The organism is Tenacibaculum haliotis (genome assembly GCF_025215075.1).
Lineage (GTDB): Bacteria > Bacteroidota > Bacteroidia > Flavobacteriales > Flavobacteriaceae > Polaribacter > Polaribacter haliotis_B.
Genome location: NZ_JAOBTH010000017.1, coordinates 5,001 through 60,778, shown reverse-complemented (window position 1 = coordinate 60,778; position 55,778 = coordinate 5,001). Strand labels below are relative to the sequence as shown.

Sequence of the window (55,778 nt, the reverse complement as noted above, 5' to 3'; positions counted from 1 at the left end):
AGCTAGTAACAAAGTCAGAGTTGCCTAAAATAGCAGTTAAAAAACGGTTTGTTTTACCCAATTTTTATATAACATAAGACTTTATCAAAAAAAGTACAGCAAACAAAAAGCGATTAAGAGAAATGTAACATTTCTTAATCGCTTTTAAAGTTAAATTTCAAAAAGAGTTGCTTTTTCAGTGCCCTCCTGTGAGGCTCGGTTTTTTTTAAGTGAAAGAATATTAATTCTTTTTATAAATTTTACTTTTTTTACCGTCTTTATCAATAAAATAGAAACCTTCTGGTAGGCTTTTAATAATATCAGCTTCTTGTGTTTTGCTATTGATAGCAGTTTCATTAATTTTATTTCCGTTTACATCATGGATAGTCAACTGGGTAGGGGTTTTAAATGATGAGGAGTTAACGCTTGCGTAAGCTTGATTGTTACCTTCGTTAGATTCAGATGTGTTTCCATGGTAGTCAGCTATAGCATGTAAATAATTAAAGCTTGAAAGGTTATATCCTAAGTAGTTGTCCCATATATACACTTCTGAACACATTTCTTTAGTTTGGTTTGGAGCTATACTTAACGAAGAGCTAGGATAAGGAAGGTTAACTACAATACTTGAACTATTCAAGCTTGAGCTGTTTGTTAAAATTAAAGCCGTATTGTTAATTGTGCCAGTTACAGCTCCTGTATTTTTAATATTAACACAGAATTTATGGTTTTGGTTAGTTCTGAGAGTTAATACTCCTGATGTACTTGTATAAGTTCCACCGGCATTGATAGATATTCCAGTAACAATAAAATCAGGGTCACCAACAGGGCATCCATTGTTAGAAGAAGGACCTGCTTGGTTAGGACAGTTGTCTTGCCAGTTTTGTACCCCATCACCATCAGAATCTCTATTATCTTGTGAGTCGCATGCATCACCAATACCGTCATTATCGATATCGTTTTGATTTGCATTTGAAGTGTTAGGGCAATTGTCTTCAGTGTCATTTATCCCATCTCCATCAGTGTCAGTATTACAAGTAATATTTATTATATCACTAACATTACTCTCATTGATGAATTCATCAGCATCTTGATCAGAACTATCCTCAGCCTGTACTATTTTTCCATAAAAATTTTGACCATCTACATCTTGAAAATAGTAAACCTCATTTATTTCTAATTTAGAAACTAAATATATATTCAGTTTATGATGTTTTGAACCTAAGTCATTACAAAAGGATTCCGTTGCAACAGAAATAGAGTTTCCTAAATCTTTAACTCTGTGATATTTGTATGATTGTCCAAAACAGAATAAAGGAATAGTTAAAAAAAGGAATAAGGTAATTTTTTTCATAGTATTCGTGTTTTAAGTTTAATACTATAAAAATCAAGTTTTTTCTTTGGTTATGAGTTAACTACAGATTACTAAAAAGTAAATAAACTATAAAACAAAAAAAACCGAGCATATAGCTCGATTTTTAATTATTGAAAAATAATAATTTATTACTTTTCTAAACTGTAGTTAGTCCAAGCGAATTTTGTAAAATCAGCACCTCTACCAGCCTTAACAGTTAAAGCATCACCATCAGCAGTAATAGCTTCAGCATCTTCTACAACAGTTCCTGTAATAGTTCCACCTTCTTTATTATCACCTACTGTTCCCATTTTGTAAGAATCTGTGATTGTTAAAGTTCCATTACCTTTGTCATCTTTAGTATCAATTAAGTTACCAAAAGAAGCATTTCCATAAGCAGCGAATAATGCGTTTTCAATAGTCGCGTTAGTTCCTCTTCTTATTTCAGCACCAGATTTAAGAGGTGTAATTTCTGATAAGTTTAATACTGTTACATTTTTAATTGTTGGAGATGAAACAGGAGTTGCTGTCGGGTTAGATCCATTACTGTCTCCTTCAATACCTCTTGGGTCTTCAGTAGCATCATTAAAACCATTTTCTCTAACACCAAACATGTTATCCATAGTTCCTGTATATCCTCCTGTAAAGTCAAACATATCATCTTTAATGTTAACACACATAACATTAGTAACATTTACAGTACCTCCAAAAAATTCGATACCATCATCTGCACCATTAGAAATAAATAAGTTATTAATTGTCGTTCCAGAACCTACAGAGTATAAAGAAATTCCGTTAAATTCTTGATCACCATTAATTTTTGCACCAGTATATTCAGTTCTAACATATGTTAATGTTCCTGAGTTATCGTTATCAGCAGTACCACCATATTTTAAACCAGCTACTTCAGTTTCAGCTTCGGCACCTTTATTTGTTCTTGCTTTACCAGCGATTACTATACCACCCCAATCTCCAGCTCTAGCATTAGAAGCATTAGATGTAAATATAACTGGATTTGCAGAAGTTCCGTTAGCGTTTAATTTAGCACCTCTTTCAACAGCTAAAAAAACATCAGTACCACCTGCTTTACATTTAATAACTGTTCCTGCTTCTATCGTTAATGTGTAGCCTTCTTTTACTTTTAAAGAGCTAGATAATAAATATTCTATTCCAGAATTTAAAGTTATATCAGCATTTATATTACCTTTTAAATCTTTAGGGTCAAAATCATTTTGTCCGTTGATTTCTAAATCAAATCCTGTATCTGGTTTGTCTATAGGATCATTTTCTGAACATCCAACCATTAAAGATGCAGAAATAGCTAAAAGTGATAATAATTTAATTGTTTTCATTTTTGTTTTTTGTTTTTTTGTTATGTTAAATTGTGTTGCAAATATTGGTTTGTTTATTAAATACAGTTTTATCTTAAATTTAATAAAATGTTAATAAAATTATAGTTTATAAGTAAAACCTAACGATAAGTTTACACCATTTTTAAAGGATCTAGTCACAAAGTCAAAAGGTCTACTTACTGTTTTAGAGTTGTCATTAGGGTCTTTGGTAATTAACGTATTACCAATGTCTCTATAACGTTCTATACTTGGGTTTAATAAGTTTTTAGCGCTAAGCTTAACTCCAATTTTCTTAGAAAAATCATGCTTTAAAACAAGGTCTAACCTAGGAAGTGCTTTTTCAATTATGGCATCTAAAAGATTTGATCCTACAGAGTATACTTTTTCATTTTGATAATTAAAGACTAATGAAGCTACAGTTTGTTTGTTATCTTTTTTAAAATGATAAGATAAATCTGTATTTAATATAAATGGTGCTGCTCCTTCTAATTTTTCTTCTTCTTTTGTTGGTCTAAAGTTTGAAGTTGACGTTAGATTCTGATTTGTATACATATAACTAGCATTAAACCCTAATTTAATTACTTTAGTAAAATCGTCTTCATCATTAGCTAAATTGAATAAGTTTTTCTTAAACTCAACTTCTAGACCTAACACATCAGCATCACCTGTATTTTGATATGTGAAATTATTATCAGAAGCTGCGTTTTGTTCAACTCTACTGATTGCATTTTTAATTCGTTTTCCAAAAATTGTAGCAGAAATTAATTCTTCTCTAGATGGGTAAAGTTCCCATTTTAAATCAATATTAATATTTTCAGAAGGTTTTAAATCAGGATTACCTATTTCAAGGTAATCAGCTCCTTCATATGGAAAAGGTGCTATTTCTTTAAACTGAGGAAAGGTGTATGTTTGACTTCCTGCAAGACGAATAATGTTATTGTCAGTAAAATTATATTTCAAATTTAAAGTAGGTAATAAGTAATTTTCTTTTTTTGAAATAAAGTTATTTTCAACATCTTTATCTTGAGGTGTTTTCCATCTAACATCCATTTGTATTCTTTCAAATCTAGCTCCCATATTAACAAATAACTTATCCGTAATTTGATAATCTAAAGAAGCATATCCTGCATGGGTTGTTTTATCTCCTTTGTAAAACATAGGCAATAAGGCATCTGAACCAAAACCAAAGTGTGTTTTTAGTCTGAAAATTCCATTATCTAGTCCTTGTTGATTTAATACTCCACTAAGATTATTTATATCTGCTATATTATTTTGATTATTAATGTCATAATCAAAATAATATTGATTCATTAATCTATCTGTATTCCTGAAGAAGTATCCTAAGTTTAATTTAATTTTATTATCTTCTTTTCCTCCAAAATATTTAGCTATATCTAATTTAGCAGTTATATCATTTTCTTTTAAGTTATGATAATATCTACTATTATTTCTTGGTGTTCCAGAAGCAAAGTAATAAACGTTTTCGTTTTCGTTACGTCTTAAAAGATTCTTTTTTCTATTAGGTTCATCATTATTAATTGTATTAAAAGAAAAACCAGAATTAACATCAATACTTTCACTTAATTTATGGCTACTTAATAATTGATTAATAAATAAAGTGTTTTGATTTTGTGTTTGAAGAATTAAGCGAGCAATTTCACCTTCATCAGCGACATCAGGTTTTGTTCCACTATAATCTTGAATATTTTGAGAGTTAGAATGGATAAAAACGCTGTTATAAGTTACTTTATGATTTGAGTTTATTCTATAAGTAAAATTACCCATAGCTAATTTTGATGTTTCATATCTATACTCTTTAGCAGATGTATAACTACTTCCTTTAGAACCATCATTTCTTTGATAGTTAATAGAAATTCCATCTCTAGTTAAGTAGTTGTTGTTAAAAGATCCAACTAAGAACATTGATAAAGAAGACTCATCGTTTATATTAAACCTTCTTCCTCCTGAAACAGATAAATTAGTATTGGCTGCAGCACGGTCATTTTTAGGAGAGAAATTATCAGTAAAAGGTATTGTATTTAGGTTTGTTACACCATGTTTGGTGCTCTTTGCGTAACCGATCGAATTAGCTCCATCAATTTTTTTAAACTTTCCACCTGTAGTTTGACTGTTAATACCACTAGAAAACCCAATAGTTATAACATTCTTACCAGTATGTTCTTTTGTTGAAATATCAACATTTGCACCAGCCAAATCACTAGTTAAGTTGGCTGAGAAAGTTTTACTTACTCCTACATTTTGTATTATGCCTGTAGGAAATAACTCAAGAGAAATATTCTTATAACTTGGGTTATTAGAGGGTAATGGCAATCCATTTAAAGTGGTACTATTATATCTATCACCTAAACCCCTAACAAAAATTTTATTAGAACCTTGTTGCTTTGAAATACCAGCAACTTTCGTTGCCGCTACAGCAGCATCACTAACTCCTTTAGTCGATAACTCTTCAGCACCAATACTTTCTTTTATTACTGTAGCTTTTTTTTGGTCTAATAATAAAGCACTCGCTTTATTTTTACTTGTACTGGCTTTAATTTCAATTTCATCTAAAGCAACACCTTCGTTGGCGCCTAATTCTTGGTTAAGGGTTAATGTTTCATTTGTTTTAACAATAATTTGTTTTTCTACGGTTTGATATCCAACAAAACTAAATACAATTATTTGGCTCCCTGTTGGAACATTAAGCGTATACTTACCATCAAAATCGGTAGTTGCACCAATTGAGGTTCCTTTTATAAAGACATTTGCAAATGGTAATGCTTCATTATTCATCTCTTTATCTGTAAGTGTACCAACTACAGTTCCTTTGTCTTGAGAATAAACAAAGCTGCAAAGGCTTAAAAGAGTAATCACTATTATTTTTTTCATTATAACTAACTTGAGTTCTTAAATACACTGCAAATCTGGCGTTATATTGTAAAGCTAATGTTACGGGTAAATTATGCTTGTTTTATTAGAATGTTTTTTAAATGTTAATGAAAGCTTGTTTTGTTATGAGAATATTAACTGTAGATTACGAAAAAACCGTGCAGATTATATAATCTACACGGTTTCAGTATGCTGTATGTATTAGTTTGCTATTTAAATATTTTAAAGCCTAAGGTGTAAGTTCTTGGGTTTGCGGGGCCATAAATAAAGTTACTATCACGTTCTTTGCCGATGTCAAATGAGTTTTGATATTCATCAAAAACGTTTTTAATACCTACAAAAAATTCGATATTACTATCTAGCTTTTGTAATTCAAAATTATAACTTGTTTTAATCCCTACATTAAAAAAATTAGGAGATTTAAAATATTCATCTTCAATTAAGCTGTTAGTTGACGCTAAGTGCAGCACATCCATGGTGCCAGTATACACTAAATTTAAGGCTGTTTTAATTTTTTGATTTGGTGTATATGTTGCTGTTGCATATCCGTAAGTAGTTGGAGTGCGTAAAAATTCTTTCTTCGGATTTAAAGCATCAGAATTATTAATGGCAGTATTATATTTACTTGATTGATACGTAAAACCAGCGTCAAACTGAAAAATTCCGTCGTAATTTAATCTTATTTCTAATGCAATTCCTTTTACAATAGCGCCATCACCATTTCTTTTTTCAAAAACTTCACCAAATTCATCTTCCCCTATAGCTTCTAAAAAGAAAGCATCATTTAAGTTGGTATAAAAACTTTCAACTGTAAAGCCGTATATATAATGTTCTGTTGGTTGATCGTAATTAAAAGAAACGGTATAACTATTAGAGCGTTCCCTTTTTAAATCATCAGCAAGTTGTACTCTCGATATTCCGCCACCAGCAAAAGCAATATGTAAATCGGTATCAAAAGCTTGTGGCGCTCTAAAACCGGTTCCCCAGGTTGCTCTTACTTGTGCTTTTTCAAAAGGTTTAAAAAGTAAAGAAACTCGTGGACTCGTCACATTATTGGTTATTAATTTTTTGGTTCCGTCTCTTTTTAAAGCATTTAATTTATGATGATCATAACGAACACCAGCAAGTAAATTCCACTTTTCGTTTATTTCCCAATCACTCTGAAAAAAGAATCCGTAGTTTTTAGTAACCTGATCCACAACATATTTATAAGCATCAATTTCGTCATACACATCATCTTGTACAAACTCCCCACCAATAGTTAATACATTATTTCCTTGTAAAAAATCTTCTAGTTTATGATTAAACTGAATTCCACCTTGAAACGTAGTGGTTTCTGAATTTCCATAAGGCGGATTTGCCAAGTGAGCTGTGTCTTCGGGAGTACCTATTTCTGGGCGAATACCTGTGTAATGATCTCTGGCGGTGTATTGAGAAGCAAAATAGGTAATTAATGAGCTTTTATCTTCATTAAAATTAATTTGATAATCAATATTACCAACATACACATCGTGTGTTCTTTCTTCGGATTGTAACGCAAAATTCGGCGCGTTTTTAATCATTTCGCCACCATAACGGTATTCATTCATTTTACTGAAGTTAATTTCTAACTTCTGATTTTCTGTCGGTAAAAAAAATAAATTAGTACCAAATGAGTTGTTTTTTAATTGTGGTAATTCAGAGAAGTTATCGCCATTGTGATCGTAAATTTCTCGAGCTCTATTGTTTATAAAAAAAGAAATTCCAGCATTTTTAGCATCATTAACAACCGTTGCATTACCAGCAATGATATGATCTGAAGCCCCTTTTAAATTTTGATAGGTATATTGAATACTATAATCGTCTTTTTTAGGAACATTGGTAATCACATTAACGGTTCCTCCAATAGCGCTCGATCCGTATAATGCAGATCCGCCACCGCGAACTACTTCAATGCGATCTATCATATTGGTAGGTATTTGCTCTAAACCATATAAACCGGTTAGCGGGCTAAAAATTGGTCGCCCATTTATTAATATTTGAGAATAACCACCTGCCAACCCGTTCATACGTAATTGCGTGTAATTACAAGTTTGGCAATCCGTTTCTACACGTAAACCAGTCTGAAATTTTAAACCTTCCGATAAATTACATGCTTGCACATTTGCTAAAGTTTCACTGTTAATTACATTTACAATTACAGGGTTTTTAGTACTTCTTCTGTCTGTTCTTGTTCCTGTTACAGTAACCTGATCTAAAATTTCGGTAGTTTCAGTTAAAATAAAATCAACTTTTTTTTCTTCGGATGATTTTAAGCGGATGTTTTTTCTTTCTGATAAAAATCCAATAGAAGAAGCAATTAAAACAAATTTACTTTTTGATGTTTCTATCGTGTAATTTCCATTCTCATCTGTAGTTGTTCCGATGTTTGTTCCTTTTATAAGAATGTTTACAAAAGGAACTGTTTCTCCTTTTGTATTGGTTGTTTTTCCTGTAATTACTTGTGCTTTTACGATGGTAGTTGTAAATAGAATAATTAAAAAAACAGCATTTTTCATGGGTACTTTATTTATTATTTTTTCACAAAGGTAAAATAATTTTTAGATAAGACTAAAAATTATTTTATATAAATGAAAATTTATATATTTGTAAAGTCAAAAAAATACAATGTTTAGCCAATCAGAAGAAAATTATATTAAAACCATTTATCACCTAGCGGCAATATCTGATAAAGGAATCAGTACAAATGCTATTGCTAAGCGATTAAAAACAAAAGCTTCTTCGGTAACAGATATGATTAAAAAGCTATCTGATAAAGAAGTGGTTGTTTATAAAAAGTATCAAGGTGTTACGTTAACCGAACTCGGAAAAAAAACTGCGGCTAGCATTATTCGTAAACATCGATTGTGGGAAGTTTTTTTGGTAGAAAAGCTTAATTTTTCTTGGGATGAAGTGCATGAAGTAGCAGAGCAATTAGAGCATATAAAATCGCCAAAATTAATAGACGAGTTAGATGCCTTTTTAGGACATCCTAAAAGAGATCCACACGGAGATCCAATTCCTGATAAGGAAGGAAATTTACCGCAAATAAAAAAAAGCTTGTTAGCTACACTGCAAAAAAATGAAAAAGGTGTTTGTGTAGGTGTAAACGATACTTCTTCTGAGTTTTTACGTTTTTTAGACAAGCAAGAAATCGGATTAGGACTCAATATACAAGTGTTAGATAAAGAACCTTTTGATGATTCTTTTTTAGTAAAAATTAACGAGAAAGAAATGACGATTTCAAACAAAGTAGCAAACAATATTTATATACAAAAAAATTAAGATGAAAAGAATAGCATTATTATTTGTAATCTTATTAGCAGTAAGTTGTGGTAAAAAAGCAAAAAACGAAAATGATAAATTAAAAGTAGTTACAACGACTACGATGATTACCGATTTAGTAAAGAATATTGGAGGCGATAAACTAGAGGTTAAAGGTTTAATGGGTGCAGGAGTAGATCCGCATTTGTATAAAGCTAGCGAGGGTGATGTTTCAAAATTATTTAATGCTGATGTTGTTATTTACAACGGATTACATTTAGAAGGAAAGTTAGAAGAGGTTTTTGAGAAAATGCAACATCAAAATAAAAAAACGATTGTTGTTTCTGATGTAATTAATAAAAAAAACTTGATAAATTCAGCGTTGTTCGCTTCAAATTATGATCCTCATATTTGGTTTGATCTTAATAATTGGAGTAAGATAACATCGTATGTAGCAGAAAAATTAGCAGAAATAGATGCTAAAAATGCTGCCTTTTATAAGCAAAACGCTAAAGAATATTTAGAGAAAATAAAAGATTTAAATAAAGAGATTGAAAGCAAAATAAACGAATTGCCAATAGAGAAAAGAGTATTGGTAACTGCACACGATGCTTTTAATTATTTCGGAAAACAGCATCAATTTAATGTTGTAGGCTTACAAGGATTATCAACTGCAACAGAAGCTGGTGTTCAGGATGTTCAGAAGTTAGCAAAGTTTATTATAGAAAATAATGTGAAAGCAATTTTTGTAGAAAGTTCTGTGCCAAAACGAACTATTGAAGCTTTACAGGCAGCAGTAAAATCTAAAGATCAAGAGGTTGTAATTGGCGGAACGTTATATTCTGATGCATTAGGAAGTGCAGGAACAGAAGAAGCAGCTTATATAGGAATGTATAAAGCAAATGTGAATACGATTGTTAACGCATTAAAATAATATGGAAACAAAATACGCAGTAACAGTTGATGATTTAACAGTTGCTTATAACTATAAACCGGTACTTTGGGATATTGATTTGGCTATTCCAGAAGGAGTTTTAATGGCAATTGTAGGGCCAAACGGCGCTGGGAAATCTACGTTGATAAAATCTATTTTAGGAATTATAAATCCGATTGCAGGAAGTGTTTCTATTTATGGAAAACCTTATGATAAACAACGAAAATTAGTTGCGTATGTTCCGCAGAAAGGAAGTGTAGATTGGGATTTTCCTACCACAGCTTTAGATGTGGTTATGATGGGAACTTATGGAAGTTTAGGTTGGATAAAACGTCCAGGGAAATCACAAAAAAAAACAGCATTAGAAGCGCTTGAAAAAGTAGGGATGCTAGCTTTTAAAAGCCGACAAATTTCCCAGCTTTCAGGTGGGCAACAACAACGTGTTTTTTTGGCGAGAGCATTGGCACAAGATGCAGCTATCTATTTTATGGATGAACCTTTTCAGGGGGTAGATGCAACTACAGAAATTACTATTATCAATATTTTAAAAGAATTGCGAAAAGCAGGAAAAACAGTGGTTGTAGTACATCACGATTTGCAAACGGTTCCTGAATATTTCGATTGGGTAACTTTTTTAAATGTAAAGAAGATTGCAACAGGTCCTGTAAAAGAAATTTTTAACGATGATAACCTAACGAAAACTTACGGAATTAATTATAAAGTAAGTGTGCAGCAGTAAGTTTTTTTAGCTTTTAGTGAGTAGTGGTTAGAAAAGAAAAAAATCAATAAAAATGGGAAAAATAAAATTCAAGTTTGAAGATTTGAAAGTGTATCAAAAAGCACTTGAATTTGTCGATTTTTCTTATGAAACATCAAATAATTTTCCAGATACAGAACGTTTTGGATTAAAACCTCAATTTAATAGAGCAGCTGTTTCTATTGCATTAAATATTGCTGAAGGTTCAGCAGATACAGACAAACAGTTTAATAGATTTTTGCAAATAGCATTAGGTTCTACAAATGAATGTGTTGTTTGTGTTTCGATTGCAAAACGACAAAATTTTATTTCTGAAGAATCTGAAAATGAAATTCGTGAAAAATTAGTAGAACTTTCAAAGATGATTATAGGTCTACAAAAATATTTGCGTAACAAAAATACTAATCTCTAAAAACTAACTACTATCGACTTTTCTGAATATTTTAAACTCGTTTTTTCAGATTATACGCTTCGAACTATTACAATCGGAACCGCTATTTTAGGTGCTATTTGTGGTATGTTGGGTAGTTTTGCGGTGCTAAGAAAACAAAGTTTATTGGGCGATGCAATTTCACATGCATCACTTCCAGGTATTGCCATTGCATTTTTAATTACAGGTACAAAAGACACCAATGTTTTATTACTAGGTGCATTGATAAGCGGACTAATCGGAGCTTTTTGGATACGCGGAATTGTAAAAAACACACACTTAAAAACAGATACTGCTTTAGGTCTTATTCTTTCTGTTTTCTTCGGATTCGGAATGTTACTTTTAACTTTTATTCAGAAATTACCAAATGCAAATCAGTCAGGTTTAGATAAATTTCTGTTTGGGCAGGCAGCAACATTGCTAATTAAAGATGTTTGGTTTATGGCAATAGTTACAGCGATTTGTTTAGCGGTATTATTGCTCTTCTGGAAAGAATTTAAACTCTTATTATTTGATGCAGATTATGCAAAAACCTTAGGGTTTAATATAAAATTCATTGATGCTTTAATAACCTGTTTCATTGTGTTAGCAATTGTTTTAGGATTGCAAACAGTAGGCGTTGTTTTAATGAGTGCCATGTTATTAGCGCCAGCAGCAGCAGCACGTCAATGGACAAACAGTTTAAGTACCATGGTTGTTTTAGCAGCTGTTTTTGGTTCGCTTGCCGGTGTTGTGGGTACGGGAATTAGCGCAAGTCAATCTAATTTATCTACAGGGCCTGTAATTGTGTTGGTTGCCGCAGTATTTGTAGTGTTTTCATTTATTTTTTCACCTTCAAGAGGATTACTTTTTCGCCAAATTCGTTTTTTAAAGAACAGACGCGATTTACAGTTGCATAAAACCTTATCTTTTATGTTCGACCTTGTTAAGACACACGAAGATAAATCACATCCGCATGCGGTAAGAATTTTAAATAATTTTCAAGGATATACAAGAGGTACTTTAAAAAAACTAGAAGAGAAAGAATATATAAAAGTTCAGGGTAAAATGTGGTCAATGACGGAAGAAGGATATCAGTTCGCAGGTAATTTATATAATCAACATATAGAAAATGAGTAGTGCTCAGATAGAAATACAATTAATAGTAAGTTTAGTAGCAGTTGCTTGTGCAATACCTGGTGTGTTTTTGGTTTTACGAAAAATGGCATTAATTAGCGATGCTATTAGCCATTCGATTTTACCCGGTTTGGTAATCGGTTTTTTTATCACACACGATTTAAATTCACCTTTATTAATTTTAATGGGAGCCTTATCAGGAATTTTAACTGTGGTGTTAGTTGAGTATATTCAGAAAACAAAATTGGTAAAAGAAGATACTGCAATTGGCTTAGTATTTCCAGCGTTGTTTAGTATTGGTGTACTTTTAATTGCCAAAAATGCAAACGATGTTCATTTAGATGTAGATGCTGTTTTATTGGGAGAACTGGCTTTTGCTCCGTTTGATCGATTATTAATTAATGGAATAGATATCGGACCGAAATCATTATGGATTATAGGAACAATATTAGTAATTACTTTAAGCCTTTTAATCGCTTTTTTTAAAGAGCTAAAAATAAGCACATTCGATGCTGGTTTGGCAACAGCCTTAGGTTTTTCACCAATTGTAATTCACTACGGATTAATGAGTGTGGCATCGATAACAACAGTTGGCGCTTTTGATGCGGTCGGAGCAATATTAGTAGTTGCGTTAATGATTGCGCCAGCGGCCACCGCTTATTTATTAACGAATGATTTAAAGAAAATGTTAGTTTTTTCAGGCTTATTTGGTGTGTTTTCGGCTATATCGGGTTATTGGGTAGCGCATTGGTTAGATGCCTCTATCTCTGGATCTATGATTAGTATGCTAGGTTTGGTGTTCTTTTTTGTGTATTTATTGGCTCCCAATAGAGGTTTAATTTCAGTAATTTATAGAAACAGGCAACAACAAAAAGAAGTGCAATTGCTTACTTTTTTGTTGCACTTAAATAATCATACTGAAAAAAGAGAAAGACATATTAATCATTTAAATGAGCATATAAATTGGCATAAAATAAAAGCAAAATCGGTAGTAGATTTAGCTAGAAAAAATAATATGATTGTTGTAGAAAATCAAATTATATCACTTACCAAAAAAGGAAAAACCTTTACCGAAAAAGCAATAGATTATATTATAACAAACGACGATTCTAAGATCGAATCTATGAAAAAAGATTTCTTTTTGTTTAGAGGATAAATGTAATTTTATCATATTGTCACTTTTTTTTAAAGTAAGAATCTTTCTACTCTCTGCTTTCTTATTTTCTCTAAATAGATTACTTTGCATAAAAAAAATACTCTGTGAAAAATTCTTCTAATTTTCAAGTGTACAATGCCTCTGCTGGTAGCGGAAAAACGTTTACGCTTGTAAAAGAATATCTAAAAGTTTTATTGAGTTCTGATGATATTTTCACTTTTCAGAAAATATTAGCGATTACATTTACCAACAAAGCCGCTGGTGAAATGAAAGAGCGTGTATTAGAAAATCTACAAGAATTCTCTGAAGGAAAAGAAAACGATTTGTTTCAACTTATTATCAATGAAATTAAAATTGATAAACAAACCGTTAAAGATAGAAGTAAGAAAATATTAGACGCTGTTTTACAAAACTACTCCGCTTTTTCAATTACTACGATTGATAGTTTTACGCATAAAATAATTAAAAGTTTTGCGTACGATTTAGGATTGTCGCTAAATTTTGAGGTTGAAATGGATGCTGTTTCTTTATTGAATGAAGCTGTTGATGTATTGATTTCTAAAATTGGAACTGATAAAGATTTAACGAAATTATTAATCGATTTTTCACTTGATAAAGCAGATGATGATAAATCGTGGGATATTTCGTTGGAGCTAAATGAGTTTTCTAGAATTTTATTAAATGAAGACGATACGAAGCATTTTAGAAAACTGGCGGATAAAAAACTAGCTGATTTTACGAACTTAAAAACTAAACTTTCTAAACATCAAAAAGAGATAAAAACTCGATTTGTAGATATTGGTAATCAGGGAATAGCGATTATAGAAACGGCACAAATAAATCATAAAGATTTTTATCGATCGATGTTGCCGAATCATTTTTTGGCGTTATCTCAAAATCTAGAGAAAGCAAAGTTTTTCGAAGATTCAAAACTTCGCGAACGTATCGAAGAAAATAATTTTTATGCAAAATCAAAATCAGACGACATAAAAAGTGCTATTGAAAGTGTTTTGCCAGAATTGTTGAATTTATATAGTCAGTCAGAAGAATTGTATCAGCAATTTTTAATGAATAAATTGGCATTAAAAAGTATCATTCCGTTAGCAGTTTTAAATCATATTAATTTAGAATTAACACATATAAAAGAAGAGAATAATATCCGATTAAATGCCGAGTTTAATCAATTAATTTCTGACAATATAAAAGACCAACCTGCGCCATTTATTTATGAAAGAATCGGACAGCGATTTATGCATTATTTTATTGATGAGATGCAAGATACATCGGTGTTACAATGGCAAAATATAATTCCGTTAATCGACAATGCATTAGCGCAAGAAAAAAGTAATTTATTGTTGGTTGGTGATGGTAAACAAGCTATTTATCGTTGGCGTGGCGGTAAAGCAGAGCAGTTTATTTCTTTAGGATCAGATGTTGAGAATCCGTTTCATGTTCCGAAAGAAATAAAAACACTAGAGACTAATTATAGAAGCTATACGGAGGTAATAGATTTTAACAATCAATTTTTTCAGCATACTTCAAATTTTCTTCAAAATGAAAACTATAAGCAGTTATTTATTGAAGGAAATAAGCAGTTAACAACGGCAAAAAAAGGTGGATATGTTTCGTTGTCTTTTTTAGATAAGGAAGAAGAAAAAGAGGATGAGGTTTTAAAATATCCGAAGAAAATATTAGAAACAATTAAAAGTTTAGAAGCCGATTTTTCTTTAAATGAAATTTGTGTATTAGTCCGTAAGAAAAAAGATGGAATTGCAGTGGCAAATTATTTATCTGAAAACGGAATTAACATTATTTCTTCAGAAACGTTGTTGTTGCAAAACAGCTCGAAAGTAAATTTTATTGTGGATGTTTTACAAGTAATTCAACATCCGAATGATAAAGAAGCATTGTTAGAGGTTTTGTATTTCTTACACGATCTTTTAGCGTTGAAAACGGAAAAACATGCTTTTATATCAGCAATGATTCATCAGCCGAATGATGCAATTTTTAAAGAGTTATTAAGTTACCAAGTATCTTTTAAGTTAGCCGATTTTCATCAATTACCGTTTTATGAAAAAGTAGAGGAAATCATCCGAAGTTTTAAATTGATAAACTCTTCAGATGCCTATGTGCAATTCTTTTTAGATGTGGTTTTAGAACAGCAAAGAAAAGGAACGAGTATTCAAGAATTTTTAGATTTTTGGGAAGACAAAAAAGCAAATTTAAGTATTGTGGCTCCCGAAAGCGGAAACGCTGTTCAGGTAATGACGATTCATAAATCGAAAGGATTAGAATTCCCGGTTGTTATTTTTCCGTACGATTTAGAAATTTACCGACAAATAAATCCTAAAATATGGTTGGATGATTTACCAGCTGATTTTGAAAATTTCAAGGAATTGTTAGTGCCGTTTAATAAAGATCTAAAAGCTATAAACGAGCGAAGTTTAGAGATATACGACCAACAAAGAGAGGAACTAGAGTTAGATAATTTTAATCTTTTATACGTTGCTTTAACGCGTTCGGTAGAGCAGCTACATATTATTACCGAATATAAAATTACAGCTAAAGGAGAAGAGAATATCAATTTTTATTCAGGAATATTTATCAATTATCTAAAAGAAAAAAATCTATGGAATAATGATCAGTTAGAATACTCTTTTGGGAATTTATCAAGAACTAGTGAGCGTAAAGAAATTACTTCTTTGGCAGCGATTCAAGAAGAATTTATATCAACACCTTGGCAAGAGCACAATATTCATATGTTGGCAAGTGCTTCAAAACTTTGGAATACTGAGCAAGGAAAAGCTATTGAATTTGGTAACTTGATTCACGAAATGATGGCGAAAATTTCAACAGAGCGCGATGTAGAAAAAATAGTGAATCAATATGAGCAACAAGGTGTAATAGCTAAAGAGCAAGCAAAAACGATTAAAACGAATATTAATAAAATTGTAAGTCATTCAGATTTGCAGCATTATTATTCAAACGAAGTAACTATATATAATGAGCGTGAAATTGTTGATGTTGATAATCAGATTTTAATTCCCGATCGATTGGTACTTGATACGAATAATGCAGTAACTATTATTGATTATAAAACAGGAAAACCATCCAAGAGTTATCATCAGCAATTATTACGATACGAACGTGTGTTAAAATCGATGGATTTTAAGGTTGATAAAAAACTACTCATATATATTAATGAAGAAATTTTGGTTGAAGAAGTTTAACAATTAACTTTGACCCTTTAAATATAAATACCACATCGATTGTAGATGTAACTAAAATATAAATTATGTACGGAAAAATAAAAGAACAATTACAGCAAGAAATTCAGGAAATTAAAGATGCCGGATTGTATAAGTCAGAACGTATTATTACATCATCTCAAGATGCTGCTATAAAAATAGCAACAGGCGAGGAGGTAATTAATTTTTGTGCTAATAACTATTTAGGATTGTCAAATAATCCTGAGGTAATTCAAGCAGCAAAAGATACTATGGATACACATGGTTTCGGAATGTCATCTGTACGTTTTATTTGTGGAACTCAAGATATTCATAAACAACTAGAAGCAAAAATTGCAGAATTTTATACAACTGAAGACACGATATTGTATGCTGCTGCTTTTGATGCAAATGGTGGCGTTTTTGAACCTTTATTAACTAAAGATGATGCTATTATTTCTGACAGTTTAAATCACGCTTCTATTATAGACGGAGTTCGTTTGTGTAAAGCAGCTCGTTATCGTTATGATAATAATGATATGAGTTCTTTAGAAGCGCAGTTGATTGAAGCAAATAAGCAAGAACATCGTTTTAAGATTATTGTTACTGACGGAGTTTTCTCTATGGATGGAATTGTAGCAAAGCTTGATGAAATTTGTGATTTAGCGGATAAATACGATGCAATGGTAATGGTTGATGAATGTCACGCCACCGGATTTATAGGTAAAACAGGTCGTGGTACTGTTGAGCTTAAAAATGTAATGGATCGTGTTGATATCGTAACCGGTACTTTAGGAAAAGCACTTGGTGGTGCAATGGGAGGTTATACGACAGGTAAAAAAGAAATTATCGAAATATTACGTCAGCGTTCTCGTCCGTATTTATTTTCAAACTCATTAGCGCCTTCTTTAGTAGGAGGAGCATTAAAAGTTTTTGATTTAATTTCAAACGATACTTCTTTAAGAGATAAGTTAGAATGGAATACCAATTACTTTAGAACAGAAATGGAGAAAGCAGGTTTCGATTTAGTAGGAGCTGATGCGGCTATAGTACCGGTGATGTTGTACGATGCAAAGCTTTCTCAGAATATGGCAAATAAATTATTAGAAGAAGGCATTTATGTAATAGGTTTTTTCTTTCCAGTTGTTCCTAAGGAAAAAGCAAGAATACGTGTGCAATTGTCAGCCGCACATGAAAAAGAACATTTAGATAAAGCGATTAAAGCCTTTGTAAAAGTAGGGAAAGAGCTGGAAGTGATTTAAATATCTTAAATGAAATCTTGTATTTATTGTAAGTTTTTGTAGATTTACTTTTGTAAATAAGTTTTAACAACTTACATTTGCTTAATATAAACGAACTTTTAATTTAAAATTTTTATAATGAAACAATTCAAATTAGCTGTGATAGCTTTGTTTACGTTCGCTACTGTAGGAACGATAAACGCACAAGATTCAGACAACCCATGGGCGGTTGGATTTGGAGTTAACGCTGTAGACGTTAGAATTCCAAATGGTTTTGAAGGTTATGCAAAAGATTATGTAGGTACTAGTGACTGGAATGTCTTACCTTCTATTTCAAGAGTAACTGTAGGGAAGTACTTAAACGATGGTTTTACGTTACAGTTAGCTGGGTCTTTAAATAAAATAGAAACAGTAATTGCTAAAAATGATACAGATGAGCTTTACTGGGCTGTAGATGCTAATGTAAAGTATGACTTAAATAATTTATTCGGAGAAACTTCTTGGTTTGATCCTTATGTATATTTAGGTGGTGGATACACATCTTTTGCAGATGAAGGTGAAGGAATGTTAAATGGAGGTTTAGGATTCAATACATGGTTTAATGATAATTTAGGTTTAAATTTTCAATCAGGAATTAAAAAAGGGTTTAGTGATAACGTTCAAGAACACTTTCAGCATTCAGTTGGTTTAGTGTTTAAGTTTGGAGGAACTGATACAGATGGTGACGGAGTTTTCGATAAAGATGATGCATGTCCAGAAGTTGCTGGTTTAGAGGAGTTCAACGGATGTCCTGATACTGATAATGATGGTGTTAAGGATGCTGATGATGCATGTCCAGAAGTTCATGGTTTAGCTGCTTTAAACGGATGTCCTGATGCAGATGGTGATGGGATTGCTGATAAAGACGATGCTTGTCCTACTGAAAAAGGAACAAAAGTTAACAACGGGTGTCCTGATACTGACGGAGACGGTGTAGTTGATGCTAAAGATAAATGTCCTACTGTTGCAGGTCCTGTTGCTAATGCAGGTTGTCCTTGGCCAGATACTGATGGAGATAGCGTTTTAGATAAAGACGATAAGTGTCCTAATGTAGCAGGTGTTGCTTCTAACAATGGATGTCCAGAAGTAGTAATTACAAAAGCTGCTGAGAAAAAATTAAATGACTTCGCAAGAGCTATTTACTTTAACTCTGGTAGAACAACGTTTAAGCCTGGAGTTACTGCTAACTTAGATAGAATTGCTGTAATCATGAAAGAATATTCTAAAGCAAACTTTAGTATTCAAGGTCATAGTGATAGCCAAGGTAGAGCTGCTAGTAATAAAAAATTATCTGAAAGAAGAGCCAAGGCTGTTTTAGATTATTTAGTTTCTAAAGCTGGTGTTGCTGCTGCAAGATTAACTTCTGCAGGTTTTGGTGAAGACTACCCAATTGCTGATAACAAAACAAGAGCTGGTAGAGCTCAAAACAGACGTGTTGAAATTAAATTAGCTAAATAATTTAATTAAAACATTTATAATATTAAAAGCCTCACTTCCGTGAGGCTTTTTTTTATGCAATATTTTTAGTAAAAATAGCGTGAAAGACTTTTTAAATTCCACTAAAAAAATTACCTTTGCACTTTGAAAAATGAGCTAAAGCTCACATAGCAAATTAAATAACTTTAATTACATATAGTAATGTCTACAATAACAGGTAAAGTTTCTCAAATTATTGGTCCAGTTATCGATGTTGAGTTTAATACAGGAAATACTGAATTACCAAAAATTTACGATTCATTAGAAATTAAAAAAGCTGATGGTTCAATTTTAGTATTAGAGGTTCAACAACATATAGGTGAAGATACAGTTCGTACTATTTCTATGGATGCGACTGATGGTTTAAGTAGAGGTACAGAAGTAATCGCTACAGGAAGCCCAATTCAAATGCCAATAGGAAACGATATTTATGGTCGTTTGTTTAACGTAACAGGTGAAGCTATTGATGGATTAGGAAACTTACCTAAAACAGGAGATGCAGGTTTATCTATTCACCGTCAAGCACCTAAATTCGAAGACTTATCAGTATCAACAGAAGTTTTATTTACTGGTATTAAAGTAATTGATTTAATTGAGCCGTATGCAAAAGGAGGTAAGATTGGATTATTTGGTGGAGCAGGAGTTGGTAAAACAGTTTTAATTCAAGAGTTAATTAACAACATTGCAAAAGGGCACGGAGGTTTATCTGTATTTGCAGGTGTAGGTGAAAGAACTCGTGAAGGAAACGATTTACTTAGAGAGATGTTAGAATCTGGAATTATCAAGTATGGTGATGATTTTATGCATTCTATGGAAGAAGGAGGATGGGATTTATCTAAAGTAGATAAGCCAGGAATGAGAGATTCGAAAGCTACTTTCGTATTCGGACAAATGAACGAGCCACCTGGGGCAAGAGCACGTGTTGCTTTATCAGGTTTAACAATTGCAGAATATTTCCGTGATGGAGCAGGAGAAGCACAAGGAAAAGATGTACTTTTCTTCGTAGATAATATCTTCCGTTTTACACAAGCAGGTTCTGAAGTATCAGCCTTATTAGGTCGTATGCCATCAGCAGTAGGATATCAACCAACATTAGCTACAGAAATGGGAGCAATGCAAGAGCGTATTACTTCTACTAAGAAAGGTTCTATTACATCTGTACAAGCAGTTTATGTACCTGCAGATGATTTAACAGATCCAGCACCAGCAACAACGTTTGCGCATTTAGATGCAACAACAGTATTATCTCGTAAAATTGCCGAATTAGGTATTTATCCTGCAGTAGATCCTTTAGATTCTACTTCAAGAATTTTATCTGCTGAAGTATTAGGAGATGAGCACTATAATACAGCAACAAAAGTAAAAGAGATTTTACAACGTTATAAAGAATTACAAGATATTATCGCCATTTTAGGTATGGAAGAATTATCTGAAGAAGATAAGTTAGTAGTACACAGAGCACGTCGTGTACAGCGTTTCTTATCTCAGCCATTCCACGTAGCTGAACAGTTTACAGGTATACCTGGTTGTTTAGTTGATATTAAAGATACTATTAAAGGATTTAATATGATTATGGACGGTGAGTTAGATAAGTATCCAGAAGCAGCATTTAACTTAAGAGGTTCTATTCAGGAAGCTATTGATTATGGTGAGAAAATGTTAGCGGAAGCATAGTAACAATTAATAATAATAAATTCTATTGAAATTATGTTTTTAGAAATTGTAACTCCAGAAGCTATTTTGTTTTCGTCAGAAGTTGATTCTGTTACTGTACCAGGTGTAAACGGTGAATTTCAGATGTTAAATAATCACGCACCAGTCGTGTCTATTTTAAATCAAGGAACTGTAAAAGTACATGTACATACACAAAATCATTTAATTTTTGATGATTTACATGGCAGCATAGTAAGTTTACCAGAAGATGATAAAGTATTAACTTTAGCAATCAAATCTGGAACTTTAGAAATGAAAGATAATAAGGCAATTATTCTTGCAGATTAATTACTTATAAATCATAAATAAAAAAGCCAAACGTAAAGTTTGGCTTTTTTTATTTTATAAAGAATTTAACTACTGATTTTAATTATCTTTGTAGCAATGAATGTAGTATTTTTATTTATAGGAGGTCCTGAGATTTTTGTAATCTTGTTATTAGTCGTTATGTTATTCGGAGCAGATAAAATTCCTGAAATAGCTAGAGGACTAGGAAAAGGTATACGTCAGGTTAAGGATGCAACCAATGATATCAAGAAAGAAATTAATGATAGCGCAAAAAATCAAGGAATAGATACTGATTTTGTAAAAGACATCAATAATGAAGTTAACAAAGTAAAAGACAATATTGATGATTTTACAGGCCCTATAAAAAGAAATTTTTAAAATTACTTTACACGACTAATTGTTAACCCATCTCGTATTGGTAATAAAACAGTTTCTAAGCGATCATCTTCATTAAGTTTTCTGTTATATTCTAAAAGAACTTTGGTGTCGATATCTTTCGGATTAAGAGCTTCTACTACTTTACCACTCCAAAGTACATTATCAGATAAAATTACACCACCTGTATTCATTTTATCAATAATTAAATCGAAATAATTTAGATAATTAGATTTATCAGCATCAATAAAAACTAAGTCGAATTTGGTATTTATAGTCGGAATAATATCAATCGCATTTCCGATATACTGTTGAATCTGACTTTTATAAGCTGATTTTTTAAAATAAGTAGCTTGTAACTCTTCTAGCTCTTCATTTTTATCAATAGTGTAAAGTTTTCCATCTTCGGACAAACCTTCCGCTAAACACAAGGCAGAATAACCAGTATAAGTACCAATTTCTAAAATTGATTTCGGATTAATTAATTTTGAAATCATTGATAAAACCCTTCCTTGAAAAGCACCACTTAACATTCTAGGATTTAATACTTTTTGCCAGGTTTCTTTGGTTAACTCTTGTAGTATTTTAGGCTCTTGTTGTGAATGATTAACAACATAAGTATCAATTTTTTCAGGAAGAAAATGCATGGTTTTAATTTTGATTCAAAGGTATAAAAAAACGGAACTTATTTTAAAATAAATTCCGTTTTCAATCTAACAAAAATCAATTACATATAAACTAAACAATTAATTAAATTGACTTAATTGCTCTTTTAAAGCATCTTTGTCTTTTTTAGATAAACACTTTGTTTCATTTTTACAATTACTAGCCTTCATTTTAAAAATATCAGACATTTTACTATTTTGTTTAGAATACAAAGCACATATTTTACAGGCTAATAAATGCCAGTTGAGCTGTAGTTTTTCATAAAATGAAGCTTCACCATATTGCGCTTTATCGCAAATAGCAGTTACTTCATCACATGTTATTTTAAATTTCTTAAACATTATTTCTTACTTATTAAACCAGTTCTTTTCCATACAACTTCTTAGCTGAGTTCTTGCTCTATGAATAATAACCCATAGGTTTGACGCAGTGATATTTAGTTCCTTACAAATTTCTTCAGTTTCAAATTCTTGAATGGTTTTCATTCTAAAAACCATGGCATATTTTTCAGGAAGTTTATCAATACAATCTTCTAATTGAGATTTTAACTCTTCATTTTCAATATTTTTTTCGGCTTCATTATCCCAAGATTGTGGTACGCGTTCTTCAATCCAATTCCCTTCATTATCGCCACTATCATAAAAACTCATTCTAACTTCGGCTTGCCCTTTATTAGAATTTATTTTTCGATAATGATCAATTACTTTTCTTTTTAATATTGAAACTAACCAAGTTCTTTCGGTAGCCTTACCTTGAAAATTTTTAGCAGATTTAAGACCTGCAAAAAATGTTTCTTGCACTAAATCCTTGGCAATATTAGAATCATTTACACGAGCCACAGCATAATTAAATAAATAATCAGCATAAGCATCTACCCATTTGTTGGGTGTTAAAGTATTTGTTCCATCCATTGTGTCAAATATAGGTTATTTTTTAGAAGCTCTACAATCATTTTTACGTCTCATATCTACTAAATAAATTATTTCCCATTTTCCGTTGTTATTAAACAACTGAAAAGAATTGGCTCCACAATGGCTAAATTTTCCATTTAAATAAAACTCATAAGGTGTCCAAACAGAAGCTAAATTTCCATCAAGATTAATGTCCCAAGATAATAGTTTTTCTAAATAAATATGCTCAGGTTTTTTATTGGCAATTCCAGTTAAAAGTTTTTTCTTCGTATCAGTAACTAAGGTTTTAATACCGTTTTTATTTGTAAAAGTAGTTTGTATGCTAATAGTCGCATGTAAAGTAGAACTAACAAGTGTACTATCGCCTTTATGAAGTCCATCAAAAAAAGTTCCAATCGTTTTTTTAATAGCGATATGTGCTGTGTTTTTTTGTGCATTAGCAACATTCGTAAATACAAAAATGATAAGAAAAGTGATTGTTTTATGCATGATAGTGTAGTTTATAACGTAAAGCTATTAAAAAAATGACGAACTGAATCGGATTAACAGAAGATTATGAACTTTAATAAATTAAAGATATTAGAATTGTTACTTGATTTTATGCGATAATTAAATCGATTAATTGCGTATTTTTACAATCAAGAAAATTCGAAATAATGTCAGTAGCTAAAAAACAATATAAAAGAGTAACGACAAAGTCATTAGTAGAAATGAAAGCGAACGGAGAAAAAATCTCTATGCTTACTGCTTATGATTATACGATGGCAAAAATTGTAGATGGTGCAGGAATTGATGTCATTTTAGTAGGCGATTCAGCTTCAAATGTAATGGCGGGTCACGAAACGACTTTACCAATTACACTCGATCAAATGATATATCATGCAAGTTCTGTAGTAAGAGCTATTGAACGTTGTTTAGTGGTGGTTGATTTACCTTTTGGTACTTATCAAGGGAATTCTAAAAGTGCTTTAGAATCTGCTATAAAAGTGATGAAAGAATCTGGCGGACACGCAGTAAAGTTAGAAGGAGGAAGTGAAATAGGTGAGTCGGTATCCAGAATATTAACCGCAGGTATTCCTGTAATGGGGCATTTAGGATTAACACCTCAATCTATTTATAAATTCGGAACTTATACTGTTAGAGCGAAAGAAGATGAAGAGGCAGAGAAATTATTAGAAGACGCTAAATTATTACAAGAATTAGGTTGTTTTGCTTTGGTTTTAGAAAAAGTTCCGGCAGCTTTGGCTCAAAAAGTAGCCGAAAGTTTAACAATTCCGGTGATTGGTATTGGAGCTGGTGGTGGCGTAGACGGACAAGTATTAGTTACCCACGATATGATTGGAATGACACATGAATTTAATCCGCGTTTTTTACGTAGATATTTAGATTTATATTCAGAAATGACCAGCGCTTTTCAAAATTATATAGCCGATGTAAAATCAAAAGACTTTCCGAACGAAAAAGAACAATATTAAACTGAAAAGTCTTCTGAAAAGAAGGCTTTTTTTTATCAGATAAAAAATGAAAATACTTCACTTAGATTCAAATCATCCTTTGTTATTAGAGCAGTTAAATAATGCAGGTTTTACAAATGAAGAAGATTATAAGTCTACAAAAATAGAAATTGAAGCTAAAATTCATCACTATAACGGAATCATCATCCGAAGTAGATTTTCTATTGATGCTACTTTTTTAGATAAAGCGACCAACCTTAAGTTTATTGGTCGAGTAGGTGCTGGTTTAGAAAATATAGCTTGTGACTATGCTGAGAAAAAAGGAGTGTATTTAATTTCAGCACCTGAAGGAAACAGCAATGCGGTTGGTGAGCATACTTTGGGAATGTTATTATCACTTTTTAATAAGTTGAATAAAACTGATAAAGAAGTTAGAAACGGAAAATGGTTGCGTGAAGATAATCGTGGAATTGAACTCGACGGAAAAACAGTTGGTTTAATTGGTTATGGTAATATGGGTAAATCTTTTGCAAAAAAACTTCGTGGTTTTGACGTGAAAGTTCTGTGTTATGATATTAAACCGAATGTTGGCGATGAAAATTGCACCCAAGTTTCGTTAAAAGAATTACAAGAAAAATCGGACGTTTTAAGCTTACATACTCCACAAACAGCTTTAACGATGAATATGATTGATTCAGATTTTATCAATGCTTTTTCTAATCCTTTTTGGTTATTAAATACGGCAAGAGGAAAATCTGTTGTTACTACCGATTTGGTTGATGCTTTAAAATCTGGTAAAATATTAGGAGCAGGTTTAGATGTTTTAGAGTACGAGAAAAAATCTTTTGAGAATTTATTTGTAAATCAAGAGATGCCAGCTGCATTTAAATATTTAATAAATGCTGATAATGTATTGCTTTCTCCGCATGTTGCAGGTTGGACGGTTGAAAGTAAAGAAAAACTAGCACAAACAATTGTAGATAAAATAAAAGCAAAATTTTGTTAACTTGTAACTTTTAAAATTAGTTACCATGAAATACGAAGCCAATTCACCTGAAAAATATATAGCGCAAATTCCGGAAGAGCGACAAGTAATTCTAGAAAAACTGCGGAATATTATAAAAAACAATCTTCCCAAAGGTTTTGAAGAAGGTATGAGTTATAATATGATTGGTTATTATGTGCCTCATGCGGTATACCCAAATGGTTATCATTGTGATCCTAAACTGCCACTTCCGTTTATAAATATTGCTTCACAGAAAAATTCAATCAATTTATATCATAGCGGAATTTATGCTAAAAAAGAATTATATGATTGGTTTGTTGCTGAATATCCAAAGCATTGTAAACGTAAATTAGATATGGGTAAAAGTTGTATTCGATTCAAGAAAATAGAAGAAATTCCGTTTGATTTAATCAAAGAACTTTGTACAAAAATGACAGTTAAAGAATGGATTGCTATTTATGAATCAGCTATAAAAAAGAAATAATGAAAAAAGGTAAAGTTTTAGGAATAGGTGGTGTGTTTTTTAAAACCGAAAATGTATCAGAAACCAAAGATTGGTATAAAAATAATTTAGGCTTTAATACGGATGATTGGGGTTGTACCTTTTGGTGGAAAGATAATGAAGGAAAAGAAGCATCTACACAATGGAGTCCGTTTACAAAAGATACCAAACATTTTCAACCATCAAATAAAGACTTTATGTTTAACTACCGAGTAGAAAATTTGGTAGAATTATTAGAGGAGCTAAAAACAAAAGGAGTACAGGTTTTAGGTAAGATAGAAGAGTACGATTACGGTAAGTTTGGGTGGATTATAGATTTAGATGGAAATAAAGTTGAACTTTGGGAGCCAAATGACGTAGCTTTTTTATAAATTTAGCACCAACTAATTATTAAAAACAAAAAAAATGAATGTAATTGATGAAAATGGAAAACCAGTTCCAACTCAAGAAAGTAAACGAATTTTAGCAGGTATTTTAGCTATTGTATTAGGAGGATTTGGAGTTCATAAGTTTATCTTAGGGTATACAAAAGAAGGACTAATTATGCTAGGAGGAACATTATTATCTATTGTTTTAATGTGTATTATAATAGGTGCTTTTTTAGTTTACATTCCTTGGATTATAGGTTTAGTAGAAGGTATTATGTACTTAACAAAAACTGATGAAGAGTTTGTAGAAACTTACCAAAATAATAAGAAAGCTTGGTTTTAAGCTGAAAAGTGAAAATTTATTTTCACTATTTATTATAGATTATAAAAAATAAAAAGCGCCAATATTGGCGCTTTTTTATATTTAAGAAAAATTGAAATTATTTTTTTCTAAAAGCCAAAGCTTCTTGCTTTTTCTCTTCGTTACGCTCAATTTTGTGCTCAGGACGAGACCATTTTGGCTTTTCTCCTAAGTTTTCAAATTTAGAATCTTTTGCTTCAACCGATTGTGGTTGTACTTTTTTAGTAAATGGTTTTTGAGGATTCATTCCTAGCATTTCAAACATTTTCATGTCTTCATTTACATCAGGATTCGGAGTCGTTAACAACTTATCACCTGCAAAAATAGAATTCGCTCCAGCAAAGAAACACATAGCTTGTCCTTCTCTACTCATTTGCGTTCTTCCTGCCGATAAACGAACCTGAGTTTCAGGTAACACAATACGTGTAGTAGCTACCATACGCACCATATCCCAAATTTCTACAGGTTTTTCATCTTCTAACGGTGTTCCTTCAACAGCAACTAGTGCGTTAATAGGTGTAGATTCTGGTTGAGGATCTAAAGTAGATAAAGCCACTAACATTCCTGCTCTGTCTGCTGCATTTTCTCCCATTCCAATAATTCCACCCGAACAAACAGTTACATTTGTTTTACGAACATTGCTAATGGTATCTAAACGATCTTGGTAACCACGTGTAGAAATTACTTCCTTATAATATTCTTCCGATGAATCTAAATTATGATTATACGCATATAAACCAGCTTCAGCCAAACGTTGCGCTTGGTTTTCGGTAACCATACCTAAAGTACAGCAAACCTCCATATCTAGCTTATTAATGGTTCTTACCATGTCTAAAACTTGGTCAAACTCTGGGCCGTCTTTTACGTTTCTCCAAGCAGCTCCCATACAAACACGAGAACTTCCGCCCGATTTTGCTCTTAAAGCCTGTGCTTTTACTTGTTGTACCGACATTAAATCGTTTCCATCAACATTGGTGTGGTAACGTGCCGCTTGCGGACAGTACCCACAATCTTCAGAACAGCCACCAGTTTTTATAGATAATAATGTAGAAACCTGTACTACATTAGGATCATGACTCTTCCTATGAATCGTTGCAGCCTCGTATAAAAGCTCCATCATAGGTTTGTTATATATTTCAAGAATTTCTTCTTTCGTCCAGTTATGTCTTACTTCACTCATAAATTCAAGTTGTTTGTGTTGTCAAAAATAAAAAAACTAATTGGCAATCTATTCTTTTTAGAAGCTATTTCCTGCTTTCACTACTCGCTTTTTTTTCAGCTGTTCTCGATACAAATTTTTCATCCTTCAAAATTCACTCGATCAGACAGTAAAAAAGAGCTCAAACAAACCGTTCAATCAGGGCTAAACTTATTTACAAAAGTACCGCTTGATAGCCAGTTTTTTATTTCTCTTCATTAAATCAAGAGGAATCGATATTGTTGTAATATTTTAAATCCCTCAATTTCATCCAAATAAATGGCTACTAAACGTTCCGTCAACCTGAACTTGTTTCAGGTTCTCATCAAGAGTCAGCATTGTTTGTTGTAAAGATGCGATTCTGAAATAAATTCAGAATAACGCGCTTGTATAGTGTTCTATATCGGCACAGCTTATTTATTAACTCTTTTTATCTGTAAAATGTAAAGAATAGGTGAAAATCATCCAAATAAATAGCTACTAAACGTTACGTCAACCTGAACTTGTTTCAGGTTCTCATCAAGAGTCAATACTATTTATTGAAAAGATTCGATTCTGAAATAAATTCAGAATAACGCGCTTGTATAGTGTTCTATATCGGCACAGCTTATTTATTAACTCTTTTTATCTGTAAAATGTAAAGAATAGGTGAAAATCATCCAAATAAATAGCTTCTAAACGTTACGTCAACCTGAACTTGTTTCAGGTTCTCATCAAGAGTCAGCATTGTTTGTTGTAAAGATTCGATTCTGAAATAAATTCAGAATGACGCGTTTGTATCGAGTTCTGAATCAAAACAGTTATTTATTAACTATTTTTATCTATAAAATGTAAAGAATAGGTGAAAATCATCCAAATAAATAGCTACTAAACGTTACGTCAACCTGAACTTGTTTCAGGTTCTCATCAAGAGTCAGCATTGTTTGTTGTAAAGATTCGATTCTGAAATAAATTCAGAATAACGCACTTGTATAGTGTTCTATATCAGCAAAACTATTTATTAACCATTTTTATCCGTAGAAAGTAAAGAATTGCTAAAAACAAAAATTCCGCTATGAAAGCGGAATTTTATAATTGTTATTTTAAAGTTTAAGAGGGTAAATTATCCTCTTTTGTATCTTCAATAATTTCAGTTGGAATATCTTTACCTTTCAAATATTCAGGCAATTGCATACCAGCCATATTAAACATTTCTTGTAATGGCGGTACCGATTTGTACATGCCCGAAATAAAGTTAGAGGTCGATGATTTTCCATCTTTTCCGCCACCATTTTCCCAAACAGTAACTTTATCAATTTTAATATTCTTAATAGCTTCGGCTTGCGTTTTTACCAATTCTGGTAATTTATCAGCAATTAATAATAATGCAGCATTTTGTGAGTCGTTACCTGCAGCTTTTACAATTTCGTCTAAACCAGCCGCTTGTTTTGTTAATACTTCATATAAACCTTTAGCTTCGGCTTGCGCTTTTAAGAAAATTGCATCTGCTTCACCTTTTGCAATTCGTCTAATATTTTCGGCCTTTGCTTCGGCATCAATTTCAACTTTTCTCTTATCAATTTCAGCAGGTACAATAATATCTGCTAATTGAGAAGAACGTTCTCTTTCGGCTCTGGCAACTTCTGCTTCTTGTTCTGCAGCATACGATTCTTTTAAAGCGTTTGCACTTTGTACTTTTTCTGATGCAATTGCAGTACGTTCTGCTTCTGCCTCACGTTGTCTTCTTAACGAATCAGAATTAGCAACGGCAATTTTTGCGGTATTTTCTCCTTCTACGGCTTGCGCGTTTGCGGCAGCAACTTGTGTTCTTTCATCTTGCACAGCATTTGCTTCACCAATAGAACCATCTCTAGTTTTTTCGGCAACCGATTTACGAGCGGCGTTAATTGCATGTGCAGCAGCTTCTTTACCTAAAGCTTCTATATAACCAGATTCATCAACAATATCGGTAATATTTACGTTGATTAATTTTAAACCTACTTTTTTTAATTCAGATTCTACACTTTTAGAGATATTGGTTAAAAACTTGTCTCTATCTGAGTTAATTTCTTCAATATCCATCGATGCAACTACTAAACGTAATTGTCCGAAAATAATTTCTTGTGCTAATTCCTGAATGTTATTTTGGTCTAAACCTAACAAACGTTCAGCAGCATTTTGCATAATTCCAGGCTCGGTAGAAACTCCGATCGTAAATCTACTTGGTACGTTTACACGAATATTTTGTTTAGAAAGTGCGTTTACTAAATTTACTTCTATCGAAATAGGTGTTAAATCTAAAAACTGGTAATCTTGAATTACCGGAAAAATAAATGCGGCCCCACCATGAATACATTTTGCCGATTGGCCACCACCAACTTTACCATAAACAACTAAAATTCTATCCGAAGGACATCGTTTATAGCGTTTAATTAAGGTAATAAATAAGATAAAAATAAAGAGAATCGAAATAATAATTCCGATAGGCCCAGCAAAGCCTTCAATTTGTAATAGTGTTAATTTTAGCATAGTCAATTTTTATTTTTGAGGTTCAATAATTAATAATCCGTTTGGTGTTACTTCAATTACTTTTATCACGGTTCCTTGTGTTAAATCCGTATCGTGATTAGTTAAAGCTTCTAATTCTCTTAATGAGTTTTGCACTTTAATGTGTACTTTTCCTATTTTAGATTTATTGGCTCCTACGGTTAAATACACTTCGCCAATAGCGTTTAGGGCATTCTCCATTTTTAAAGTTCCGCTAGAAGTTAATTTACTGATGTAGTAAAATAATGCCGCCATTGCTGTCATCATTAATAATCCACAGAAAATAGAAATAAATAAGGTAACACTTTTTGAGTTTCCTGCATCGATACTTGCAATTCCGCTCCATCCAAAAATGGTAAAAAAAGCCACCATGTTTTTAAAAGTAAAAAATTGAAATCCGGCACCAGTATCAGCATCTATTTCTGCATCAACATCACCTATGTCATCAGTATCGGCTCCCACAAAAGTACTTATAAGAACAAATAAAAATATTATGGTTGAACCAATTGTAACAACCCAATACATTTTCTGAAAAGAAGTTAATTCATTAAACCATTCCATCATAAAGCAATTATTTTAATAAGTTACTAAAAGTAAATAAATTGACTGAAAGAAGCACTATTATTTCGTCAATAAAACAGAAACGGCATTCCCTCCAAAACCAACTGCATTTACTAATACTTTAGTTATTTTTTTAGGTTGATTTTGTTTTTTTGCAAACGGAACTTCAATTGCTTTTTGATGTTGCAATATAAAGACGGCTAATTCTAAACTAAGCAAGCCTGAAGTACCGAAAGTATGTCCTACTTTCCACTTATTAGTAGTTAAAAAAGGTGTTTTGTTACAAAAAACTTTTTGAATTGCGTTAATTTCTGATGAATCTCCTTTAATAGTCCCTGGAGCATGCATTACAATAACATCAACTTCATCAGGAGAAATTGTGCCTAAAGCCATTTTCATAGATTTCTGAAAACAATCAGCATTTGCAGTAACCGAAGTATTGTGTTTTAAAACCTCTGTAGCATAACCTACACCTTTAATAATCGCAATTGCATTTTCTTGAACACCTTTTTCTAAACAAAAAATCGCAGCAGCTTCTCCTAAAACCATGGTGTTTCGTTTCTTTTCTAAATCAAAAGCCTTACACGGATATTCATCGGTTTCTTTCGAGTACACTTTTAACGCTTGCATTTGGGCAATCGTAAAATCTGTTAAAGAAGCTTCACTAGCACCAATCATAAATTTTTCAGACATGCCTGATTGTAACCATGCAACGCCGTTTAACAAAGAATGTAATCCTGTAGAGCAGGTAATTGAATGCGAAATTTCAGGACCGTTACTTTGTAAATCATGCGCGATCCAAGAAGAAATATTTCCTAAAGTAGTTGTTGGCGAACTTAAGGTAGATGATTTACCAGTATCTAAAAATTCTTTGTGATATTTTTCAAATAAAGAAGTTGCTCCTCTTGACGAACCAATATTAATTCCGAAGTTATCTTCAGAATTCCAATTCGTTTTTTCAATAGCCTTTCTTGCTACATACAAAGTATATATAACCGAATCGTCTAAGTTTTTATATTTATTATCTGAATTTCTAATTTCTTCAATAGCAAGTTTATCTTGTTGGTTCAAGCTACCTGTCCATACATTTTCTTTTAGTGTTAAGAAATGTTTGGTGTTTAAATAGTTTTCCCAGATTTGCTCAGGAGTACTTCCTATAGCAGAAACGGAAGCAAAAGAGGTAATAGAAATTGGTTCTTTCATAATTTATTTCCGTCATACTGATCTTGTTTCAGTATCACATTAAAATGATTGATAATATCAATGCAAAAATAACAGTAATATCAACGAATATGAAAGAAATAAAAATAATTATCTTGCACTAAATTTTTTGATATTATGAGTGAACATCAGCAAAAAAGTTGGTTTGGTAGAAATTGGGGCTGGGTAGTGCCCGTTGGTGGTTGTGGCTGCGGATGTATTGGACTTATTTTATTATTTGTTTTTGGTATTGGTGCTGCGTTTTTTGGCATATCAGAAATAATTACAAATGCTACGCCTGTAGAGTATGCTATAGAAGAAGCTTCTAAAAATAAAGAAGTACTTCGGTTTTTAGGGGAGCCAATTGAGAAATACGGAATTCCATCAGGAAATATATCAATAAATAACGATGAAGGAGATGTTGATTTCTCAATTCCGATTTCGGGACCAAACGGAAAAGGAACATTAATTATTCGAGGAATAAGAACTAATGGCGAATGGATTTATGAAGATTTATATGTGCGTATTAAAGAAACGCAAGAAGAAATAAATTTATTAGTTAAAGAAAAGGTTTTAGAAGATATCTAAAACCTTTTCGATAGTGGTGTATACTTTTTGTAACTGCTCTTTTGTAATTACATAAGGCGGTTGAATATAAATGGTATTTCCTAACGGTCGTAAAAACACGCCGTCATTCATAAAGTGTTTTAATAATTGATCTCGTAAAGTACCATAACGATTTGCATTGGTTTTTAAATCGATTGCTAAAATTACACCTTTAGTACGTGTAGTGGTTACTTTCGGGTGCTTTTTAATACGTTCTTCAAACGTTTTGTGAGAAGCTATAATGGTTTGAATACTTTTTTGAATTTCTGTAGTTTGTAGTAACTCGATACTTGCTAAAGCAGCGCTACAAGCAATAGGATTTGCAGAATAGGTATGACAATGAAAAAACCCTTTTGCAATATCATTGCTTAGAAAAGTACTATAAATTTCTTCGGTACAAGAGGTAATTGCCATCGGCACTAAACCAGCAGTTAAAGCTTTACTCAAACAAATAATATCTGGTTTTGTAGCAACTTCATCCGAAGCAAAATGATTACCTGTTTTACCGAATCCAGTCATTACTTCATCGGCAATCATTAAAATATTATTCTCTTTGCAAAAATTTAAAATCTCGTTTAAATCTTCTGCTTCATGAATTTTCATTCCGGCTGCTCCTTGCACTAACGGTTCGTAAATAAAACCTGCAATATCATTTTCTGCAACGATTTTTTCTAACTGATTTAAAATTTCTTGATTATTTTTCCCGTTCGGGACAGGAACACGCTCAATTTCCATTAAAAAATCTTCAAAAGGCCCGTTGTAAGCTGATAAGCCAGAAACCGACATCGCGCCGAAAGTATCACCATGAAAACCATCTTCAAAAGCAATGAAAGTAGTTCGTTTTTCGCCTTTATTAAAATAGTATTGCAAAGCCATTTTAATAGCTGCTTCAACAGCAGTTGAACCATTATCGTTAAAAAAGATTCGGTTTTGATTTTCTGGAAGAATTTTAATTAATTCTTCGGATAATTTTACGGCAGGTTCGTGTGTAAAATCGCTAAACATTATTTGATCTAATGTTTGCATTTGTTGGTAAACACGATTGGTAATAAAATCATTACAGTGCCCAAACATACAGGTGTACCAAGACGAAATAGCATCGATATACTCATTGCCATTTTCATCGGTTAAAATACATCCTTTAGCTTTTACAATTCCTAAACTATCAGGATGCGTTTGGTGTTGTTTTAACGGATGCCATAAATGTTTTTTATCTCTTTCTTGAAGTGTCATACTTTTATTTTTTTCGTTTTACTGATAAAAAGTTCAGTTAGGCGTTTATAAATTTAGTAGCTTTTCTTTAAAAAGTTCAGCATATTCTTTTACTACATTTTTATCAAAATAAGGTTCTTCATCAATGCGACCAATTACAGTAACGTTTGTCATTTTTTTGATAATTTCTTCTGTTGTTTTATGCTCATTTCCAGAGAAAATGATCGCAATATCAAAACCTTTTTCTTTTAATAGATTCACCGTTAATAAAGTATGGTTAATGCTACCTAGATAATGACGAGAAACAACAATTACTTTATAATCAGGTTTGATAATGTCTAAAATGGTATCCGAATTATTTAACGGAACTAATAGTCCGCCAGCACCTTCAATAACTAAATTATTATTGGTTTTTGGCTCGGTAATTTTAGATAATTCAACTGTAATTCCGTCTATTTCAGCCGCCGCATGCGGACTCATTGGCGTGTTTAGCGCGTATGAATTTGGGTGAATTATAGTTGCTGAATTAGAAGTTAGCTGCTTTATTTTGTGTGAATCGGAAGTTTCTAACTCCCCAGCTTGTATTGGTTTCCAATAATCAGCTTCTAGTGCCTCGGTTATAATTGCTGATGCTACAGTTTTTCCTACTTCAGTAGAAATTCCGGTAATAAAATATTTTTTCATTTAAAGGATTGTTTTACAATCGTTACAAATTAATTTTCTGCTTTCAAAAAAAGGAAACAACATATAGAAAAAGCTTTTTTGTTGTGGTGGAGCAACTAGTATTTTAGAAGAGTTACAGTTTGCGCAGTGGATAGTATTACCATTTTTATCTTTTTCATATACTCTAATTTCATTGTAAATAGTCAACGCTTTTTCTAAATCATCATTATGTACTAATAGTTTTACACCACCTATTGCTTGACTTATTAAAGGATCAGAATCAATCGTTTTTTCATCCATCAATAAAGTTCTGATGTTATCTGAGTCTAATTTAGATTTAACAAGATGAGCTTCAGTAGAATATTCAAAGACAGTTAAAATAGTGTGATTATCGCGCATAATTTTTTTAAACAAAAATAGCAAGATGTTCTAAAATATTAGTGATTTCTTGTTTAGAATTGTAAGAATGCAAACAGAAACGTAATCTTTCTTCTCCTTTTGTTACTGTGGGAGATAAAATTGGTTTTACATCGAATCCTTTTTCTTTAAGGTTTTTTGCAACTGATTTTACTTTTTCATTACCTGGAATTATACAGCAATGAATAGCAGAATTACTTTTTATAAACTTTAAATTAAGTCGTTTTACTTCTCGATTAAAAAAGCTGACATTTTGTTGAAGTAGTTCACTTGAATTACTTTCTGTAAGTGCTAAGTGTGCAAATTTTATGGTTGCCAATGAATGTGGTGATAATCCGGTGGTATAAATAAAGCTTCTAGCAAAATTAATTAAGTATTGCTTTAGCTCATTGCTGCTTAAAACTACGGCTCCGTGGCAACCTAATGCTTTTCCGAAAGTTATAATTCTAGCAAAAACATCATTTTCTAAATTCAATTTTTCAACAAGTCCTTTGTTAAATAAACCAACAGCATGTGCTTCATCTACAATTAAATAGGCGTTGTTTTTTTTACAAGTTTTAACTAAAGTAATTAAATCAGGCGAGTCACCATCCATAGAGAAAACAGTTTCGGTAACTACATAAATATGATTGTTTTCTTGTTGAAATCGTTTTAATAACTCCTCTAAATGAATTAAATCGTTATGTTTAAATTTATAAGACTTGGCGTTTGAAAGTTGAATTCCATCGCGAATAGAAGCATGAATAACTTCATCGTATAAAATAATATCACCTCGTTGAGGTACTGATGAGAATAAGCCAATATTAGCATCGTAACCTGAATTAAAAATTAAACCTGCTTTAGAATTGTAAAACTCACAGAGTTCTTTTTCAGTACTAGTATATAAATTATGATTTCCAGAAAGTAAACGAGAACCTGTTGCTCCGTTTTGCTTTATGTTTTTATCAAGTAAAAATTGGTGCGTTTGATCGAAAATTAAATCAGACTTGGCATATCCTAAGTAATCATTGGACGAAAAATCGATTAAATGAGTTTGACTGCCAAGAGACCTGAGTGAAGTATCTTCTTTACGAGATGATATTTTTTGGATAAGTTTTTTAGGAAATAGCATAGTGTAAAAATACAAAAGACTTACACGAATGTAAGCCTTTTTTGCTCCTCCTTTAGGACTCGAACCTAAGACCCTCTGATTAACAGTCAGAAGGCGCACCATGCAAAAGGTGAGTAAAATAAGACGTTACAGCGTTTTGATGAAATCACGTGCAAGTTATATGCAAGTTTTTAGCTGATTTTCAAATTATCTAATTATAAGAACAAATATATCATTTTCGAGCAGTTCTACCTACTACGTAATATTTATAATAAAAGAAATTATGACTGTTCAAGACCTCAACGATAAAATAAATTTAAAAAATACCGAATTACGAATGACTGACGACTCTACCAAAAGGCAGAAGCTTCAAAATGATATAAGAGTATTGCAATACCGAAAAGAAATTGAAGTAATAAAAGAGAAAATACGATTGTTATCTTGAGCTGTTTTACAGTTTCATTCCATACATGCGTTCGTCCAATTCTTTCCAGTTCTGAATGTGTTTTGATAGTTCCGCCCAAAATTCCTTCGAGTGGCTTTTTACTTTAGTATGTACTAGCTCGTGCACAATTAAATAATCTATCAATGAAAAAGGCAACTTTATAGCATCAACATTAATAATAATATTATTGGATGGTGTACAGCTTCCCCAGCGTTTTTCGAGCTGCCTAAATTTCAGCTCGTTAAATTGTAGTCCCGTTTTCTTTGCCCATTTTCGTACTCTTGGTGCTATTTTTTCTTTGGCTTTGATAATTATAAAATCATTGAATGCTTTTTTAATAGCTTGCTGGTTGTTTAAATGTTGAGGTAGATATACTTTAAACTTCGATTCAGTAAAATCTATCGTAATTACCTCAGCATCTTCTTTTTTTATAACCTCAACATAATACTTACGACCTAAATATTGAATTCGAGTTCCAGTTACTATATCTTCATCACCAATTGAGCTGACCAACTCCAATTTATCAAGAATCCATTTGGCTTTTTTTAGAATTAATTGCTCGGCAGTAGTTTCTGGTATCAGTTTACCTTTCAACACTACACCAGCAGCTTTTTCTACGGTAATATAATGCGATTTTAGCTGTTCTTTTTCCAGTACAGTGTAATCAATGGTTTTATGTCCGTAGGTAACGCTAGGCATCTTTATTTTTTATTAATACGTCTACCATTTCTTTGGCTTTTGTCTTTGCTTCGTTGCGCTCTAATTTTATTTTTAGAAAACGCATAATTTTATTTTCAATATCTTTTTGTACTCTACCTTTAGCTTGCCAGCCTACAATATCCAATTCACCTTTAATTAAATCGAACAATGTTTTTGTCGCATCTTCGGCATCTTCATTAAACAACACTTTCATTGAATTGTAAACTGCTCGTTGCTGCTCGGTATAAAAACCTTTGGCTTCGCCTTCGGTTTGTTCTTCAATAATTTCATCTTGCATTGATGTCATTGCTATAAGAAATTCTGTTTGCGTGATACGCTCATCTTTTTTCATCTTTAGTAATTCATCTAAACGCTGTGCTAATGGCTTGTAAAAATCTGGATTTTTATCCATTCCAACTTTAATAGTATGCTTTAAATTATTACGCATTTTCAGCTCTTTAGTTGCTGGTGATGCGTTCATAATTTCTTCCTTAAACTTTTCTTTGTCAATAATAGAAATTGGTTCTTCTAGTAAATTTTCAACACCTTCGGCTTTTAAATGGGTGTCAATCATACCTTGTAGCATCTTACTTTCGTCTTTGCTAATTTTTAGCTCATCATCATCTGGAAACGCATTTTTAGCTCGTAGTTTTATTTCGTTATATAACTTAAAATCGCCTTGGTATTTCATTGCTTTTGTGTTTGGTAACACAATATTAATCGATTTGTTAAAGTCTTTTAAAAGGGCTTTAAAATCATCACGTTTATTAATTGGTTCAATAAAACGAACCGCAGCATCTATATATTCGTCACGCTTGTAGTTCCTATCAATTTTCATTGGTTTAAAGAAATCTACCAACTTGGTATGATTCATTGCTAGCTTTGGTAATTCTTCGTTGAGGTTCTTTAAAATATCGTCTGGACGAATATCACCAGAAAATATTTCCAACGCTTGCACCAAGTATGCTGTAATACCATTATAATCTACAATAAAACCAGCACTTTTCCCTTCTTTAGAACGGTTTACACGTGCAATGGCTTGTAATAAATTATGTTCTTTTAGTGGTTTATCTAAATATAAACACGATGTAATTGGTGCATCCCAACCCGTAAGTAACATATCACTAACAATAATAAAAGCGGTATTATCGTATTGTTTCTTTCCCGATTTTTCGGTATCATTTTCATTACCAAAAGGCAATTTAAAATTGTCGGTTGCATCTTTAATATCTTCTGGTGGTACTACCCAAACTGGCTTTTTGTTTGTTGGGTTGTTTTTGTTCCATTCTAAAGTTTCGTAGTATTCTTTTGCAATGGCATCACTTTTTGGTGAGCCAATACTTACCACTACTTTCGATTCGAAATTATGTAAACCTTCCTCTTTTAATTTGTGTAATACTTGTTGGTATTTTATAGCTGCTTCACGACCGCTACAAACTATCATTGCCTTATGGCCGTCTGGATAAATTTTATCGCTGTAATGGTCTACCATGTGCTTACCAATGGCATTGATACGCTCGGCAGATAGTTGGTATTTGCGTAGTGCTTCTTTTTTTAGTTTGTCTTTTTTATCTTCATGTACATCGCCAAACTTTTCTTCGAATTCTTTATCTAATGCTTCTTTTTTAACATCTAGCTTGGCAATTCCTTCATCGTAAAATAATTCTACAGTTGCACCATCGGCAACGGCTTCGGTAATGGTATAAACATCTATATATTCACCACCGTAAAATTCGCCTAATGTAGATTTATCTTCTTTAGATATTGGTGTTCCCGTAAAGGCTATAAATTTAGCATTTGGTAATACGGTACGCATAAACGAAGCTAAAAAACCGTAGTGACTTCGGTGGGCTTCATCTACTAAAATATATAAATTTTCTTTTTTAGATAGTTCTTCTAATTCAATTTCTTGGCGTTCTATTTCAACCCACTTTCCTTTTTGAAGCTCTTTAATTATTTTAATGAGCTTCTTACCTTCCAAGTGTTTTTCAATAAGCAAATTACCACGTTCTTCCAGTTCGGTTTGGTCACTTGTTGCTGTGGTTTCTTTATCGGTTTCTTGAAACTTTTGTAAAGTGGTGGTTATAATACCACCGTAATCGTTGCGTAGTAATTTATCTAAATGCACTACAGAACTGGCTTGATTTACGTTTTTTAAACCTATGTTTCGGAAGGTTGTGGTTATTTGTCGGTCCAAATCTTTACGGTCGGTCATAACCATAACGGTTGGATTGTTAAATCCGAATTCTTGGGCTTGTAGTTTTCTGGTTACATAGGCCATGGTTAAACTCTTACCGCTTCCTTGTGTATGCCAAACAACACCACCTTCACCCGCTTGTAAACGTTCTATAGTTTTATTAGTAGCTCTTATTTGTTGGTATCTTGGTAGCTTTTTAATCGTTCGTCCTTCATCTAATTCAAACAGTACAAAATGCCTAATAATATCTAGTAAGCGTTCTTTTTTAAATAATGCTAGTAATAATTTATCTTGTTCACGTTTGGCTTGCGCTATAATTTCGGTATCATCTTTTGATGTTTTAAATACCGAATAAAATTGCTGAGGTGCATTGATAGCGCCATACTTACCACCAACATCCCAAAGACCAGCGTTTATTTGATTGAAATGAAATAGTTTTTCTGAATTCTTCTGGTAATACTCTAAATCGCTAAATGCTTTATCCCATGCGTTTTGAGCTGTAGGCGATTTACACTCGATAACAGAAATTGGTAAACCATTTAGATACACTACCAAATCTGGAATAGAATTCTGGTATTTACCATGATATTTCATCTGGTTTACCACCAAAAAATCGTTGTTTGTTGGATTGGTGTAATCTATAAAATGTACGGGTTTAAATACCTCAGCACCATTTATTACTTGTTTTACAGTAAATGTACCACCACGCAATAACTCCCAAATTTTTTGGTTTATTTCCATGAGCGAAGCACCGTTTACGGTGGTAAGCTCTAAAAACGCTTTGTTGAGGTTGTTGTCGTTTATCCACGGATTAATGCGCTTAATAGCGGCTAGTAATCTGTTTTTTAAAACGACTTCGGTAATATCTTCACGCTCATCTTGTTTACTGGCATCGTAATATTGGTAGCCTAATTGTTGTAACAACTGTATGGCTGGTAACTCGCTATGTATGTATTCTGGTGACTGACTCATGTTATTGGTTTGTGAATTTCAATAAACATTCATTTACCCAAGGCTCAATTAAATTAGCATTTATGGTATTAAATTTTTCTTTTAAAAATTCAATAAAATCTTTATCTTGATTTACGTATGTGTCATAATGAAACAAATTTACTCCACAAATACCCGTAAAGGCATCTTCTGGATTTGCCTCATGCATATCAATTTTTAATCCGCTGTTTTTAAAACATTCAAAATCTTTCATGGTATTTACCATTCGAGTTTTCTTTTCTTGACAAATTGTTCTTTCTTCTTTATTTCTAATGTCACCAAAACACCATTTTAACCACACGTGATTTTTCTGAATAAAAAATTCCATGCAAAACATGTAGTCACCTCCCCAAGAATTAAAATTGGAATCTTTAAATATGGCTTGTAATGCTTTGTTTTTAGGAATTATTCTAATAATATGTTTATGCGATTCATTTTTAATAATTTCGAAATCACCTAAACCACCTTCGTTAAAACAATTTACAACAGCGTGTTTATGACCAACAAAATCGGGTTTGTTTTTTATAATAAACTCAATTTCATCTTTATATTTTTTATAAATATTTTGTGCTAATTTTACTTCTGCACTTGAATAAATAACACTTTTTTCGGTCATAGCAATATATTGATTAATACTTTCTCTTACTGTTGGCAATGCTTTATCGATATGAATTTTATTGGCTTTAATAAGCTTAACAATTCCTTTGTAACTTGTATTTGTATAATTGTCGCCAGCTATAAAATTTAAATGATTATCATTTTTAAAAGGCGTTAATGTTATATACATTTTATTTTTTATGTTGCCATAATTTGCCTCAACATATGTGTAGTATTTTTCTAATTGATGGTCTGAATAATCGGCATTAATTTTATTTTCTATACAAATACTAAAGCCTAAATTTTCATTAACTAAAAGAATATCTATGTTGTGTACCGATTCTCTATACACTTGGGTTGCTGTTAAATCTTGCAATAAGAGGTTAACATAATCGTGTTCTTTTAAAACACCAATTTCTCGGATGAGCTTAAATAGGCCTTTTAAAAAAATATCACCCAATTGATGCGATTCGTTAGGGTCGAATAACCAACCTAAAAAATTAGAGTGGCGAATTTCACGATGTTGCACACCTAATACGTTAAAGATGTTAAAGGCGTTTAAGCCTATTTTAATAGCTTCTAAATCGGGCTGAGTATTTACTAAAAAGGCTTCTAGTTTTTTACTGGTTACATTCATAACTACACAACGTCTTTAATTAAACCCGTTACCCGAACCTTACCCGTTAATAATTGCTGCATAAGGCCTTTTTTAAGTTCTTGGTAGTGTGTTTTTTTGTTTTGTAAAACGTCTAGTTTACTATCTACCGTGCTTAATATGTTAGCGATTTGGGTTTGTTCATCTTTAGGTGGTTTAGGAACATAAAATGTGCGTATTTTTGTTAAAGCTAACTTTGGTTGCGCATTATTAGTTTGCTCACGTTTCACCGCATTTTGTATAATTGGTGATAATAGTACTTGAAGCAAAAAAGTTTTATCTAATTTTATGTTGGTTAATTTATCTGCATTTTCAGTTAGGTTAGCACCATCCAATTCTATAGGCACTCCTCCTACTATTCCCAATGTTCCAGCTACTGAAATAAATAAATCATCTTTATTAATGATATATCTTTCGATAGAAAGAAATACATCTTCTGGAACGTAAAGAATTTTATCTAAATCTACACCCCCCATTTTCATGTCAGCAACTCTAATATATGGATGATTTGTTTTTTCTTCTATTAACGATTTCCCTTTAGGTAAGCGTTTACCACCTTTAACATCAGCAATATCTTCAATCTTCACCACCTCCCAACTTTTAGGAATTTCCCCAAGCGGTGACTCTTTAAACTCGGTATGCCCAATGCCTTTGGTGAGTAGGCGTTGCATGAGTCCTTTTTTAAGGTTTTGGGTTTGGGTAATGCGTTGGGTAATGAGGTCTATTTTAGCATCTACCGTACTTAATATTTTAGCTATTTTTTGTTGTTCTGGTAGGGGTGGGAGTGCTAAAACAACTTTTTTTAAGTGAACTGGACCGAAATTAGGTTGTGCTCCTCCAGTTATCATAAAGTCTATTTGCTCTTTAAATAATTGTGATTTTAAAAATTGATTTAAATAGTTGTAGTTAATTGAAGAGAGTGGTTTGAAACGAATTACGCTCGTATTCATAACTAATGGCAAATCTTGTTTCCTCACAATTGCATGTTTACAATATGAATTTCCACTACTAGCAATTACAATATCGTTCTCTTGGCATTCAAAATGAGTGTAGGTCGAGTTAAATTCCTCCAAACTGATATGTCTAGTTGTTTTAGATAAATCTAAAACACCATTAACCATATTTGTAATATTAATAACTTTAATACCTTCGTCTTTGAATTGCCATTTTCTTAACCCTGGTCCTTCTTGAAACCACGAAAAGTCTGGCATTTTTTTCTCAGACCAACCTTTTGGAATACTCCCAAGTTTCTTGATTAAATATCCTTCTTTCATATCCCCAACTCCTTTAAAAATTCGTTCAATTTGGCATCAATATCAGCTTCTTGTTGTTCTAAATCAGCTAAAACAGCTTGTACCGCTTTTACATCAATAATGGGTTCGGGTTCGCTGGTGTCTATATAGCGGCTAATGTTTAGGTTGTAATCGTTTTCGGCAATTTCATCTAAAGTAACAATACGCATGTATTTGTCTACTTCAGTATTGGCATCATACGCAGCTACAATTTTAGAAACATGTGCTGGTAATAATTCGTTTTGGTTTTTACCTTCTTTAAAATCGCTGCTGGCATCAATAATAATCACCTTGCCTTTTTGGGCTTCGGTTTTATTTTTGTTTATCAACCAAATAGCAGCGGGTATGCCCGTATTGTAAAATAAACCACTTGGTAGGCCTATAATCCCTTCCACCAAATCGGCTTCTAACAGTGCTTGCCTAATTTTACCTTCGGTAGAGCCTCTAAACAGTGTACCGTGTGGTAAAACCACGCCCGCTTTTCCGTTTTCTTTTAAAACGGCAATCATGTGTTGTATAAAAGCTAAATCGGCATAACCACGTGGTGCAATTCCGTATTGAAATCGTCCGTACGGGTCGCTCACTTCTTTTTTATAGTTGGGAGTTACTTTTTTCTCTTTTCCGTTTTTATCGAGCTTGGTTACTATGTTGGCTTCGGCAGGACTCCACCATCCATCCATAGAAAATGGTGGATTTGCAATAACACGGTCAAACAATTGCAGTTCGTTGTCGTTATTGCGGTGTTTTGGGTCGGTTAAGGTATCACCTTTGCGTATATCGGCATCTGTAAAATTATGCAGCAACATGTTTAATTTACCAATGGCCCATGTACCCAAGTTTTTTTCTTGTCCGTTTAAGCTTACGTTAATATTGTTACCCACTTTTCCGTTAGGTTGCTGTGCTATATAACGTGCCGATTCTATCAACATACCACCAGAACCACAAGTGGGGTCGTAAATGCTATGTTTTGGTTGCGGCTTTATAAGATTTACAATAAGCTGCACTACGCCACGAGGAGTATAAAATTCGCCTCCTTTTTTACCAGCATCATCGGCAAATTGTTTGATGAGGTACTCGTAAGCATCCCCTAAAAGGTCGTTAGATTTTAAATGTGCATTGGCTAACGAATGTTGGTTAAAATGGCGTAATAAACGCTGTAATAATTCATCACTTAACTTTTCTTTATCACCAAACTTGGTGGCCGTCATAACACCTTCTAAACTGGTGTTTTCTCGCTCTATAGCAGCAAAGGCTTTGTCTAGTGCCACACCAATATTTTCGGTCTGGCTTTTTATGGTTTCCCAGCGAGCTTCTGTTGGTAGTTGAAAGTAAGTTTCATCTTCGGCATCTTCACGAGAAATACCTTCACGTTGCATAATAGCTTCCACTTCTTCTAAAAATACATCGTTAGAACGCTTTAAGAATAAGAGCCCGAATATGTAATTTTTAAAATCGGAAGAATCGATACTTCCACGTAATATGTTTGCCGAATCCCATAGCCAAGATTCGAGTGTTTCTAAAGTTAGTTTCTTTTCAGTCATCGTATTTTTAAGCAGTTTTTTTATTGTCAATAAGCAAATCTTTCACGCTTATATTTAAAATATCAGCAATTTTGTATAAGGTTTCTACACTTGGTTGTCGCCTATTGGTAGTATAAGAAAGTACCATATTATAGCTTTTCCCCAGTTCTTTAGAGAGCCAAATTTGTTTTAATCCCTTCTGGACTAACACCTCTTTTATTCGATTCATAATTATGTGAATTTTGCTTTTCGAATATAGTTAAAAACTATCATTAAACGATAGTTGGTTCACGTATAAAAAATAGTGGTGAAGAAGATTTAAAACAAAAACTTATAACTGGTTGATTTTTGGGTGATTACGATAGTTTTTACTTGACAATACGGAAAAAAAATGCGATATTTGAGTAAATAACCTTACCAGTAGTGTTGTGTTCTGTATTTTCTAAAGAACACGAACAGCAAACAAACCATACATAAAATTCGACCGATTTTTTCGGTTGTAACAACAATACACCTTCGGATAGTCCGAAGGTTCTTTAGTTGTGGTCCTTACCGCGGCTATGGATTAATTAGATAAAAAAGAAAATTATGGAAAAGAAAAAAGGGCTTGAATTTTACAAGTTATTTCACCCTCTAGCCGAGGATAATAGGCTAACTGATTTAGAAAAAATTGTAGCGATGTATATTTTTACGCTGCATAGTTTTAATATGAAATGTTTTGCCAGTAATAAGTACATGGCTAGCGTTTTAAAAGTGTCATCGAGCGGAGTAGATACAGCGATTAAAAAATTGCAATACGTTGGTTATATTGAAGATTTACGTAGTGAACCTTCGGTTAAACATTTAAAAATATGTGCTACTAATGTGACTAATGCTAATTTTTATAAATTTTATAAAGTGTTATTGGTGTCTAAATTAAAATATAGCACTAAATTTTTACTGACGTATATTTTATCGTACACCAATAGCAATAGAAGGTTTTACGATACGAATGCGAATATTTTAAGGAAAATAGGACTTGGTAAGGAGGCTGTTGCAACTGCTAAACGTGAGCTAAGAGTACAAGGTTGGATAACAATTAAAAACCCAAGAAGCAAGTGGCGAGAGTTTCTTATTACAGCGAATAGAAACCCGATTGGTGAACTGACAGCTATTGAAGCTAAAAAAGTAGCTGCTACGTTGCGCCCAGAAACCAGCGTTACTAAACCAGATAACGGTATTACTAGCCCGAAATTAAGCGTGGATAGCCCAAAAGTAGGCCGCAATAAGATAATAAATAATAAAATTAAAAAAGAAAATAGTAATAATAGAATATATAATAATATAAGTGAAAATATGGTTACTGCTTCGCAGTTAGAAACTTTTTTAGATTTAGATTATTCATTTAATTTTTATGATATACCAATTGAAAGTTTAGATATTTTAGAAAGTTCAACCAGCGTAAACGCTGACCAACTTGAAGTTTATTTAGATGCTGGTTTAACTTTAGATGAGTGGCTTGCGTTAAATATATCACCAACTGCTGGTAACAGCTCAGAAGAAATTTTAGAAACTAATAATTTACCAATCAACGTAAGCGTTAAAGATAACAATACCGAAGCAGTAGAAGCGGAAACAATAACCACCAAGGTAGCGGAAGCTACAGAAAAAAGTGTGGCCGAGTCGTTGGCCGAAGCTGTTACTATGAACAAAATATTTACCAAGGAAGGGCAACCCATTCTAGAAGTGTTAACGTACATAAAACGGAACGATACGGTAAGCGTAACCGATTTTTTAATGCAGTTATATTTTGAGGTAGGTGCAGATTTAAACGTTGCCAACATCGTGAGCATTCAGCATCATATAAATCAAAGCTATTGCAGCGTTGCTATTATAATAAAAGGGCTAACTCGTATTTATAAAGAAAACTTGTATATTAATAAAAGGTATAAAGATGTTGAGGTTCCCAGAAGCATGCTGGTGTACCTCAGTGATATTTATAAGTAAAAAACATTGGTAATGGTGGCTTTCGGGCTGCCAATAACCAGTTTATATATACCAAAAGGGCTTTTATTAGCACGTATTCGTTGGGAAGGTTTTTCTAAAAAACGGTTAAATGAATACGTAGGGGGGCCTCTCTATAAAGTGCTTCACACACTACCTATGAAATTTTATTTTCTATTTACTGTGACCTTTCTTTTATATAGCGATAACATCAATTTTAAAATTGGTATTGATGTGCTTCGCTAAAATTTTTTATAATTTTTTTTGATATTAGTTTTAGAAACACTTTACTTTTTTGGTTTTGATAGTATATTCTATTTATAATAAAACTTTAAAAATCATATAATTATGAACGAAGAATATCAATATTTATTTACAGAAGGACCACTGCGTGAGGCAATGGCAGCATACCTATCTGTTAATTACGAGGAAGCCGCAGATTACAGTGAAGATGCTATGATTAGCGAATACATATACCTCAAAGATAACGGTCAGTTGAACCTCATCTTTGAAGCAGTACAGCTACATAATAAAACCAAGACGCTAGCTATTGGCTAAATTGATTAATCGCTCGTTAGCGTGGTCAATAGTTTTATTACCATAGCTTTCTAGGTAAATGCCAGTTACGGCATTACCGTAGTTGTGGCCCAGTGCTTCGGCAATTAAATCTTTACTGTAGCCATTTGCTTTGGCAATGTTGGCCCAGCTATAGCGAGCCACGTAAGTGGTTAGCGGTATGTCTAATTGCAATTGATACCCAAGTTGTTTAAGATACCTATTTGTAGATTTTAACCCTAAGTTTACATGGTGTCTTATCTTGGCTTCGGGTGCATTATCTAAACCAAATTGTGGTAATAAATAAGAACTGTTAGTGGTTTTATAATGATTTAAAATGTCTTGAACCGTTGGTGATAATTTAATGCTATATAATTTTCCAGTTTTGCGTCTTTTATAAATAACCCGCCCATTTTTAATGTTGCTCTTTTTAAGAAGTATAAGGTCCATGAAAGAAATGCCAATCATCCCAAAAGTCAGCATGAACATATTTTTAGCATGAAAGTGTTTAGAATCTTTATCTAATTCAATTTGTGCAATTTTTCTAATAGATTCTAAAGGTATTGCTCGTGATATTGTTTTTTGCGACCTAATTTTAAAGCTTCGGAACGGGTATTGTGTCATGTTATATACATCAAGCTTTCCAGCACGATTTAATAAAGCACGCAGCGCCCGCATATATACCGCAGCGCCATTTACACTTACACCAGAAGCTGATAAATGGGCGTCATATTCTAATACAAATGCATAATTTATATCCGATAACTTTAGTTTCTTATTTCTGTAGTTGATAATACTGTTGGTGGCTGTTTTGTAGGATTGTGCATTGCCGTGGCGACCTTGAATATTTAGTTTTTTAATTTGTTCAATGGCAAAATCATAAAACAGCATTTCGTTAACATCATACGATACGGTTAGGGCATATTTTATGTCGGCTAAACTTGCGTCTGGTTTGTATGCTAAAATTGCCAGAAGTTTCTTCTCATAATGCAATATTGTCTTCTTTAAATGAAGATTTAGCTCTAAGTAACTTGCATGCTTTTTATTTACACGTAGTTTTTTCTCATCCCATTCGTTCGGCGAAATCTTAATTCCAAGATGAATCGATGTTGTTTTTTTATTGGCTGTAAGCCTTAGTATTAAAGGGATTCGACCGTCGGCATAACTTCTTCTTTTGTCTAATGTAAGTTTTAAAGTACTCATGTTTTTTAGTGTTGCGCTAAAAACATTTTTATGCACGTGCACTTTTTGGCCTAAAAAGGGGTTCGTGCAAGTTATGTGCAAGTTTTTGACCTATGACTTCCGTTTTTCGGGCACAAAATTCAGCTGCTTTATGCAGTAATTTTGATGCTTTCAAAGAATGTTGATTTTTTTTATTCCTCCCTTAGCCCAGTTGGGTAGAGGATTTGACCCGCATTGCTGCATAAAAAAAGTCCAACATTGCTGTTGAACTTCTTTTTTTATTGCTCCTCCTTTAGGACTCGAACCTAAGACCCTCTGATTAACAGTCAGATGCTCTAACCAACTGAGCTAAGGAGGAATGTTCATGTAGAACAAATATATGTGTTGTAGCAATTATCGGCTGCTACGATGCCTTCGTTTATTTTGCTCCTCCTTTAGGACTCGAACCTAAGACCCTCTGATTAACAGTCAGATGCTCTAACCAACTGAGCTAAGGAGGAATTTAAAGCGGACTTGCTTTAAAATGCGAGTGCAAATTTAAGGGCTTTTTTTATATCTACAAACATTTTTTGATAAAAAATGAAATAAAAAATGGTTCTAACTGATTTTCAAAGTATTATTTTGTGGACTTAGCGTTTGTAAGCTGTTTTATTTATCTAAGTAGATCATTGATAAGTTCAAAATAAGCATAAAAAAAAGGCCTATTTTTAGTAAAAGTTGTATTTTTGTCACCATTATTCTTATTGATAGAAAAGCATAGTAAATATATATGGACAAGTTTTCGTTCTTAAACGCAGCACATACAGGTTTTATAGGTGATTTATACGAACAGTATCAAAAAAATCCGGATGCAGTAGAACCAAGTTGGAGAAGTTTTTTTCAAGGATACGATTTAGCAAACGAAAGTTATTCGTTGACTGATGATGAGGTTTCTGTTGAAATACCTGAAGAAGTACGTAAAGAATTTTTAGTAATCGATTTAATAAACGGATACCGTACAAGAGGGCATCTTTTTACGGAAACAAACCCAGTTCGTGATCGTAGAAAATACGCTCCTACATTAGATGTCGAGAACTTTGGTTTGTCTAACAAAGATTTAGCTACTGTATTTAATGCAGGTGATATTTTAGGGATGGGGCCAAGCTCTTTGTCTGAAATAGTTAAATATCTTAAGAAAATTTATTGTGATAGTATCGGTATCGAATACATGTATTTGCGTAGTCCGGAGGAATTAAAATGGTGGCAAAACCGTTTAAATATTAAGGACAAGCAGTTAAATTACGATGTAGAAGCAAAAAAATATATTCTTACAAAATTAAATCAAGCGTCTACTTTCGAGAGCTTTTTGCAAACAAAATATGTAGGTCAAAAACGTTTTTCTGTTGAAGGAGGAGAAACCCTAATTCCAGGAATAAGTGTGGCACTTCGTGATGCTGCCGAAAAATACGGAGTAGAAGAATGTGTTTTAGGAATGGCACACCGTGGTCGTTTAAACACATTAGTAAACATCTTTAAAAAACCTGTTCGCGATTTATTTAGTGAGTTTGAAGGAAAAGATTTTGAAGATCAAGATATTGATGGAGATGTAAAGTATCACTTAGGATTAACGCTAAGTAAAGCATATAAAGGCGGACAAAAAATGAAGATGAATTTGGTTCCAAATCCATCTCACTTAGAAACTGTAGATGCAGTGGCTGAGGGAATTGTTCGTGCTAAAATAGATTTAGATTATAACGGAGATAATGGTAAAATTTTACCAATTTTAGTACACGGTGATGCTGCAATAGCAGGGCAAGGTATTGTGTACGAAATAGCGCAAATGATGACCTTAAATGGTTATAAAACAGGAGGAACGATTCATGTTGTGGTAAATAACCAAGTAGGTTTTACTACTAATTATTTAGATGCACGTTCTAGTACTTATTGTACAGATGTGGCTAAAGTAACATTGTCGCCAGTATTACACGTAAATGCAGATGATGCAGAAGCGGTTTGTTATGCAATGGAAATGGCTGTTGAATATAGAATGAAATTCAAAAAAGACATTTATATTGATTTATTAGGATACCGTAAATATGGGCATAATGAAGGTGATGAGCCTCGTTTTACACAGCCTAAATTATACAAAGCGATTTCTAAGCATAAAAATGCCAAAGAAATATACGCTGCTAAATTGGTGGCAGAAGGAAGTATTTCTGGTGATTATGTAAAACAAATTACAGACGAGTTTAAAGCACATTTAGAAACTGAGTTTACAGAATCTAAAAAGAAAACTACGTCGAAAATTCAAGAATTCATGCCAGAAGTTTGGGATGGATTTGTGCGTAAGCAATTACAAGAAATGTTACAACCGATAGATACTACTTATTCGGTTGAAGGATTAAAAGATATCGCAAAAGTTATTTCTACAACTCCAGAAGGATACAAGTTTGTGCGTAAAGCAGAACGTATTTTACAAGGACGTAAGAAAATGGTTTTTGACGAAAATTTATTAGATTGGGGAGTTGCAGAGAATTTAGCCTACGGAACTTTATTAGAAGAAGGATTTAATATTCGTATTTCTGGTGAAGATGTAGAAAGAGGTACTTTCTCTCATCGTCATGCAATTATGCGTGATGAAGAAACGTTAGAACGTGTTAATTTATTAAACACAAATCCGAAGAATAAAGGAGAAATGACCATTTTCAATTCTCACTTATCAGAATACGGAGTTTTAGGATTTGATTATGGTTATGCTATGGCAGCACCAAATACGTTAACTATTTGGGAAGCTCAGTTTGGTGATTTTGCCAACGGAGCGCAAATTGTATTTGATCAATATATTTCGTCAGCAGAAGCTAAATGGAAATTGCAAAACGGATTAGTAATGTTATTGCCTCATGGATATGAAGGACAAGGACCAGAGCATTCGTCAGGAAGAATTGAACGTTTCTTACAGTCATCAGCAATTGATAACTGGACGATAGCAAACTGTTCTACTCCAGCGAACATATATCATATTTTACGACGTCAGATGAAACGTGATTTCAGAAAACCATTGGTAGTTTTTACACCAAAGAGTTTATTACGTTTACCAAAAGCAGTAAATACGATTGAAGAGTTAGCTAACGGAACATTCCAAGAAGTTATTGATGATACTATTGCTACTGATAATGTGAAAAAAATGGTATTTTGTTCAGGTAAATTCTACTATGATTTAATAGCAGAACGTGAGCAGTTAGGAAGAGAAGATATTGCTATTGTAAGAATAGAGCAGTTGTTTCCATTACATAACGATCAAATTAAAGCTGCAATGGATAGGTATCCGAATGTAACTCGTTATGTTTGGGCACAAGAAGAACCTAAAAACATGGGTTCTTGGAGTTATATGTTAGAGCGTTTTGAATTGGCAAAATTAGAATGTGCATCGAGAGATTATAAATCGGCACCAGCTGCAGGTTCAAGTGCAAGGTATAAACGTAGACATCAGCAAGTATTAGACAAAGTTTTTGATTAATACCATAGATAATAAGTAAGTGCGTTAGGGATTGAAACGGCATCCTTTTTTGCTGTCAGTTCGAGTGAATTTGTGAAGAATGAACAAATTTGTATCGAGAATGCAGCAAAAAAGATACAGTGAAAAGCCCGCCCGAACGCCCAAATAAAAGAAATAAAATATTTCAGAATAAAAATAAAGAAACATGAGTGTTTTAGAAATGAAAGTTCCTTCTCCGGGAGAATCGATTACAGAAGTAGAAATAGCAACTTGGTTAGTTGAAGATGGTGATTATGTTGAAAAAGATCAGCCAATCGCCGAGGTAGATTCTGACAAAGCAACGTTAGAGTTACCTGCGGAAGAAAGCGGAATTATCACTTTAAAAGCTGAAGAAGGTGATGCTGTAGAAGTTGGTGCTGTAGTTTGTTTGATAGACATGAGTGCTGCAAAACCAGCGGGTGGATCTGTAACTGAAACAAAAACAGCAGAAGCTCCAAAAACAGCAGCACCTAAGAAAGAAGAAGTGAAAGCTGCAACGTATGCAACCGGAACTGCTTCTCCTGCAGCTAAGAAAGTTTTAGCTGAAAAAGGAATCGATGCTGCTTCAGTAAAAGGAACAGGAAAAGACGGTCGTGTTACAAAAGATGACGCAGTAAATGCTGTGCCTTCTATGGGAACGCAACCAACAAATGGTTCTCGCGGTACAGAGCGTAAAAAAATGTCGATGTTACGTCGTAAAGTAGCACAACGTTTAGTTGCTGTTAAAAGCGAAACGGCTATGCTAACTACGTTTAACGAAGTGAACATGCAGCCGATTTTCGATTTACGTAAACAATATAAAGAAGATTTTAAAGCAAAACACGGTGTTGGATTAGGATTTATGTCTTTCTTCACTTTAGCAGTTGTTAGAGCTTTAGAAATGTATCCTGATGTAAACTCTATGATTGATGGAGATTACCAAATAAAAAATCATTTTCAAGATATTTCTATAGCAGTTTCTGGTCCTAAAGGATTAATGGTTCCTGTAATTAGAAATGCTGAAGACTTATCGTTTAGAGGTGTTGAAAGTGAAGTGAAGCGTTTAGCTTTACGTGCTCGTGACGGACAAATTACAGTAGATGAAATGACTGGTGGAACATTTACAATCACTAATGGTGGTGTATTCGGTTCAATGTTATCAACTCCAATTTTAAATCCTCCTCAAAGTGGAATTTTAGGAATGCACAATATCGTTAACCGTCCGATGGCTGTTAATGGTGAAGTGGTAATTCAACCAATTATGTATGTTGCATTATCTTACGATCACAGAGTTATTGATGGTCGTGAATCTGTTGGTTTCTTGGTTGCTGTTAAAGAAGCGTTAGAAAATCCGGAAGAGTTATTAATGGGTAACAACATTAAGAAAGCATTAGAAATGTAGGTAACAATCTTACCGTATATATATTAAAATCCCGAGCTTCTTGCTTGGGATTTTTTTTTGAAGCTATCTCCTGCTTTCCACTATATCTTTTTCTGTATGTCATTGCAAAGTTTCGTTTTTTGTAAACTTTTGTAATCTCTTTTGATTATAGGTAGTATTTAAAATGAATCAGAAAAAGGATGCCGTTTTAATCAGGGCTAAACATATTTTTTGTTTTTTAGTAGTCTCAAACAACACTGAACTTCTATTTTGTAGTAAGTGAAATTGAAAAGTTATATTGTCATTTCTGGGGAAGCTATAATCTCATATATTATAAATCAAAAGTCATAAAAGAGTAGTAAAATATCGTTTTTAAAAATTGGTGAACGATGAATATTACAATATATAAGAAAGTATTTATCAAACAACGATAGAAAAGTGCCTAAAAAAGCAAGGGTAAAACACGAAAAAAGATAATTGTAAAGACAAATAGATCTCTTTTTGATATGTTTTATAGCCATATTCTTTAGTGTGGCGTGTCAATTTCTTTAAAATTGTCAGGCTTTCACTACTCGCTTTTTTACAGAAAATGGTAAAAAGAGCTCAAACAGAGAGCTTGTATTGAGTGTAGTCGAAATGTTCAATCCCTCACGCGAAGATTAATACGATAATGAGTAGGTTAAAAATTCAATGTAGTTTTAGAGTTAAGTATCTAGAAAACAACGTTGCGTAAAATACTTTAAAAAAAAGGTAAAAAAGGTAGTTGTTATGTTAAAAAAGGAATCTATATTTGCACCCGCTAAAGGAAAAACGAGTGTTTAGAACTTAGTAAAGTTCATTAATATAAGGGTTAAGATATCATCAAAAAAAGGTAAAAAATAAGTTAATTTTTACTTGTTTAAATCGAAAGAAAGAGAGTATCTTTGTAGCCCGTTTTAAATGCGGGAGTTCGTTAAAATACAGCAAAAAATAAACTAAAAAAACTTCAAAAAAAGTTTTGTCATTTTTAGAAAAGTTTATAGATTTGCAACCGCTTTAAGAAGGCGAAACGATCAGAGAAATTTTGGAATGATTTTGTAATAAGAATCAGTTAGTTCGAATCTAGCATTTCTACAAGAAGTATTTATTCTTTTTAACAGAAATTAAAATACTTATGAGTGCCGATTCGGTACAAGTTCATTGAAAATATTGAAATTGACAGCGTAAACAAAGAGTAGAATAACCACGTTCTAATTCGTTAGAACAAATTCTTTTGAAACTTATTCATTAATATTATTTAAAATATACAATGAAGAGTTTGATCCTGGCTCAGGATGAACGCTAGCGGCAGGCTTAACACATGCAAGTCGAGGGGTAACATTGTGCTTGCACAGATGACGACCGGCGAACGGGTGCGTAACGCGTATAGAATCTGCCTTGTACAGGAGGATAGCCTTTAGAAATGAAGATTAACACTCCATAATGTATAGAAGAGGCATCTCTTTTATATTAAATATTTATAGGTACAAGATGACTATGCGTCCTATTAGCTAGATGGTAAGGTAACGGCTTACCATGGCAACGATAGGTAGGGGGTCTGAGAGGATTATCCCCCACACTGGTACTGAGACACGGACCAGACTCCTACGGGAGGCAGCAGTGAGGAATATTGGTCAATGGAGGCAACTCTGAACCAGCCATGCCGCGTGCAGGATGACTGCCCTATGGGTTGTAAACTGCTTTTATACAGGAAGAAACATTCCCTCGTGAGGGAACTTGACGGTACTGTAAGAATAAGGACCGGCTAACTCCGTGCCAGCAGCCGCGGTAATACGGAGGGTCCAAGCGTTATCCGGAATCATTGGGTTTAAAGGGTCCGCAGGCGGTCAATTAAGTCAGAGGTGAAATCCCGTCGCTCAACGACGGAACTGCCTTTGATACTGGTTGACTTGAGTTATACGGAAGTAGATAGAATAAGTAGTGTAGCGGTGAAATGCATAGATATTACTTAGAATACCGATTGCGAAGGCAGTCTACTACGTATATACTGACGCTCATGGACGAAAGCGTGGGGAGCGAACAGGATTAGATACCCTGGTAGTCCACGCCGTAAACGATGGATACTAGTTGTTGGGTTTCGACTCAGTGACTAAGCGAAAGTGATAAGTATCCCACCTGGGGAGTACGGTCGCAAGACTGAAACTCAAAGGAATTGACGGGGGCCCGCACAAGCGGTGGAGCATGTGGTTTAATTCGATGATACGCGAGGAACCTTACCAGGGCTTAAATGTAGAGTGACAGGGCTAGAGATAGCTTTTTCTTCGGACACTTTACAAGGTGCTGCATGGTTGTCGTCAGCTCGTGCCGTGAGGTGTCAGGTTAAGTCCTATAACGAGCGCAACCCCTATTGTTAGTTGCTAACAGGTAATGCTGAGGACTCTAGCGAGACTGCCGGTGCAAACCG

47 protein-coding genes, 2 tRNA genes and 1 rRNA gene (1 of these 50 only partly in view) are annotated in these 55,778 nt (G+C 32.9%); 25 read left to right on the top strand and 25 right to left on the bottom strand.

Annotated features, from left to right (window positions below):
* Positions 1–220: 220 nt before the first annotated feature.
* The 4 genes from N2251_RS01170 to N2251_RS01155 all read right to left on the bottom strand — a co-directional run bounded on the left by N2251_RS01170 (position 221) and on the right by N2251_RS01155 (position 8,108).
* A complete protein-coding gene (locus N2251_RS01170; RefSeq protein ID WP_260584850.1) occupies positions 221–1,330 on the bottom strand; it encodes a thrombospondin type 3 repeat-containing protein in 1,110 nt (369 codons plus the stop codon).
* 149 nt (positions 1,331–1,479) lie between these two features.
* The gene (locus tag N2251_RS01165; RefSeq protein ID WP_260584849.1) at positions 1,480–2,682 is read right to left on the bottom strand and encodes a beta-helix domain-containing protein; all 1,203 of its coding nucleotides are present in this window, start codon (positions 2,680–2,682) and stop codon (positions 1,480–1,482) included.
* Between the two features lie 99 nt (positions 2,683–2,781).
* The gene (locus tag N2251_RS01160; RefSeq protein ID WP_260584848.1) at positions 2,782–5,571 is read right to left on the bottom strand and encodes a TonB-dependent receptor; all 2,790 of its coding nucleotides are present in this window, start codon (positions 5,569–5,571) and stop codon (positions 2,782–2,784) included.
* Positions 5,572–5,780: 209 nt separating this feature from the next.
* Positions 5,781–8,108, bottom strand: a complete 2,328-nt coding sequence (locus N2251_RS01155; RefSeq protein WP_260584847.1) for a TonB-dependent receptor — start codon at positions 8,106–8,108, stop codon at positions 5,781–5,783.
* 109 nt (positions 8,109–8,217) lie between these two features.
* Here N2251_RS01155 and N2251_RS01150 point away from each other — a divergent pair, with 109 nt between their 5' ends.
* The 12 genes from N2251_RS01150 (at position 8,218) to N2251_RS01095 (ending at position 21,608) form a co-directional block, all read left to right on the top strand.
* Positions 8,218–8,874: a metal-dependent transcriptional regulator gene (locus tag N2251_RS01150; protein ID WP_260584846.1), complete on the top strand. Its 657-nt coding sequence runs from the start codon at positions 8,218–8,220 to the stop codon at positions 8,872–8,874.
* Between the two features lies 1 nt (position 8,875).
* Positions 8,876–9,787 (top strand): metal ABC transporter solute-binding protein, Zn/Mn family, encoded by a 912-nt coding sequence (locus tag N2251_RS01145; RefSeq protein ID WP_260584845.1) that lies wholly within the window; start codon positions 8,876–8,878, stop codon positions 9,785–9,787.
* A 1-nt stretch (position 9,788) separates the two neighbouring features.
* A complete protein-coding gene (locus N2251_RS01140; protein WP_260584844.1) occupies positions 9,789–10,526 on the top strand; it encodes a metal ABC transporter ATP-binding protein in 738 nt (245 codons plus the stop codon).
* Between the two features lie 52 nt (positions 10,527–10,578).
* On the top strand, positions 10,579–10,956 hold the full coding sequence (locus N2251_RS01135; RefSeq protein ID WP_260584843.1) for a four helix bundle protein: 378 nt from the start codon (positions 10,579–10,581) through the stop codon (positions 10,954–10,956).
* Between the two features lie 12 nt (positions 10,957–10,968).
* The gene (locus N2251_RS01130) at positions 10,969–12,093 is read left to right on the top strand and encodes a metal ABC transporter permease (RefSeq protein ID WP_260584852.1); all 1,125 of its coding nucleotides are present in this window, start codon (positions 10,969–10,971) and stop codon (positions 12,091–12,093) included.
* Positions 12,086–13,246: a metal ABC transporter permease gene (locus N2251_RS01125; RefSeq protein ID WP_260584842.1), complete on the top strand. Its 1,161-nt coding sequence runs from the start codon at positions 12,086–12,088 to the stop codon at positions 13,244–13,246. Before N2251_RS01130 ends, N2251_RS01125 begins: the two co-directional genes overlap by 8 nt.
* Positions 13,247–13,350: 104 nt before the next feature.
* Positions 13,351–16,476, top strand: coding sequence for a UvrD-helicase domain-containing protein (locus N2251_RS01120; RefSeq protein ID WP_260584841.1), 3,126 nt, complete (start codon positions 13,351–13,353; stop codon positions 16,474–16,476).
* Between the two features lie 65 nt (positions 16,477–16,541).
* The gene (gene kbl / locus N2251_RS01115; RefSeq protein WP_260584840.1) at positions 16,542–17,735 is read left to right on the top strand and encodes a glycine C-acetyltransferase; all 1,194 of its coding nucleotides are present in this window, start codon (positions 16,542–16,544) and stop codon (positions 17,733–17,735) included.
* 117 nt (positions 17,736–17,852) lie between these two features.
* Positions 17,853–19,211: an OmpA family protein gene (locus tag N2251_RS01110; RefSeq protein WP_260584839.1), complete on the top strand. Its 1,359-nt coding sequence runs from the start codon at positions 17,853–17,855 to the stop codon at positions 19,209–19,211.
* Positions 19,212–19,391: 180 nt separating this feature from the next.
* Positions 19,392–20,903, top strand: a complete 1,512-nt coding sequence (gene atpD, locus N2251_RS01105; RefSeq protein ID WP_260584838.1) for a F0F1 ATP synthase subunit beta — start codon at positions 19,392–19,394, stop codon at positions 20,901–20,903.
* A gap of 33 nt (positions 20,904–20,936) precedes the next feature.
* Positions 20,937–21,230 (top strand): FoF1 ATP synthase subunit delta/epsilon, encoded by a 294-nt coding sequence (locus N2251_RS01100; protein WP_260584837.1) that lies wholly within the window; start codon positions 20,937–20,939, stop codon positions 21,228–21,230.
* 96 nt (positions 21,231–21,326) lie between these two features.
* A complete protein-coding gene (locus N2251_RS01095; protein WP_260584836.1) occupies positions 21,327–21,608 on the top strand; it encodes a Sec-independent protein translocase subunit TatA/TatB in 282 nt (93 codons plus the stop codon).
* A 2-nt stretch (positions 21,609–21,610) separates the two neighbouring features.
* On the opposite strand, the gene N2251_RS01090 is transcribed toward N2251_RS01095, so the two are convergent.
* The 4 genes from N2251_RS01090 to N2251_RS01075 form a co-directional block, all read right to left on the bottom strand.
* Positions 21,611–22,252 (bottom strand): O-methyltransferase, encoded by a 642-nt coding sequence (locus N2251_RS01090; RefSeq protein WP_260584835.1) that lies wholly within the window; start codon positions 22,250–22,252, stop codon positions 21,611–21,613.
* A 99-nt stretch (positions 22,253–22,351) separates the two neighbouring features.
* Positions 22,352–22,612 carry a hypothetical protein gene (locus N2251_RS01085; RefSeq protein ID WP_260584834.1) on the bottom strand — a complete coding sequence of 87 codons (261 nt, stop codon included), beginning with the start codon at positions 22,610–22,612 and terminating at the stop codon, positions 22,352–22,354.
* A 6-nt stretch (positions 22,613–22,618) separates the two neighbouring features.
* Entirely contained in the window at positions 22,619–23,182 is a 564-nt protein-coding gene (locus N2251_RS01080; RefSeq protein WP_260584832.1) for a sigma-70 family RNA polymerase sigma factor, read from the bottom strand.
* 15 nt (positions 23,183–23,197) lie between these two features.
* Positions 23,198–23,671, bottom strand: coding sequence for a nuclear transport factor 2 family protein (locus N2251_RS01075; RefSeq protein WP_260584831.1), 474 nt, complete (start codon positions 23,669–23,671; stop codon positions 23,198–23,200).
* A gap of 167 nt (positions 23,672–23,838) precedes the next feature.
* Here N2251_RS01075 and panB point away from each other — a divergent pair, with 167 nt between their 5' ends.
* The 5 genes from panB to N2251_RS01050 are packed head-to-tail and all read left to right on the top strand — an operon-like array spanning position 23,839 to position 26,855.
* Entirely contained in the window at positions 23,839–24,657 is an 819-nt protein-coding gene (panB, locus tag N2251_RS01070; RefSeq protein ID WP_260584830.1) for a 3-methyl-2-oxobutanoate hydroxymethyltransferase, read from the top strand.
* A gap of 46 nt (positions 24,658–24,703) precedes the next feature.
* Complete coding sequence (locus N2251_RS01065) at positions 24,704–25,642, top strand: 2-hydroxyacid dehydrogenase (protein ID WP_260584829.1); 939 nt, start codon at positions 24,704–24,706, stop codon at positions 25,640–25,642.
* A gap of 25 nt (positions 25,643–25,667) precedes the next feature.
* Entirely contained in the window at positions 25,668–26,126 is a 459-nt protein-coding gene (locus N2251_RS01060; RefSeq protein ID WP_260584828.1) for a DUF1801 domain-containing protein, read from the top strand.
* Positions 26,126–26,515: a VOC family protein gene (locus tag N2251_RS01055; RefSeq protein WP_260584827.1), complete on the top strand. Its 390-nt coding sequence runs from the start codon at positions 26,126–26,128 to the stop codon at positions 26,513–26,515. The genes N2251_RS01060 and N2251_RS01055 overlap by 1 nt, the downstream gene beginning before the upstream one ends.
* Before the next feature lie 34 nt (positions 26,516–26,549).
* Positions 26,550–26,855 (top strand): TM2 domain-containing protein, encoded by a 306-nt coding sequence (locus N2251_RS01050; RefSeq protein ID WP_260584826.1) that lies wholly within the window; start codon positions 26,550–26,552, stop codon positions 26,853–26,855.
* A gap of 97 nt (positions 26,856–26,952) precedes the next feature.
* Here N2251_RS01050 and bioB read toward each other — a convergent pair whose 3' ends face one another.
* The 4 genes from bioB to N2251_RS01030 all read right to left on the bottom strand — a co-directional run bounded on the left by bioB (position 26,953) and on the right by N2251_RS01030 (position 32,361).
* The gene (gene bioB / locus N2251_RS01045; RefSeq protein ID WP_260584825.1) at positions 26,953–28,053 is read right to left on the bottom strand and encodes a biotin synthase BioB; all 1,101 of its coding nucleotides are present in this window, start codon (positions 28,051–28,053) and stop codon (positions 26,953–26,955) included.
* 1,107 nt (positions 28,054–29,160) lie between these two features.
* Positions 29,161–30,579 carry a flotillin family protein gene (locus N2251_RS01040; RefSeq protein WP_260584823.1) on the bottom strand — a complete coding sequence of 473 codons (1,419 nt, stop codon included), beginning with the start codon at positions 30,577–30,579 and terminating at the stop codon, positions 29,161–29,163.
* Positions 30,580–30,588: 9 nt separating this feature from the next.
* Positions 30,589–31,161: a hypothetical protein gene (locus tag N2251_RS01035; protein WP_260584821.1), complete on the bottom strand. Its 573-nt coding sequence runs from the start codon at positions 31,159–31,161 to the stop codon at positions 30,589–30,591.
* 57 nt (positions 31,162–31,218) lie between these two features.
* A complete protein-coding gene (locus tag N2251_RS01030) occupies positions 31,219–32,361 on the bottom strand; it encodes a beta-ketoacyl synthase N-terminal-like domain-containing protein (RefSeq protein WP_260584820.1) in 1,143 nt (380 codons plus the stop codon).
* 135 nt (positions 32,362–32,496) lie between these two features.
* Between N2251_RS01030 and N2251_RS01025 the strand changes: the two genes are divergently transcribed.
* Positions 32,497–32,946, top strand: a complete 450-nt coding sequence (locus tag N2251_RS01025) for a cytochrome c oxidase assembly factor Coa1 family protein (protein ID WP_260584819.1) — start codon at positions 32,497–32,499, stop codon at positions 32,944–32,946.
* Here N2251_RS01025 and bioA read toward each other — a convergent pair.
* Genes bioA through N2251_RS01005 form a run of 4 tightly spaced genes read right to left on the bottom strand, consistent with a single transcriptional unit; the run spans position 32,932 to position 36,367 of the window.
* The gene (bioA, locus tag N2251_RS01020; RefSeq protein WP_260584818.1) at positions 32,932–34,197 is read right to left on the bottom strand and encodes an adenosylmethionine--8-amino-7-oxononanoate transaminase; all 1,266 of its coding nucleotides are present in this window, start codon (positions 34,195–34,197) and stop codon (positions 32,932–32,934) included. The two genes, N2251_RS01025 and bioA, sit on opposite strands and share 15 nt — an antisense overlap.
* A gap of 45 nt (positions 34,198–34,242) precedes the next feature.
* Complete coding sequence (gene bioD / locus N2251_RS01015; RefSeq protein WP_260584817.1) at positions 34,243–34,860, bottom strand: dethiobiotin synthase; 618 nt, start codon at positions 34,858–34,860, stop codon at positions 34,243–34,245.
* Positions 34,861–35,238, bottom strand: coding sequence for a putative signal transducing protein (locus N2251_RS01010; protein ID WP_260584816.1), 378 nt, complete (start codon positions 35,236–35,238; stop codon positions 34,861–34,863). It lies immediately after the preceding gene.
* A 7-nt stretch (positions 35,239–35,245) separates the two neighbouring features.
* A complete protein-coding gene (locus N2251_RS01005) occupies positions 35,246–36,367 on the bottom strand; it encodes an aminotransferase class I/II-fold pyridoxal phosphate-dependent enzyme (protein WP_260584851.1) in 1,122 nt (373 codons plus the stop codon).
* Between the two features lie 262 nt (positions 36,368–36,629).
* Here N2251_RS01005 and N2251_RS01000 point away from each other — a divergent pair, with 262 nt between their 5' ends.
* Complete coding sequence (locus N2251_RS01000; RefSeq protein WP_260584815.1) at positions 36,630–36,791, top strand: hypothetical protein; 162 nt, start codon at positions 36,630–36,632, stop codon at positions 36,789–36,791.
* A gap of 6 nt (positions 36,792–36,797) precedes the next feature.
* Here N2251_RS01000 and N2251_RS00995 read toward each other — a convergent pair whose 3' ends face one another.
* From N2251_RS00995 to N2251_RS00970, 6 genes are read right to left on the bottom strand one after another with little or no spacing between them, the layout of a single operon-like run.
* Positions 36,798–37,490 (bottom strand): M48 family metallopeptidase, encoded by a 693-nt coding sequence (locus N2251_RS00995; protein WP_260584814.1) that lies wholly within the window; start codon positions 37,488–37,490, stop codon positions 36,798–36,800.
* Positions 37,483–40,659: a type I restriction endonuclease subunit R gene (locus N2251_RS00990; RefSeq protein WP_260584813.1), complete on the bottom strand. Its 3,177-nt coding sequence runs from the start codon at positions 40,657–40,659 to the stop codon at positions 37,483–37,485. The genes N2251_RS00995 and N2251_RS00990 overlap by 8 nt, the downstream gene beginning before the upstream one ends.
* A 1-nt stretch (position 40,660) precedes the next feature.
* On the bottom strand, positions 40,661–41,911 hold the full coding sequence (locus N2251_RS00985; protein ID WP_260584812.1) for a PDDEXK-like family protein: 1,251 nt from the start codon (positions 41,909–41,911) through the stop codon (positions 40,661–40,663).
* Between the two features lie 2 nt (positions 41,912–41,913).
* Entirely contained in the window at positions 41,914–43,203 is a 1,290-nt protein-coding gene (locus tag N2251_RS00980; RefSeq protein WP_260584811.1) for a restriction endonuclease subunit S, read from the bottom strand.
* Positions 43,200–44,762, bottom strand: coding sequence for a type I restriction-modification system subunit M (locus tag N2251_RS00975; RefSeq protein WP_260584810.1), 1,563 nt, complete (start codon positions 44,760–44,762; stop codon positions 43,200–43,202). Before N2251_RS00975 ends, N2251_RS00980 begins: the two co-directional genes overlap by 4 nt.
* A 7-nt stretch (positions 44,763–44,769) precedes the next feature.
* Positions 44,770–44,970 (bottom strand): helix-turn-helix transcriptional regulator, encoded by a 201-nt coding sequence (locus tag N2251_RS00970; protein ID WP_260584809.1) that lies wholly within the window; start codon positions 44,968–44,970, stop codon positions 44,770–44,772.
* Between the two features lie 359 nt (positions 44,971–45,329).
* Here N2251_RS00970 and N2251_RS00965 point away from each other — a divergent pair, with 359 nt between their 5' ends.
* From N2251_RS00965 to N2251_RS00955, 3 genes are all read left to right on the top strand, one after another.
* Positions 45,330–46,727 (top strand): helix-turn-helix domain-containing protein, encoded by a 1,398-nt coding sequence (locus tag N2251_RS00965; protein ID WP_260584808.1) that lies wholly within the window; start codon positions 45,330–45,332, stop codon positions 46,725–46,727.
* A 12-nt stretch (positions 46,728–46,739) separates the two neighbouring features.
* Complete coding sequence (locus N2251_RS00960) at positions 46,740–46,970, top strand: hypothetical protein (RefSeq protein WP_260584806.1); 231 nt, start codon at positions 46,740–46,742, stop codon at positions 46,968–46,970.
* Positions 46,971–47,072: 102 nt separating this feature from the next.
* Positions 47,073–47,282, top strand: coding sequence for a hypothetical protein (locus tag N2251_RS00955; protein WP_260584805.1), 210 nt, complete (start codon positions 47,073–47,075; stop codon positions 47,280–47,282).
* On the opposite strand, the gene N2251_RS00950 is transcribed toward N2251_RS00955, so the two are convergent.
* The 3 genes from N2251_RS00950 to N2251_RS00940 all read right to left on the bottom strand — a co-directional run bounded on the left by N2251_RS00950 (position 47,268) and on the right by N2251_RS00940 (position 48,961).
* Entirely contained in the window at positions 47,268–48,482 is a 1,215-nt protein-coding gene (locus N2251_RS00950; RefSeq protein ID WP_260584804.1) for a site-specific integrase, read from the bottom strand. The genes N2251_RS00955 and N2251_RS00950 overlap by 15 nt on opposite strands.
* 263 nt (positions 48,483–48,745) lie before the next feature.
* Positions 48,746–48,819 (bottom strand) — tRNA-Asn (locus N2251_RS00945).
* A 68-nt stretch (positions 48,820–48,887) separates the two neighbouring features.
* Positions 48,888–48,961, bottom strand: a tRNA-Asn gene (locus N2251_RS00940).
* Between the two features lie 269 nt (positions 48,962–49,230).
* Here N2251_RS00940 and N2251_RS00935 point away from each other — a divergent pair.
* From N2251_RS00935 to N2251_RS00925, 3 genes are all read left to right on the top strand, one after another.
* Positions 49,231–51,957, top strand: a complete 2,727-nt coding sequence (locus tag N2251_RS00935) for a 2-oxoglutarate dehydrogenase E1 component (RefSeq protein WP_260584803.1) — start codon at positions 49,231–49,233, stop codon at positions 51,955–51,957.
* Positions 51,958–52,141: 184 nt separating this feature from the next.
* The gene (gene odhB / locus N2251_RS00930; protein WP_260584802.1) at positions 52,142–53,356 is read left to right on the top strand and encodes a 2-oxoglutarate dehydrogenase complex dihydrolipoyllysine-residue succinyltransferase; all 1,215 of its coding nucleotides are present in this window, start codon (positions 52,142–52,144) and stop codon (positions 53,354–53,356) included.
* Between the two features lie 1,264 nt (positions 53,357–54,620).
* A 16S ribosomal RNA gene (locus N2251_RS00925) occupies positions 54,621–55,778 on the top strand; it runs 360 nt beyond the window's last position.

What these genes read in the sequence shown, in the direction of transcription:
- N2251_RS01150 (WP_260584846.1), top strand. Translation starts at nt 8,218, where the DNA reads ATGTTTAGCCAATCAGAAGAAAATTATATTAAAACCATTTATCACCTA.
- N2251_RS01090 (WP_260584835.1), bottom strand. Translation starts at nt 22,252, where the DNA reads ATGCATTTTCTTCCTGAAAAAATTGATACTTATGTTGTTAATCATTCA.
- N2251_RS01050 (WP_260584826.1), top strand. Translation starts at nt 26,550, where the DNA reads ATGAATGTAATTGATGAAAATGGAAAACCAGTTCCAACTCAAGAAAGT.
- N2251_RS01160 (WP_260584848.1), bottom strand. Translation starts at nt 5,571, where the DNA reads ATGAAAAAAATAATAGTGATTACTCTTTTAAGCCTTTGCAGCTTTGTT.
- N2251_RS01075 (WP_260584831.1), bottom strand. Translation starts at nt 23,671, where the DNA reads ATGCATAAAACAATCACTTTTCTTATCATTTTTGTATTTACGAATGTT.
- N2251_RS01155 (WP_260584847.1), bottom strand. Translation starts at nt 8,108, where the DNA reads ATGAAAAATGCTGTTTTTTTAATTATTCTATTTACAACTACCATCGTA.
- N2251_RS00980 (WP_260584811.1), bottom strand. Translation starts at nt 43,203, where the DNA reads ATGAAAGAAGGATATTTAATCAAGAAACTTGGGAGTATTCCAAAAGGT.
- bioD (WP_260584817.1), bottom strand. Translation starts at nt 34,860, where the DNA reads ATGAAAAAATATTTTATTACCGGAATTTCTACTGAAGTAGGAAAAACT.
- N2251_RS01055 (WP_260584827.1), top strand. Translation starts at nt 26,126, where the DNA reads ATGAAAAAAGGTAAAGTTTTAGGAATAGGTGGTGTGTTTTTTAAAACC.
- N2251_RS00965 (WP_260584808.1), top strand. Translation starts at nt 45,330, where the DNA reads ATGGAAAAGAAAAAAGGGCTTGAATTTTACAAGTTATTTCACCCTCTA.
- N2251_RS01165 (WP_260584849.1), bottom strand. Translation starts at nt 2,682, where the DNA reads ATGAAAACAATTAAATTATTATCACTTTTAGCTATTTCTGCATCTTTA.
- bioB (WP_260584825.1), bottom strand. Translation starts at nt 28,053, where the DNA reads ATGAGTGAAGTAAGACATAACTGGACGAAAGAAGAAATTCTTGAAATA.
- N2251_RS00990 (WP_260584813.1), bottom strand. Translation starts at nt 40,659, where the DNA reads ATGAGTCAGTCACCAGAATACATACATAGCGAGTTACCAGCCATACAG.
- N2251_RS01100 (WP_260584837.1), top strand. Translation starts at nt 20,937, where the DNA reads ATGTTTTTAGAAATTGTAACTCCAGAAGCTATTTTGTTTTCGTCAGAA.
- N2251_RS01005 (WP_260584851.1), bottom strand. Translation starts at nt 36,367, where the DNA reads ATGCTATTTCCTAAAAAACTTATCCAAAAAATATCATCTCGTAAAGAA.
- N2251_RS01030 (WP_260584820.1), bottom strand. Translation starts at nt 32,361, where the DNA reads ATGAAAGAACCAATTTCTATTACCTCTTTTGCTTCCGTTTCTGCTATA.
- N2251_RS01085 (WP_260584834.1), bottom strand. Translation starts at nt 22,612, where the DNA reads ATGTTTAAGAAATTTAAAATAACATGTGATGAAGTAACTGCTATTTGC.
- N2251_RS01010 (WP_260584816.1), bottom strand. Translation starts at nt 35,238, where the DNA reads ATGCGCGATAATCACACTATTTTAACTGTCTTTGAATATTCTACTGAA.
- N2251_RS00995 (WP_260584814.1), bottom strand. Translation starts at nt 37,490, where the DNA reads ATGCCTAGCGTTACCTACGGACATAAAACCATTGATTACACTGTACTG.
- N2251_RS01110 (WP_260584839.1), top strand. Translation starts at nt 17,853, where the DNA reads ATGAAACAATTCAAATTAGCTGTGATAGCTTTGTTTACGTTCGCTACT.
- N2251_RS00950 (WP_260584804.1), bottom strand. Translation starts at nt 48,482, where the DNA reads ATGAGTACTTTAAAACTTACATTAGACAAAAGAAGAAGTTATGCCGAC.
- kbl (WP_260584840.1), top strand. Translation starts at nt 16,542, where the DNA reads ATGTACGGAAAAATAAAAGAACAATTACAGCAAGAAATTCAGGAAATT.
- N2251_RS01035 (WP_260584821.1), bottom strand. Translation starts at nt 31,161, where the DNA reads ATGATGGAATGGTTTAATGAATTAACTTCTTTTCAGAAAATGTATTGG.
- N2251_RS01000 (WP_260584815.1), top strand. Translation starts at nt 36,630, where the DNA reads ATGACTGTTCAAGACCTCAACGATAAAATAAATTTAAAAAATACCGAA.
- N2251_RS00935 (WP_260584803.1), top strand. Translation starts at nt 49,231, where the DNA reads ATGGACAAGTTTTCGTTCTTAAACGCAGCACATACAGGTTTTATAGGT.
- N2251_RS01095 (WP_260584836.1), top strand. Translation starts at nt 21,327, where the DNA reads ATGAATGTAGTATTTTTATTTATAGGAGGTCCTGAGATTTTTGTAATC.
- N2251_RS01125 (WP_260584842.1), top strand. Translation starts at nt 12,086, where the DNA reads ATGAGTAGTGCTCAGATAGAAATACAATTAATAGTAAGTTTAGTAGCA.
- N2251_RS00970 (WP_260584809.1), bottom strand. Translation starts at nt 44,970, where the DNA reads ATGAATCGAATAAAAGAGGTGTTAGTCCAGAAGGGATTAAAACAAATT.
- N2251_RS01060 (WP_260584828.1), top strand. Translation starts at nt 25,668, where the DNA reads ATGAAATACGAAGCCAATTCACCTGAAAAATATATAGCGCAAATTCCG.
- panB (WP_260584830.1), top strand. Translation starts at nt 23,839, where the DNA reads ATGTCAGTAGCTAAAAAACAATATAAAAGAGTAACGACAAAGTCATTA.
- N2251_RS01025 (WP_260584819.1), top strand. Translation starts at nt 32,497, where the DNA reads ATGAGTGAACATCAGCAAAAAAGTTGGTTTGGTAGAAATTGGGGCTGG.
- N2251_RS01040 (WP_260584823.1), bottom strand. Translation starts at nt 30,579, where the DNA reads ATGCTAAAATTAACACTATTACAAATTGAAGGCTTTGCTGGGCCTATC.
- N2251_RS01170 (WP_260584850.1), bottom strand. Translation starts at nt 1,330, where the DNA reads ATGAAAAAAATTACCTTATTCCTTTTTTTAACTATTCCTTTATTCTGT.
- N2251_RS01080 (WP_260584832.1), bottom strand. Translation starts at nt 23,182, where the DNA reads ATGGATGGAACAAATACTTTAACACCCAACAAATGGGTAGATGCTTAT.
- bioA (WP_260584818.1), bottom strand. Translation starts at nt 34,197, where the DNA reads ATGACACTTCAAGAAAGAGATAAAAAACATTTATGGCATCCGTTAAAA.
- atpD (WP_260584838.1), top strand. Translation starts at nt 19,392, where the DNA reads ATGTCTACAATAACAGGTAAAGTTTCTCAAATTATTGGTCCAGTTATC.
- N2251_RS01135 (WP_260584843.1), top strand. Translation starts at nt 10,579, where the DNA reads ATGGGAAAAATAAAATTCAAGTTTGAAGATTTGAAAGTGTATCAAAAA.
- N2251_RS00960 (WP_260584806.1), top strand. Translation starts at nt 46,740, where the DNA reads ATGGTGGCTTTCGGGCTGCCAATAACCAGTTTATATATACCAAAAGGG.
- N2251_RS00985 (WP_260584812.1), bottom strand. Translation starts at nt 41,911, where the DNA reads ATGAATGTAACCAGTAAAAAACTAGAAGCCTTTTTAGTAAATACTCAG.
- N2251_RS01065 (WP_260584829.1), top strand. Translation starts at nt 24,704, where the DNA reads ATGAAAATACTTCACTTAGATTCAAATCATCCTTTGTTATTAGAGCAG.
- N2251_RS00955 (WP_260584805.1), top strand. Translation starts at nt 47,073, where the DNA reads ATGAACGAAGAATATCAATATTTATTTACAGAAGGACCACTGCGTGAG.
- N2251_RS01145 (WP_260584845.1), top strand. Translation starts at nt 8,876, where the DNA reads ATGAAAAGAATAGCATTATTATTTGTAATCTTATTAGCAGTAAGTTGT.
- N2251_RS01140 (WP_260584844.1), top strand. Translation starts at nt 9,789, where the DNA reads ATGGAAACAAAATACGCAGTAACAGTTGATGATTTAACAGTTGCTTAT.
- N2251_RS00975 (WP_260584810.1), bottom strand. Translation starts at nt 44,762, where the DNA reads ATGACTGAAAAGAAACTAACTTTAGAAACACTCGAATCTTGGCTATGG.
- odhB (WP_260584802.1), top strand. Translation starts at nt 52,142, where the DNA reads ATGAGTGTTTTAGAAATGAAAGTTCCTTCTCCGGGAGAATCGATTACA.